Consider the following 55,225-nt stretch of genomic DNA (forward strand, 5'->3'; position numbering starts at 1 on the left):
CGCATCCACATCGTGGCGCACAGCATGGGCACCCTTCTGACCCTGGAGGCCCTGCGCATGCTGCGCGCGGATGGCGGCGAAAGCGTCATGGAGCGCATCGGCGCCATCGTGCTGGCGGCGCCCGATATCGACATCGATCTCTTCGCCCGGGGCCTGGAGCGGCTGGGGCCGGATGCGAAGAAGATCACCGTGATCAGCTCCACCAACGACCGTGCGCTCGCCGTCTCGAGCCGCCTTGCGGGCGGCATCGTGCGCGCGGGCGCCGCCGATCGCGAGCGCCTGGAATCCTTGGGCGTGCGGGTGGCGGACGCGTCCGAATTCGGCGGCGGCATCATCAATCACGACCTCTTCCTGTCGAACACGGAAGTGCAGCAGGTGGTCAAGCGCGCCATCGAGCGGGCGCGATAAAGAGGGGCTGCGGCGAGCCGGCTTGTCCCTCACCGCTCCAGGATTAGTTCCTCTTCCGAAGCAGAACGACTTCGGAGGAAACGATGACCTGGAACCGCCGCGACATTCTCGTGGGCATGGCCGCCTGCGCGGCCTCGACGCTTCTCTCCCGGCACGCTTTCGCGCAGGGTGGTTATCCGGCAAGGCCCGTCAGGGTCGTCGTGCCCTATGCGGCCGGTGGCGGAACGGACTTTTTCGCCCGGCTGGTCTTCGCCGAGATCGGCAATCGCCTCGGACAGCAATTCGTCATCGAGAACAAGGCGGGGGCGGGCACCAATCTCGGGGGCGAGGCCGTCGCCAGGGCCGAGCCCGACGGATACACGCTCCTTCTCGGCGATACGGCGACCTATGCCACCAATCGCACCCTCTACAGCAAGCTCGCCTTCGATCCTTACAAGGATTTCAGCCCCGTCTCGTTGAGCGGGCGCTTCGCGCTCGTGCTGCTGGTCAACACGGACAAGCTCAAGGCGGGATCGGTGCGAGAGCTGATCGCCGCCGCGAAGCAGAATTCCGGAGGCGTGACCTACGGCACGCCGGGCCTCGGAAGTCCGTTCCATCTCGCGACGGAACTGCTGGCGCAGAGCGCCGGAATCAAACTGACCCATGTTCCCTACCGCGGTGCCGCGCCCGCCGTTCAGGATCTGGTGGCCGGCAACATCCAGATGATGTTCATCGATTTTGCGACGGCGCGCTCGCAGCTCTCAGGTCCCATCCGGGCGATCGCCGTGGCGTCTCCGGGGCCCTTCGCCGGATTGCCCGGCATACCGTCGGTGGCGGCGGATTTCCCCGGCTTCGAGGCCTGGGCCTGGCAGGGCATCGTGGCGCCCGCCGGCACGCCGCCCGAGATCATCACCACGCTCAACGAGGCCTACCGGCGCGCCGTCGGCCAGCCGGAGATCCGCGAGAAGCTCGCCGGCGCCGGGATCGAGGTGCTGCAGAGCACGCCCGAGGAGATGGCCGCCTACATGCGCTCCGAGGGTGAGAAATGGGAGAAGGTGATCAGGACGGCCAACATCAAGCTCGAATAAGAGGATCATGATGATGCCGTGTCATCCTCCGGCCGAGCGAAGCGAGGGAAGGGGATCCATTCTTCAGCGCATCCTCACGGATTCCCGTCGCGGCGGCCGGGAATGACACGCGTCTGCGTTGCCGAGAGACTTAGAACTTGAGTCGCTGCCGATGATGACGGGAGCTACCCCGATATGAGGGCGCGCATCTTCTGCTGGCTCTCGACCGCGGCTCGCGACTTGGAGGCAAGGTCGGTGGCCAGCCTGTTGAACTGGTTCAGCAGTTGGGCGTCTTTGAACTCGACTGCGCTTCCCGACATTCTCCACCGCCCCTGGTTCTTCTCCAGGAAGGCGACGATCTGCAGGGACGTGTCGAAGATGCCGTCGACGGCGGGAAAAATCGTCCGGAACGTTTCGGCCGGACGGGTCACGTTCCGTTCGAAGGCCTGCGTGTAGAACGGCTTCAGGTCGTCGGGTTGAGCAAGCCGGTTTTTCTCCGCCTCCGCCGTCGCCTGCGCCGTATCGAGCGCGTTCCGAAGCTGCTTGACGGCCTCCTGGACTTTCAGGAGATTGGCCTTGTTGGCAGTCAAGTCCGAGATGCTGCGGACGGTCCCGGCTTTGATGCTCTCCTGCAAGGGCACCGAAACCTGATTGTTCATCCGATCATGAAAGCGAGTGATGACCTCGTAATGATCCTTGTAGCGACCCAGGGCCTTGCCTTCCTCAGCGGTCGGGATCGGAACATGCAGCCCAGGCTTGTCGACGATCCGGGTTTGCAGAAAGGTCTTGAAAGCCTCGCGCTCTTCCGACTCCGAATCGAAGCAACCGGACATGCCAAGTCCGATGACGAGAGAGACGCAGAGAATAACTCTGGATGACGACGAGCGGAGCATGACCGGTCCTGAGCGGAAGTCTTTTGGGTTTTGCACTCAAAACATTATAACATCAACAATCGTGCCCGGCAATCGTGTGCGGCCCTGTGCCCGACCTGCTGCCGGTGGCTGTGATGCCCCTTTTCGGGACCACGCGGGAGTGCCCGGAGAGATCTCCTTCTCCATGCGTTCCGCAGGCGAAGGGTGGGACAGGGCGCTCGACGACGCCATTATCAGTTCGCGTGTGCGTGGGGGCACGAAGCGCGGCAGCGCTCACGCATTTGGGGGTTGCATGCCCGGCCGCGAAGGCAAATGATCGGCCTGACTGAACAGAAGTTCGACAGTGAGGCTGCCGATGGCTGGACTGGGTGAACGGGCTTCCTACGAGCAGCGCGCCATGGGAATGCTGCTGGTCGTGACAGTGATCCTCGGCGTTCTCGGGCTGCCCGTCGCGGTCTGGCTCGACCTGCGCATTCTGTCGGAAAGCGTCCTGCGGATGCAGGCTCGGGAGACCAGCCGGGTCATCGACGACATGCGCAGCTTCTACGGCAGCGATGTGGTCGGGCGCGTGCTCCAGTCGTCCGGTCCCGTGACGGTCACGCACAATTATCGCGATGTGCCGGGAGCCATTCCGATTCCGGCGACGCTTTCCATCGAGCTGGGAAAGCGCATCAGCGCCCATGACGGCTCGGTGAAGTACCATTTCGTGTCCGACATGCCGTTCAAGGGACGCGAGGCGCATCCACTGGACGCCTTCGAACGGAACGCCATCGAACGCCTGAGGGCCGATCCCGAAACGTCCGTGGTCGAGGTGTCCGGCTCCCTGTTCAACAAGAATGTGAGGACGGCGGCCCCCGTGATCATGGGGCCGGTCTGCGTGGGTTGCCACAACACCCACCCCGACAGCCCGAAGACGGATTGGAAGGTCGGCGACGTGCGCGGCATCCAGGAGATTTCCGTCAATCAGCCGATCTTCTCGAACATCTTCTCGTTCAAGTATTCCCTGGCCTACCTTTCGCTCGCCTCGATGGCGGGCCTCGGCTGCATCCTCCTGCAACGGCGGCAGGAGCGGCTGATCCGCGGCATGAACCAGGAGCTCACGGAGGCGAACGATTTCCTCGCCGGGATTTCGATGAAGCTCGCCAAGTACCTGTCGCCGCAGATCTACAAGAGCATCTTCAGCGGCCAGAAGGATGTCGCCATCGCCACCGAGCGCAAGAAGCTCACGATCTTCTTTTCCGACATCAAGGATTTCACCGCCATCTCGGAGCGGCTGCAGCCGGAGGACCTGACGCAGCTTCTGAACGACTATTTCACCGAAATGTCGGCCATCGCCCTCCGGCACGGGGCGACCATCGACAAGTTCTTCGGCGATGCCATCCTGATCTTCTTCGGCGATCCGGAAACGAAGGGCGTCGAGGAGGATGCGAGGGCCTGCCTGCGCATGGCCGTCGACATGCAGCAGCGCATGGAGCAACTCAACGCCGTCTGGCGCAAGCGCGGCATCGACCTGCCCATGTGCGTGCGCATGGGCATCAATACGGGCTTCTGCAACGTGGGCAATTTCGGCAGCGACGACCGCATGGCCTATACGATCATCGGCGCGGAGGCGAATCTCGCCGCGCGCCTGCAGGCCATCGCCGAGCCCGGCGGGATCTGTCTCAGTTACGAAACCTATGCGCTCGTTCGCGACATGGTGCGGGCAAGCCCCCTCGAACCGATCGTCATGAAGGGCATCAAGCGCGAGGTCGTGCCATACGCCGTGGAAGGCCTCCTGGGAGAACTCGCCCAGAGACCGCAGGTTATCATCGAGCACGTGACGGGGCTCGACCTGTTCCTCGATCTCGATGCGATCAAGCAAAGCGAGGTGGAGCGCGCCAGGAGGCGTCTCTCCGAGGCCTTGGCAGCCCTCGAGGGATCGGTGCCGCGGGCGAAGGCGAGTTGAGGCTTTCTCTGGCGTCACCCGCTGCCATCGCTCGCCTGCACGTGCGTGTTCCGACCTCGTCCATCCGTCCCGGCTAGGCCAGGCCAGGGGCTCCACGCACAAGCCCGGGGCCGTCTCCGGTCTTCCAGAGACGGCCCCGGCGCTGTGATGAAGATTAGATGATGACGAACTCCGCCGCGCTCATCTTCAGGTTCTTGCCGATCGTCGCGAACTTGATGGCGGCTGCGGATCCGGTTCCATCCGGATCGTAGTAGAGAGCGCCCGACTTGGTGTCGTAGATGATGTGGTCGTCCCTGTCGTGCGCCTTCGTGCCCTTCCAGAACTCGTTGCTCTTCAAGGCGCCTTTTTTGGTGACGATCTTGCTGAAGGATGCCTTCGCCAGCTGGATGGTGTCGCTCGCGACACTGTAATCGAGGATCTTGTCGATGTTGGTCTTGCTGTTGGGCTTGGAGCTGAACACGAACGTGTCCCTGCCTCCCAGGCCTTTCAGGGTGTCGTTGCCGAGGCCTCCCTTGATCACGTTGGCGTAGGCGTTGCCGACGATCAGATCGTTGCCTTTCCCGCCGGTGGCATTCTCGATGACGGTGCCCTTGGCGATGGTGAAGCCGCCATAGACATTCATCTGCCGCGAGAAGTAACCGGCCGCATTGGGGTCCCCGACATTCAATGACGCTTGGTTCAGATTGATGCTGACCGGCAGCGTCGAGTACGCGGCCGAGATCGTATCGATGCCTCCCGCATCCCAGATCGTCGTCCAGCCGGTTCCCTGGACGTTCGCGGTCGGCAGCACGTACTGATTGTTGCCCGTTGCAGTCGTCATGTTGGCGCCGTACATCGCCTGGAGCGCCGCGACGTCGATGGCGCTCGGCGTCTTGAGGAAGCCGTAGTTGCCGTAGAAGGAATGATTGGGGGGCAGCTTGTTGACGCTCATCAGGGTGTAGGGCGACGCGTTGAACCCGAAATCGCCCTTGTCGTAGGGGCTGTCGACCCCCGGCATCCCCTCCTCGTGCGCCCAGTTCAGGCCGACAGCCTGTGCAGCGAGACCCAGGATGGTCTGGAAGCCCAGGCCGCCCGGCACGTAGCTCTGGAAGCCGTCGTGGAGGTTGACGAGGTATCCCCAGGATTGCTGCTGGCCCGTGATAGGCTCCACCGGGGCCTCGTGTTCGAACGATCCGGGGATGTCTAGATCGACAAACCGGCCGCCATAGACCCGCCACCAGACGACATCGGCGCCTTCGAAGCTGCTCGTGGATTCGAACTTCACCCCGCAGAACGCCTCAAGTGATTGAGCGGCCTGCATGAGGGCCTGCTCGTCGCTCAGCGTCCAGGGCTGCGTGTCGGAACCGTTCCTCGCGAGCGCGTCCGGATCGAAAACGTCGCGGCCCTTCACATCGACCGCCTCGAACCACCCGCCGTCGCCGTTGTGGCCGTTGGCCGTGCCGATCTTGACCTTCACGGGTCCGTCCGACATGTCCCAGACGTTGCCGGCAGTGAAGACCCCGTCCACGAGGGGATTGCCGGTCTTCGTGATCTGCTTGATTCTGCTCATGACACCCTGCTTCGGATTTGACACGCAATAACGTATAATCCGCCGCCGACCAGTTGATTGTGCGGAGGCGCACAACGCGCCGCACCGCTCGGCAGGTGGGTCAGTCCGCAAGAGGGAAATGGCGCTTCATGCGCCGCTATGGTTTCTGTCGTTATCGTCATGGCCGTGCTTGTCACGGCCATCCACGTCTTTGAAACCCTGCGCCTCAGAGACGTGGACCCATGGGTCAAGCCTGGGGATGACCATGAAATTGGGTCAAGGCGTACAAGGAGCGCGGCGGTCCCGGTTCAGAAGGCCGCAAGGACGACGAGCCTCACTCCGCCGCCTGCTTGGGTTCGTAGCCCAGGCGGCGGTTCAGCTCCTCGATGAGGTTCACCGCCGCATCCGCGATCACCGTGCCGGGCGGGAAGATCGCCGAGGCTCCGGCCTGGGTGAGCGCCTCGAAGTCCTGCGGCGGGATCACGCCGCCCACCACGATCATGATGTCCTCGCGGTGATACTTGGCGAGTTCGGCTTTCAGCTCCGGCACAAGGGTCAGGTGGCCTGCCGCCAGCGACGAGACGCCGATGATGTGCACGTCGTTCTCGATCGCCTGCCGGGCGGCTTCCGCCGGTGTGGCGAAGAGGGGCCCGATATCCACGTCGAAGCCGAGATCGGCGAAGGCCGAGGCGATCACCTTCTGGCCCCGGTCGTGGCCGTCCTGGCCCATCTTGGCCACCAGAATGCGCGGGCGGCGCCCGTCATCGTGCTCGAACTGCTCCACCAGATGGCGGATCTTCTCCACGGCTGGCGACGCCATGCCGACCTCCCGCTTGTAGACGCCCGAGATCGCCTTGATCTCCGCCCGGTGACGGCCCCACACCTTTTCGAGAGCGTCGGAGATCTCGCCCACCGTCGCCTTGGCCCGCGCGGCCTTGACGGCGAGGTCGAGCAGATTGCCTTGGCCCGAGGATGCGCCTTGCGAAAGGGCGTTCAGCGCCGCGTCCACATCGGCCTGGTTGCGCTCGGCGCGAAGAGCCTGAAGCTTCTCGATCTGGCGGGCGCGCACGGCCGCGTTGTCGACCTTCAGGATATCGATCGAGGCCTCGTCGGAAGGCTTGAAGGCGTTCACGCCGATGATCTTCTGATGGCCCGAATCGATCCGCGCCTGCGTGCGGGCGGCCGCCTCCTCGATCTTCAGCTTGGGAATGCCCGCCTCGATGGCCTTCGCCATGCCGCCGAGGGCTTCCACCTCCTGGATGTGGCCCCACGCCTTGTTCGCGAGCTCCTGCGTCAGGCGCTCCACGTAATAGGAACCGCCCCACGGATCGATGATCCGCGTGGTGCCGCTCTCCTGCTGGAGGAACAGCTGCGTGTTGCGGGCGATGCGGGCGGAGAAGTCGGTGGGCAGGGCCAGCGCCTCGTCGAGCGCGTTGGTGTGCAGCGATTGCGTATGGCCTTGCGTCGCCGCCATGGCCTCCACGCAGGTGCGCACCACGTTGTTGAACACGTCCTGCGCGGTGAGCGACCAGCCGGATGTCTGGCTATGCGTGCGTAGGGGAAGCGACTTCTCGCTCTGCGGGTTGAAGTCCTTTACGAGCTTGGCCCAGAGCAGGCGCGCGGCGCGCATCTTGGCCACTTCCATGAAGAAGTTCATGCCGATCGCCCAGAAGAACGAGAGGCGCGGCGCGAACTGGTCGATGGTGAGGCCCGCCTGGATGCCGGCCCGGATATATTCCACGCCGTCGGCGAGGGTGTAGGCGAGCTCCAGGTCCTGCGTGGCTCCGGCTTCCTGCATGTGGTAGCCGGAGATCGAGATGGAGTTGAACTTCGGCATGTTCGCCGAGGTGTAGGCGAAGATGTCCGAGATGATGCGCATCGACCCTTTCGGCGGGTAGATGTAGGTGTTGCGCACCATGAATTCCTTGAGGATGTCGTTCTGGATCGTGCCGGAGAGCTTTTGGGGCGGCACACCCTGTTCCTCGGCGGCCACGATATAGAGCGCCAGCACGGGCAGCACCGCGCCGTTCATGGTCATCGACACGCTCATCTGGTCGAGCGGAATGCCGGCGAACAGGGTGCGCATGTCGTAGATGGAATCAATGGCGACGCCTGCCATGCCCACGTCGCCCGCCACGCGCGGATGGTCGGAATCGTAGCCGCGATGGGTCGCGAGATCGAAGGCGACCGACAGGCCCTTCTGGCCGGCCGCGAGGTTGCGGCGGTAGAAGGCGTTGGAATCCTCGGCCGTGGAGAAGCCCGCGTACTGGCGCACGGTCCAGGGCTGGTTCACGTACATGGTCGGGTAGGGGCCGCGAAGATACGGCGCGATGCCCGGATAGGTGTCGAGGAAATCGATCCCGCTCCGATCCTCGGGGCCGTACGCCGCCTTCACCGCGATCCCCTCCGGCGTCAGCCAGGGTTCTGCCTTGCGTTCGGCTGCAGGCGCGGCCTCGGGGGCGCTAGCCCAGCCGAGGTTTGAGAAATCCGGAATGCGTGTCATGGCCCTGAGACGGATGCCCTCATGGAAGCGGGTGGAGTTGCTGCCACCCATTCTAGGGCATCCGAGTCCCCGAGGCTATCGGCGCAACGTCTAGGATCAGCCGCGCTTCTCGGCGTTCCAGTAGCCGGAGCAGGTCCGACCGCCGGAGGTGTTCCAGGTGCCGCGCCCGGCGTTGCCCGCAAGCCGCCCGGTGACGTTGGCGCGGTCCTGGCCGCGCGAGATGCTGGCCGAGACCGAGCCGTTCGGCTGGACCCGTCCGTTCACGTTGAACTGCTCCGGTCCGCCATACCGTGCACGCCCGTTCTCCACGATCACCGAATATCGGTAGGCGCGGTCGCAGGCGCCCTGTTCGGTCACGACCTCCACGCTCCATCTGCCGTCGAATCGGTTCGTTTGGGCTTGGGCCGCAGGCGCGAGAACGAAAGCCGCCAGTGCCGCCGCGCCGAGCCGGGTCATCATACGCATCGAGGAACTCCATACCCTCCAGGAATAGGGTGGAATAACGTGAGGGTTCGGCCGGGGTTCCTGAGGATAGCGATCCCGCGCTGGGCCGAATGCAGGCGCGCGGGAACTGTGCTTTAGGCCACGCTGTCGAGAGCGGCGCTCAGTTCTTGAGCATATCGAGCAATTTTCGGATCATTCCCGATCGCAGTCACGTCCCACTTCATCGTCTCGTGAAGATCGTCCTCGGACATGGGGGACACAAAGCGCGACAGACTCTCTTTCAACTTTCCCTGGTAGTCGGCAGGCGCCTGCTCGATGTACGAGGGAATGTATTTCATCATCCAGCCGACGGGGATTTCGCCGCCCCTGACGCGTTTCTTCAGCTTGAGCATCGTCGGGTGTTGGCCGTCGTAGTGCGAGGCGATGAAGGCGTAGACGTTCTCCAACTTTATCGGGACCTTCTTCAGGTCCCTTTTGATGTCGGAGTCTGCGAAGTACCGGTCGAATTCATCATGGCTGGGCCATTGGCCCGTCACGGTGGCTTCCAGCAGGCTCTTGCGGAAGCATTTGATGCAGCGCCGGCAGGGTTCGAGCGTTTCCCGCTGGCATGACCGGACGTAGGAGTGATAGCCGGACGAAAGGGCGATCCTGCTGGTCGCAACTTCGCTCATGCCGACGACCGGATTGAAGAACGGCAGCCCCACGGCCGAGAAGAGCGCATTGTAATGCTTGAAAACGTTGCGTTTGGCGAAGTCCATATACTTGCTGCCGCTGCCGAACTGATAGGCGGCCTCTCCGATCGTCCCCCATGCGACCGCATCCAGGTTACGCGACTCCGCCATGAGGAGGAGGGGTACGGTGCAGGACATGTGATGGGGGAAACCAATGGGATCGCGGACATATTCGAGATCCGAACCAATGACGAATGCCGTTCGTCCAGCATCTTGCAGGGCCTGGCAGAAGCGTTCTCCCGCTTCCGAGCTTTTCTCGTAGGATTTCCTGTTGAGGATGATCCTTGCCGCATCGCGAGCAATGCGCTGAAAGCCTGCCCAGCGAGACTCGCCGACTCTGCGGAGAGGAGCGACCCTCTTCAAGAAGAACATCTCGGTTTGGGAGGGCAGGAGTTCCAGCGCGGCCGTCGAGTCCGCGCCTCCGCTGAAGCATAGTCCGGGCTTGCCATCTCTAGGCCTCTCGCGAGGGCGGAGAGATTGATCAACGGGGCCGATCGCACACTTGGGCTTTACCGCTTCAAGCGCCTCCGCAAGCTGCCGGCTGATGCCGGATTGAAAGGTGAGGCTCTCGCCTGCGAACGGTCCGGCGATCAGAAAGGCGCTGAGAGCCAGGACATCCGGATGAATGGCACCAACATCATAGGGCAAATCGACGAAGGCAGCATGAAGGCCAAGGGAAATATCACGTTTCCTGGATTTTTCGGCTTCTGTCGGTGAGAAGCCGAATCCGACGCGATTTCCCGCCCTTTCATACGTTACGAACATGCTCTTGCCTTCGCCTGCACCGGCACGCAACTGCTATTACGTTCACTGGCATTCTGTGATCTGCCTGTCAAATGGTGTCGGCGCCGTGGCTCACCCACGCAGTTGCAGGTTGGCTCTAGGCGCTGCCGGATGTCTTCTGAGCCGTCCAGCGGCCCGAGCAGCCGAGCATGGCGAGCTGCCAGGTGCCCGAACCCGTCTTGCCGTTCAGGCGGCCGTTGGCATCGACCTTGGCGATGCTGCGGCGGATGTCGAGGTCGACCACGCCGTTAGGCCCGATCTGGCCCGACACGGCGGTCGGGGCGTCGCCCGGGCCGGACAGATAGCGGACGTTCCCCTTGTCGATGGCAATGGAATAGGCGTAGCTGCTGTCGCAGGTGCCCGAATCCGTCACCATCCGGACGCTCCAGGTACCGTCGTGCCGGGGCTGAGGGGCCGCCATCGCACTGCCGATGAAGATCAGGCCGAGACCCAAGGCCGCAGCCGTTCGCTTTGCAAGACTCATGAAACCGTTCTCCCGGTCCTCGAGGCCGGGAGGACGGTTCAGGCGCTCAGACGGAAGCCTCGTCGAGGGCCTCGCTCAGAACCTTGAGGGCGTCACACCCGGCGAAGATGAATGTATGGATACCGGCGCGGGTCAGCGATTCTTCGCGTTCTCCCGGGCGCCCAGCCAGGTAAATGGGATGTGACCCGGCCTCGCGCAAGGTTTTGGCTGTCTCTTCCGCGTGGGACACATAAATGTCATCGGACGAGCAGATGCATGAAAGCTTTGCTTTACTGTCGATGAATGCTTGGCTCAGCTTCTCCTGATCGGAGAATCCATCGTTCGTCACGGCCTCTATTCCGCCCGCTTCAAAGAAGTTCTTGGCGAAGGTGGCCCGGGCCGTGAAGGCGGAGATCGGGCCGAGATTGGCCAGGAACACCCGTGGGCGCGCCCCGGTCCGCGCCAGGTGGGCATCCGAGAGATCCCGCAGGCGCTCGAAGGCTTCAGCCGCACGGATGGACGGCAAGGGGTTAATCGTCATGGCCGCTGGGCCGGGTTCCGGCTCCGCTACCGGGGCAGCCGGCAGCAGCACCGTCACCGGCGCTTCATGGAGGTTCGGGAATTCGCTCGTGCCGGTGATCGGCTCCTTGCGGGTGGCTGCGGCCTTCTCCCGTGCGGCGCGCACGGTTGCGATCCGGCCCTGCAGCGCCCCCTGCCGCAGGCTCGCGACGATGCCGCCCTCGCGCTCGATCTCCTGGAACAGGCTCCAGGCCTTCTCGCAGAGGGCATCGGTCAGCGCCTCGAAGCCGCCGGCGCCCGCCGCCGGATCGGCCACCCGCCAGAGGTTCGACTCCTCCAGCAGGATGAGTTGCGTGTTGCGGGCCACACGGCGGGCGAAGGCGTCCGGCAGGCCCAGCGCCGCCGTGAAGGGCAGCACCGTGATCGCATCCGCTCCGCCGATCCCGGCCGAGAAGGTGGCCACCGTCGCGCGCAGCATGTTCACCCATGGATCGCGTTTCGTGGTCATGCGCCAGGCGGTTTCGGCATGAAGGCGGATCGGCTTGGGCGCGAGGCCGCAGGCCTGCTCGACCTGGGCCCAGAGACGACGGAGCGCCCGGAATTTCGCAACCGTCAGGAACTCGTCCGCGTCCGCGACCAGCAGGAAGGACAAGGCTTGAGTGACGGCATCGGGGGAATGACCCTGCGCTTCGAGCGCGCGCAGATAGGCCACGCCGGTGGCCAGAATGGCGGCCAGTTCCTGCGCCTCGCCGGCGCCCGCTTCGTGATAGGGGCGTCCGTCCGCCAGAAAGGCGCGGCCGGCGAAGCCCTTCCGGGTGAGGCTCGCCAGCATCGCGCCCATGCGGGCCGACGCTTCGTCCCACGCGACCGAGAGATTTCCCAGGGAGGCGAGGCTGCCGATCGGGTCCATGCCGAGATCGAGGGAGAGATCGGAGAGCGCGTGCCCGCGCCGTTCCGCCAGAGCGATCAGACGCTCGGCCATGACGCGCCCGCCGCCGCCCGCATCGAGGCGCAGGTGAATGAGATCGAGCATCACGCCTGACAGTGCCCGGTCGAGATCCTCGACCGTGTCCGCCCTGACGCCGAAGCCGCGGGCGGCGGGGGCCTTGCGTGTGACGAGGGTGAGCGCGTCGGCGCCGTTCTCCAGATCGAGCAGGGCAAGCTCCCGGGCCGCGTCCGGATCGGGATGGTCCACCCGCTGCGACATCCGCCAGCGTCCGGGCTCCTCGCGCGCGATGCGGGCCGCGCCTTCGGCCTTCGGGTAAAGCGGCTGGATGGCGATGCCGTCGTGGGTGCGGCTCACCAGCTTCCTGGCGAAATCCGCTCCCTTGAGCACGCCCTCCACCCGCTCGAGCCATTGCTCGCGGGTCGCTCGAGGGAAATCGGCGGCAAGAGAGAGGTCGTCCATGGGGGTTCCCGTGCGCAGCATGAGTTGCGCGGGAAGATAGTGGGTCGGGGGGAATGTGGGAATGCCCCAAAGGGCGGTAAGAGACGAAGGCGGTTCCGCGTCCGGCCGCGGCTCGCCCACACATCAGCGCTCTTGCGCCATCTCCCGTCATGCCCGGCGCTTTAAGCCGGACCCGAAGGGCCGCGCCGGACGTGTGGACTTCCACGTCTTCGACCCGGCGCGGTTCTCAAGACCTGGATGGCCGCAACAGGCGCGGCCATGACGAGGAAGGGCACGGCTTTGAAACCTTCTCCGTCATCAGCGGCTTTGTGCCGGTGATCCCGATACTGCAAAGGCGCTGCGCCTCTCCAGGTCGGGATGGCCGTGACGAGCCCGGCCATGACGGTGGAGGTTCGATGAGGCTTAAACGAACTGCGACAGGCCGGGGATGGAGCCCATGATCGTGCCCATCGTGTCCTCGCCCGCCTTCTCGCGGCCATAGGCGAAGAGTTCCTTGCCGAGGGGCTGCATCTGGCCCATGGAGACGCCGATCCCCATGAGTTGGCCGCCGAGCGCCATCACGCCGCCGCCCATGGAGCCGACCATGCCCATCATGCCGCCGCTGGCGCCGGTCTTGGCCTGCTCGATGGCATCCTGCGCACCCGGGAGCGCGGCGATCAGCTGGTTCACCTCGGCCTGGGGGCCTTCCTTCTGAAGATAGCCGAGGATGAGGCCGATGGCCTTGCGGGCGGTGGCCTGATCGAGGCCGGTCTTCTGCGTCACGCGCGCGATGAGCTCGTCCATGTGATTCTCCTGGTGCGATCGGATGGATGGTTTAGCTCTAAACTAATTAATCGGGAAATCCCAATCGAAAAGAGCCGGAGTGGAAATGAGCGACGGGGCTTCTAAGATCCTTAAAGGGGAATCGGAGAGGGATACGATGCTCGAAGAGGGTAAGATCTTCATCGGCAAGAGCGCCAAGCCGGAATATCTCGATTTGCGCCTCGCCAACCGCCACGGTCTGGTCACGGGGGCGACGGGCACCGGCAAGACCGTCTCGCTGCAGGTGCTGGCGGAGGGCTTTTCCAACGCGGGCGTCCCGGTCTTCGCAGCCGACATCAAGGGCGACCTTTCCGGCATGGCGGCTCCCGGAAACGGCAAGGAGCCTCTGGTCAAGCGCGCGCAGGAGATCGGCATCGAGTACAGGCCGGACAGGTTCCCGGTCGTGTTCTGGGACATCTTCGGCGAGCAGGGGCATCGGGTGCGGGCGACAATCTCCGAGATGGGCCCGCTGCTTCTCTCGCGCCTCCTCGACCTCAACGAGACCCAGGAGGGCGTGCTCAACATCGCCTTCCGCATCGCGGACGAGCAGGGCCTGCTGCTGCTCGATCTCAAGGATCTGCGCGCGCTGCTGCAGCTCATCTCCGACAATGCGGGCGAGCTCACCACCACCTACGGCAACGTGTCGAAGGCCACGATCGGCACGATCCAGCGCCAATTGCTGGTGCTCGAAAACCAGCAGGGCGACGAATTTCTCGGCGAGCCCGCGCTCGACATCAAGGATCTGATGCGCACCGATCGCGACGGGCGCGGCATCGTGAACATCCTGGCGGCGGACAGGCTCATGAGCAATCCGCGCCTCTACGCCACGTTCCTGTTGTGGCTCATGTCGGAGCTGTTCGAGGAGCTGCCGGAGGTGGGCGATCTCGATCAGCCCAAGCTCGTGTTCTTCTTCGACGAGGCGCATCTCCTGTTCAACGATGCCCCGAAGGCGCTCGTCGAGACCGTGGAGCGCGTCGTGCGCCTCATCCGCTCCAAGGGCGTGGGCGTCTATTTCATCACGCAGAACCCGGTCGACGTGCCCGAGACGGTGCTGGCGCAGCTCGGCAACCGGGTGCAGCACGCGCTTCGCGCCTATACGCCGCGCGAGCAGAAGGCCGTGCGCGTGGCCGCGCAGACCTTCCGGCAGAATCCCGCCTTCGATACGGAAAAGGCGATCACGGAACTCGGCGTCGGCGAGGCCCTGGTGTCGACCCTCGAAGGCAAGGGCGCGCCCTCCATGGTGGAGCGCACGCTGATCGCGCCGCCGATGGCGCAGGTCGGGCCCATCGAACCGGCCGAGCGCCAGCAGATCCTGGCGTCGAGCCCCATGAAGGGGAAGTACGACCAGGCCGTCGATCCCGAATCGGCCTACGAGATGCTGGCCAAGCGCGCCGAGCAGGCCGCTGTGGACGCCAAGGCGGCCGAGGGCGGAGGCGGCCTTCTCGACATGATCGGCGGCCTCTTCGGCGCCGGCGGTCCGCAGCGCAAGGGCTCGATGACCGTGGGGCAGAAGGTCGTGCGCGAGGTCACCCGCACCGTGGTCAACCAGACCGTCGGCAACATCGCGGCCGAGATCGGCAAATCCATCGGCGGCCGCCAGGGCAGCTCCATCGGCCGCGCCATCGTGCGGGGCACGCTGGGCGGATTGTTGAGGCGGTAGGACTTTCGCGTCCTTCATGATCCCCGGCCTTGTGCCGGGGATCCACGTCTTTTCACCGCTGGGATCTCAAGACATGGATGGCCAGGACCGGCCCGGCCGTGACGTGCGGGGTGCGGATCTCCTCTTGCGGCCTGCCCGTCTTGGGCGCACCTTGCCGCGCAACCGGACAGATTCTTCAACTTAAAAGGACCGCTATGTCCCAGCTCGACCACGTTCTCTCCAAGATCGATTCCGATCTCGACGCCTCCCTGGAGCGCCTGTTCCAGTGGCTGAAGGTGCCGTCGATCTCCACCGATCCCGCCTACAAGGACCATTGCCGCGTCGCCGGCCAGTGGCTCGTGGACGAGCTGAAGGGGATCGGCATCGAGGCCTCGCTCCGCGAGACGGGCGGGCATCCGGCGGTGGTGGGCCATGCGAGGGGCGAGGCGACGCCGCATGTGCTGTTCTACGGCCATTACGACGTGCAGCCGGTCGATCCGCTCGAGCTGTGGGAGCGCCCGCCATTCGAGCCGCGCATCGTCACGCTGCCCGACGGCCGCAAGGCCATCGGCGCCCGCGGTTCGTCCGACGACAAGGGCCAGGTCCTGACCTTCGTCGAGGCCTGCCGCGCCTGGAAGGCGGTGACGGGTTCGCTCCCGATCAACATCACCTTCCTGGTCGAGGGCGCGGAGGAGGACGGCTCCAAGTTTCTCCCTGAATTCATCGAGGCCAACAGGGACGAGCTGAAGGCCGACGTGGCGCTCGTCTGCGATACCGGCATGTGGGACCAGGACACGCCCGCCGTCACGTCATCGCTGCGCGGCATGGTGTATGAGGAAGTGATCGTGCGCTGCGCCGATCGCGATCTTCATTCCGGCACGTTCGGCGGCGCGGCGCGCAACCCGATCCATGTGCTCGCCAAGATCATCGCCGACATCCACGACGAGAACGGCCGCATCACGATCCCGGGTTTCTACGAGGGCGTTCCCGAGACGCCCACGCAGGTCCTCGAGCAGTGGAAGGGCCTCAATCTGACGGAGGAGAATTTCCTCGGCCCCATCGGCCTGAAGCACTCCGCCGGCGAGAAGGGCCGCATGCTCATCGAACAGATCCAGTCGCGCCCCACTTGCGACGTGAACGGCATCATCGGCGGCTACACGGGCGAGGGCACCAAGACCGTGATCGCCGCGCAGGCGAGCTGCAAGATCTCCTTCCGCCTCGTGGGCGACCAGGACCCCGCCAGGATCTCGGAGAACTTCCAGGCCTTCGTGCGCGAGCGCATTCCCGCCGATTGCTCGGTGGAGTTCATCAAGCACAAGGGCTCGCGCGCGCTCGCGCTCCCGCACGACTTTCCCGCGCTCACGGTTGCGAAATCCGCGCTGCACGACGAGTGGGGGAGGGAGCCCATCGTCATCGGCATGGGCGGATCGATTCCGGTCGGCGGCGATTTCAAGCGCATCCTCGGCCTCGACACGCTCTTCGTGGGCTTCGGCCTCGACGACGACCGCATCCATTCGCCGAACGAGAAATACGACCTCAAGAGCTTCCACAAGGGCACCCGCTCCTGGGCGAGAATCCTGGCGGCACTGGCGGGTTGAGGCTGATGTCAGGGCGTTTCTTGCGTCATGCTCGGCCTTGTGCCGGGCATCCACGTCTTGGGAAACGCTGCTGGGTCGAGACGTGGATGGCCGGGACGAGCCCGGCCATGACGATCAACGCAGCAACGCATCCAAGGCGGCGATGACGGCGTGCGGCGCGAGGTCTCCGTACTCGTCCGGAAGCCCGAGCCGGTTCACCCAGACGGCCGTGAAGCCGAAGGCCGCCGCTCCCGCCACATCCCACCGGTTCGAGGACACGAAGACGATCTCGTCCTCGTTGAGGGCCAGGTCCTCGATCGCCAGGTGATAGGCGTTCGGGCTCGTCTTGAAGATCCTCGCGGCCTCCACCGAGAGAACCGCATCCAGGCTGCCGGCCAGGTCGGCGGAGGTCACGGCCGCGCCGAGCATGGCGGGATCGCCGTTCGACAGGATGGCCGTGCGCAGGCCCCGGGCCCGGAGCCCGTCGAGGGTCGCCCGCACCTCGGGATAAGCGTCGAGGCTGCGATAGGCGTCGAGCAGGAGCGGACGGACGGAAACATCCGCGCCCGGACAGCGGGCGAAGGCATGGTCGAGCGCCTCCTCGGTCAGCGACCAGAACGACCGATAGCGCCCGGCGAGCGAGAGCACCCAGGAATATTCGAGCTGCTTGGCGCGCCAGATCTCCGACAGGCGCGCCGCCTCGGGACCCACCCGCGCCGCATGCCGGGCGACGGCGGAATGCACGTCGAACAAGGTGCCGTAGGCGTCGAAGACGACGGCTTTCGTGCCGGCCGGAAAAAGCGGAGGCGCCATGCTCCCGGTCCCTGGTTGGAGGAAGAGCGTTGATCGGAAATGATCATCCTCTCTCATGCATCCCATCACAAGACTTTATCCTGTCCAGGTTCCCCGGGCGATTGACGGGGATGCCGCAAAGGGATTCGATAGGGCAGACATTCTGACCCAAAGGACGAGACACGTGGCTTGGTATTCGCAGACCTGGAACTGGTTCAACGGCGCATGGCACGAGGGCAACCCGCCCCTGATCGGTCCCCGTTCCCATGTATCCTGGCTCGGCTCCTCGGTATTCGACGGCGCCCGCATCTTCGAGGGCGTCATGCCCGACATGGACCTGCACTGCGCCCGCGTGAACCGCTCGGCCACCACCATCGGTCTCAAGCCCATCATGGACCCGCAGGCCATCGTCGAGCTGGTGCGCGAGGGCGTGAAGAAATTCGCTCCCGGCACGGCGCTTTACGTGAAGCCCATGTACTGGGGCGAAGCCGAGGGCCTCGCCACCATCGCGCCGGATCCGGAATCGACCCAGTTCTGCCTGTCCCTCTTCGAGGCTCCCATGCCGGTGCCCGGCGGCCTGTCGGTGATGAAATCGAGCTTCCGCCGTCCGACGCTGGAATCCATGCCCACCGATTCCAAGGCCGGCGCCCTCTACCCGAACAACGCCCGCGTGATCCGCGAGGCGAAGGAGAAGGGCTTCGACAACGCCCTGGTCCTCGACGCGCTCGGCAACGTGGCCGAGACCGCCACGTCGAACGTGTTCATGGCCAAGGACGGGGTCGTCCATACGCCGTACCCGAACGGGACCTTCCTCAACGGCATCACCCGCCAGCGAGTCATCCAGCTCCTGCGCGACGACGGGGTAACGGTCGTCGAGGGAACCCTGCGCTACGAGGATTTCGCGAGCGCCGATGAGATCTTCATCTCCGGCAACTATTCCAAGGTGATGCCGGTGCTGCGCATCGACAGCCGGGATCTCCAGCCCGGCCCGTTCTATCGCCGCGCTCGCGAGCTCTATTGGGCCTATGCCCATTCGCAGCCGGTCACCAAGGCGGCGTGATCCAACATCCTCCCGCGTCATGCCCGGGCTCGTCCCGGGCATCCACGCCTTTGACGCGCGGCGTTTCCAAGAGGTGGATGGCCGCAGCACGTGCGGCCATGACGCAGTTGTGAACCTCAACAGGCGGCTTTGAGCCCGATCATGCCCTAAATGGCTCCGGCATCGTGCCCTGATCGCACCCTTGCCGGAGCCCCCCGATGCGCCTCTTCCTGTCGAGCCTTCTCGCCCTCGGCCTCATGACCGCGCCCGCCGCTGCGGAATCCGTCGATCTCGAACTCGTCTTCGCCGCCGACGGCTCGGGCTCCATCGACGACGAGGAGCTGCGCCTGCAAAGGAAGGGCTGGGCCGACGCCCTCATGAGCCCGGACGTGCTCGCAGGCATCAAGGACGGCCCCGCCGGGGCCATCGCGGTGGCCTTCATGGAATGGGGCGGGCCCAGCTCCCAGGTGCTGATCGTGGACTGGCACGTGATCCGCGACGAGGCGGGCGCGAAGGTCTTCGCCGACAGGCTCATGAGTGCACCGCGCGGCGCCACCGGCTACAACTCCATCTCGAACGCCATCGATTTCTCCGTGCGCCTCGTGGAGGGCAACGCTCACGAGGGCACGCGGAGGGTGATCGATGTCTCGGGCGACGGGCCGAACATGAACGGCAGGTCGTTGGAGCACGCCCGCGCCGATGCGCTCGCCAAGGGGTTCACCATCAACGCGCTTGCCATCCGCCGCCCGGGAAGCGGGCGTCCGGGCGGGCCCGGAGGCATGGCGCTCGAGGATTACTATGCCCAGAGCGTCATCGGCGGGCCGGGGGCCTTCGTGGAGATCGCGGACGAGACGCAGCCCTTCGCCACGGCGGCACGGCGCAAGCTCCTGACGGAGATCGCAGGACATGGCGGCGCGACACGTCACGCCGCGCGCTAGAGCATCGTGCGGCCCCAGAGGGCCGCGTCAGCGGCGCGCGAGCCTCACCCCCATGGCCTTCAGGCCGGCGAGCAGCACGCCGCCATAGATCAGCGCGCCGAGAGCGCCGAGAATTCCCAGCAGGATCTCGCTGTTCCAGATCGGGAGGAGGGCGGTCCAGCGCTCCAGGGGGGCCGGAGCGAACCACGCGAACACGGCCAGGAGAACGCTCGCCACGGCGATGGACAGGCACGTCTTGCCGAGCGAGGAATTCGGGGCCGTCCATCCGCGCCGATAGGCCAACACGAAGAGCAAGATGAGGTTCACCCACACGCCGATGGCGGTGCCGAGCGCGAGGCCCACCACCCCGTAAGTGTCCATCAGCAGGATCTTCACGAGGACGTTGACCCCCACCGCCGTGAGCGAGGCGATCAGCGGCGTCGCGGTGTCAGAGCGGGCATAGAAGCTCGACACGGCGGAGCGGATGAGCACGGCCGCCGGGAGGCCCAGGCCGTAGGCCGCCAGAACCGCGCCCGAACGCCGGGCCGCCTCGGCGTCGAACGCGCCGCGCTGGAACAGGGCGGACATGATGAGATCCGGCATCACCAGGAACGCCACGAGGAAGGGAGCGGCCAGGGCGAGCGTCAGGCCGATGGTGCGGTTCTGGGCGGCATAGGCGCCCGCCTCGTCGCCTGCGGCGATGCGGCGGCTCATCTCCGGCAGCAGCACGGTGCCGGCCGCGATCCCGATGACGCCCAGGGGGAGCTGATAGAGCCGATCCGCATAATAGAGGGAGGACACGGCGCCGGTCGGCAGGAACGAGGCGATGATCGTGTCCGCGAAGATGGCGAGCTGCACGCCCGCGGAGCCGATCACGGCGGGACCGAGCGCCTTGAAGAAGGTTCTCATCGGCGGGTCCAGGCGCGGGCGCTCGATCCGGGGGCACGCGAGGGCGCGTTTCGTCTCCCACCACACGAGCACGAGCTGCAATGCGCCGGAGACCGTCACGCCCCAGGCCGCGGCATAGCCCGCGTTCGGGAACAGGAACACGACCGCAAGCGCCACGATCATCGCCACGTTCAGCAGGACCGGCGCCGCGGCGGCGGCCCAGAACCGGTCATGGGCGTTCAGGATGGCCGAATAGATCGTGACGATCGTGATCAGCAGGAGATACGGGAACGTGATCCGGGTCAGCGAGACCGCGAGGTCGAACTTTGCCGGATCGTCCGAGAAGCCCGGGGCCAGGAGCCGCACCACGCCCGGCATGGCCAGAAAGGCCGCGACCAGAAGAGCGATCTGCACGATGAGCATCAGCGTCACGATGCGGCCGGCGAACGAGCGGGCGGCCTTCTCGCCGCCGGTCTCGAGCACCCGCGCATAGGTGGGCAGGAAGGCGTTGTTGAAAGCGCCCTCGCCGAAGATCGCGCGGAAGTGGTTCGGAATGCGGAAGGCCACGAAGAACGCATCGGCCACCGGCCCCACGCCCATGACGGCCGCGATCACCACGTCGCGGATGAAGCCTGTCAGGCGCGAGACCAGCGTCCAGCCGCCGACGGAAAGAATCTTCTTGAACATCGGTCAGGCCCGGCGTTGCTGAGAGCTTTCGGGGACGAGGCTGTTCGAGACCTCGGCCGTGCCGCCGATCCGCTCGGCGACCACATAGAGGGGCCGACGTTTCACCTCCGCGAAGATACGGCCCACATATTCGCCGATGATGCCGAGGGACATCAACTGGATGCCGGAGAAGAACATGATCGACACGATCAGGCTCGGAAAGCCCGGAAGATCGGTGCCGAACAGAAGGGTCCTGATCAGGAAGTAGAGCGCGGTCGCGATCGACAGGAACGAGATCAGGAAGCCGAGATAGGTCCAGATCCGGAGCGGCACCGTGGAGAAGGACGCGATGCCGTCGAAGGCGAACCGGAAGAGCCTTCTGAAGCTCCATTGGGACGTGCCGGAACGGCGCTCCTCCACGACGAAGGGGACGCCGGTGCTCTTGAAACCGATCCAGGCATAGAGCCCTTTCGAGAAGCGGGCCTTCTCGCCCATCGCGCGCAACACCTCGACGCCCTTGCGGTCGATGAGGCGGAAGTCGCCGGCCCCCTCGGGCAGGCCGATTTCTCCAAAGCGCGCGAAGAGGCGGTAGAACAGATGCGCGAAGCCGCGCTTGACCCGGGTCTCGTCGGAGCGGTCGGTCCGCTGCCCGTAGACCATGTCGTAGCCCTGCCGCCAGCGCTCCACGAAGGCCTCGATCATCTCCGGCGGGTGCTGCAGGTCCGCATCCATGATCACCACCGCCTTGCCTCTCGCGTGGTCGAGGCCGGCCGCGATGGCGATCTCCTTGCCGAAATTGCGGCTGAACGAAAGGGCCCCGATCCGGGGCTCCGTCCGGCTTAAGGAGCGGATCACGTCCAGGGTTTCGTCCCGGCTGCCGTCATCGACGAACACCACCTCCCAGGACAGGCCCGTGCGCTCGAGCACCGGAAACAGACGCTCGCAGAGCGGCCCGATATTGGCGCTTTCGTTGTGGACGGGAATGATGACGCTGAGCTTGGGCGACGCCACGGCTTTGATCCCTCATGACCGCGCGCATCAAGACCCGAGATTGCGGTTTTCCTCAAGAGCCTATGTGCGGATTTGTGATAGGACGTTGCGAGGGGGACCCATCGGGTTGAGTTCTCGTGAGCCGCGCGGATGCCGAAGACGATGACAACGAGCGTTGAACTCCGCAACGTCATTCTGTGCGCCGACGATTTCGGCCTCAGCGACGGCGTGAGCCGGGGGATCGCGGAGCTCGCCCAAATGGGCCGCCTCTCGGCGACGGGCGCCATGACCAACATGCCCGGCTGGCGCCGCGCCGCGCCCGACCTGAAGCCGCTGAAGGAGCGGATCGGCATCGGCCTTCATCTCAATCTCACGACCGGCGCGCCGTTGGGACCCATGGCCCGGCTTGCGTCCGCAGGATGCTTTCCGCCGCTCCGGAGCCTCCTGGCCACAGCTTTTCGGGGCGGGCTGGACGGAGCCGAGATCAGGGGCGAGATCGCCCGTCAGCTCGATGCCTTCGAGGAGGCTCATGGCGAAGCGCCGTCCTTCGTCGACGGGCATCAGCACGTGCATGTCCTGCCCGGGGTGAGGGAGGCTTTGCTCCAGCTGCTTCGGGACAGGGGCTATGCCGGGCGCGTGTGGCTGCGGGACCCCGCCGACCGAACCATCGCGATCCTGCGCCGCCCGGTTGGACGCGGCAAGGCGCTCGTCGTCAGGGGTCTCGCGCGGGGCTTCGCCCGGGACGCACAGGCTGCGGGATTCGTCACGAACAGGGGGTTCTCCGGCTTCGCCCCGTTCGATCTCTCCGTGCCGGCCCGCCGCATCTTCGACTCCGCCTTGTCGAACCCGGGCCGAACCCCGCTCGTCATGTGTCACCCCGGCTATGGGGACGATGAGCTGCGCGGGCTCGATCCGGCCGTGGAAAGTCGTGTCGCGGAGCTGGAATATCTGAGGTCGGAAGAGTTCGTCGATTTGCTGGCGACACGGGGGATCAGACTCGTTCCTCACCCAGAAGCCCAAAACGAAACGGGCCTCCGAAGAGGCCCGTCTGAGGTAACGTGAGAAACTGGCTTACTTCGTGGCGGTTTCGAACATTTCCTCGACGTGCTCCCAGTTCACCAGATTGTCGAGGAAGGCCTTGATGTAGTCGGGACGGCGGTTGCGGTAATCGATGTAGTAGGAGTGCTCCCACACGTCGCAGCCCAGGATCGGCTGGGCCCCGTGCACCAGCGGGTTCTCGCCGTTCGGGGTCTTCATGACCGTGATCTTGCCGTCCTTCACGGCGAGCCAGGCCCAGCCGGAGCCGAACTGGCTTACACCGGCCTGGATGAAGTCTTCCTTCATCTTGTCGACCGAGCCGAGATCCTCGACGATCTTCTTCTCGAGCTTGCCGGGCAGCGCGCCGCCGCCATTGGGCTTCATCCACATCCAGAAGTGGATGTGGTTGTAGTGCTGGCCGGCATTGTTGAAGAGCGCCTGGTTCTTGCCGTAGGAGCCCTTCACGACCTCCTCGACGCTCTTGCCTTCGAATTCCGTGCCTTTCAGCAGGTTGTTGCCGGTGTTGACGTAAGCCGCATGGTGCTTGTCGTGGTGAAACTCGAGGGTTTCCCGCGACATGTAGGGCTGCAGGGCATCGTAAGCATACGGCAGTTCGGGCAGAGTGAACGACATCGGCGTCTCCTTTGGATTGAGCGACCTGTGAGGCGTTAGTTAAAGCGCCCCAGCCTGAAGAGCAACGGCTCAGGCGCGGACTTTTTTCTAGCCAATCTTTCCAGGATGTTGCCTTTCGCCTATAGAGGCATAGCTTTGCCTTCGAAAACCTTGGTTTGCGTATGATGGAGACGGCATGATCATCGCTCTTCTGGCCCTCGCTTTTGCGATGATCGTCGGTGGATTGCTGACTGCTTTTTTCGGCTGGGACATCGTTCTGATAGAACGTGGCTGGACGATGGTGATCGCCGGCACCTTCAGCGCCGCATGCGGCGCGCTTCTGTTGGGGATCACGGCGGCCGTATCGAAGCTCGCTCGAATTCAATCCGAGCTTGCCCGCCTCCGGATCAGCTCCGGCGAGACGGGCCAGAGCGATGCTTCCCCGTCGTCCGCCGGCATCGCCGCGGCATCTCTCGCGGGCGGGCTGCTCGGCGGCAGCACGGTCAGCCGCAGCGAGGGAAAGGAACAGGACGAGGCGCAGCCGAACCTGCCGCTTTTCGCGCGTGAGGACACGCCCGCTGACGAGGGCCGCGAGCGCAAGGGCGATGCCGACGCCTCGGCGGCGACGGGTGAGCGTCTTCCACCGTTCCCGCCGGTGACGTCCGCCGCCGGGATCGAACATGGTGACGGGGAGGAGATCGAAGGCAAGGTTCCGGACTTCCTGCTGGCCGAGCGGCGGAGCGAGACGAACGTGGACATCTACGACACGCCCGCCGACGCGACGCTTTTCACCGAAGAGCCCAAGCTCGATGAGCCTGAGGACGAGCTTCCGGAAGAGCGCGCGCGCGACGCAGAACGTGAGCCGCCGGCCGAGTCCGCTCCGGCCCTTGAGGCGGAGCCGGAGCCGGCCGCTTCCCGGGACGAGCCCGATGCCGCCGAGGACGCCGACCGGGAGAAGACGCCGGACGAGACGCCGGGCGGCCCCGCAACGATCATCGGCACCTACAATTCCGGTGACAACACCTACGTGATGTTCTCGGACGGCTCCATCGAAGCGCAGACGCCCAAGGGCCTTTTCCGCTTCCAGTCCCTCGACGAGCTGAAGGCCTTCATCGCCTCGGGCGGCGAGGGCGGAAGCACGCCTACTTGAACAGCCGGGAGAGAGCCCGGAAATCGTCCGTTGCGGCCCTCTCCATCCATTCGAAGGCCACCATCTCGGCGGTCACCCAATGGCAGCCCGCATGGAGCAGGCGGGCGCAGGCGGCGCTGACACTGTGCGGAGAACGGCTCGAAACCGCGTCGGCGACCACGAACACGTCGAGCCCCGTTTCCTTGAAACCGAGCGCGCTCTGCAGCACGCAGATATGCGCCTCGACACCGCAGATGACGAGCTGGTCGCGTCCTTCACCGCGAAGCCGGGCGATGCGCTCCGCAAGGGCCGGATCGCTTGCGGCCGAGAAGCTCGTTTTCGGCAGGGCCGGCGTCGCGGCCGGAAGAGCCTCGGCCACCGCAGGGACGGTCGGGCCGAGACCCTGCGGGTATTGTTCGGTCACCGTGACCGGAACGCCGAGCCGGGCTGCCGCCTGCAGGAGCAGGTTGATGGTCTTGAGTGTGGAGTCGCCCTCGTGAATGGCCGGCATGAGTCTCGCCTGGACATCCACCACGAGAAGATGCGATCGCTTCGCGCTCAACAGCATGACGCCTTCCTTGTATTTCGGGGTGAAGGTTTGCCGCGGGAATGAGTTCTACTTGTCGGGGTTGAAGAGGGGCGGTTCGGTTGGAACGGGCATGCTCAGCGTGAAATAGAGTCCCTCTTCCCTGAAATCCATTTTCACGTCAGCCTGGAGCTGCGCGGCGAGGACCCGCTGCAGCAGGCGTGAGCCGAAGCCCTGCCGCGCCGGAGCCGTGACGCGCGGCCCGCCATGCTCTGTCCACGTGAAGTGCAGCGTCGGACGGTCCCCGTCAGGTTCGAGATGCCAGCGAACTTCCACCTGTCCGCCGAAGGCCGACAGAGCGCCGTGCTTGGCGGCATTCGTGGTGAGCTCGTGGATGGCCATCCCGATGGGGACGGCAGCCTCCGACGGGAGCTCGACATGCGGGCCATCGATGAGGATGCGGTTGCGCGACTCGTCCCCGTAAGGGCCGAGTTCCGTTTCGACGAGCTCGTGAAGGTCGGCCTTCTGCCAGATATGTTCGGTCAGGAGATTGTGCGTGCGTGCCAGCGAGACGATACGGCCGACGAAGCCCTGATAGAACTCGTCGATGCTGGAGGATGTGCGCGCAGTCGAGCCGACGATGGCCTGGACTGTCGCCAGGGTGTTCTTGACCCGGTGATGAAGCTCCCGGATCAGGAGCTGCTGGCGCTGCTCCGCCTCTTTGTACCGGGTGACATCGATATTGACGCCGACCAGGCGCGTCGGTGTGCCGTTGTCGGCATAGAAGTACACCGATGTGGTGTCGATGAAGCGGACGCTCTGGTCCGGCGTAATGATCCGGTAGGACAGGTAGAGTTCCGTCTCGCGGCGAAACTCGGCTTCTTCCATGATCTTGAGGACGGACGGCCGATCCTCGGGATGCACCCGTTCCTTCCAGCCGGAGATGTCTCCCTTGAACGTACCGGGCTCAATGCCGAACAGGCGCTCCTGTTCAGCGGTCCAGACGATTTTGCCGGCAACCCTGTCCCAGTCGTAGACACCGATGCCGGCGGCGCGCTGGGCGAGGGAAAGACGCTCCTCGCTGAGGCGAAGCGCAGCCTCCGTTTCCTTGATGTCCTGGATGTCGACGCTGGTGCCGACCCATCCGCTGAAGATCCCTTCCTTGTAGAACGGCTCCGCCTGGATGATATGCCAGCGGTAGACGCCCTCATGGGACCGGTACCGGGCCTCCGTCACGTAGGGCGTGCGGTGTTCCATGACGCTTTTCAGCTCTTCATGCATGCGCGCCATGTCATCGGGATGGATCGCCTGCATCCAGCTGTGGCCGAGGGCCTCTTCCGGCGGGAGGCCGGAATACGTGACCCAGCGCTCGTTGGCATAGGTCAACCTCACGTCGGGATCGACGATCCAGACCAGGGCCGGCAGCGACTCCGCGATGATGCGGAAGCGTGCTTCCGTCTCGCGCAATCCCCGTTCGGCTCGCGCCTTTTCGACGGCGAGCCAAGTCCGTTCGGCCACGTCCTCGATGAGCGCGACGTCCTCGCCGGTCCACGTCCGGGGCAGTGCCGCGCTCGTATACAGAACCGCCTTGAGCTGGTCGTTCCTGAGAACCGGCATGCTCACGAGCGATCGGAGGTTCATGCCGGTGTATCGCGCCTGCTGCGCAGCGTCGCTCAAGCGCGGATCCGCCTTGATGTCTTCCACGATCACCGGATGTCCATGCCTGAGCGCGGACAGCTCGAATTCGGCAAGCTGGCCCAGACTCTCCACCTTGCCTTCGCTGGTGAGGATATTCTTGGACCATTCCCGCTCGATGACGATCACGCCGCGCTCCTCGAAGACCTCGCCGTAGGCCGCCGTGTCGACGTCGAGAAAGCGCGCCAGATGCCGCGCCGCCGTCTCCATGATCGCCCTGGGATCCTCGAGGGTGCGGAGTTGATCGTTGAGCTCCAGCAGGAACTCCTGGCGGCGTTGCGCGAGATTGATCTCCTGCCGGGCTTTCTCGCGCTCGGTGATATCCTGAACGACCCCCATCGTATAAAGCGGCTTGCCGCCCTCGGAGATCACCGCCCCCCGGATGTGAACGCGGCCCGGGCGCCCGTCGGCCCGGATGATGCGGTGCTCGATGTTGAAGTCCGTGTTCGTCTTCAGCGCGTAGGAAACTGCCTGGTCGATCCGCTCGATGTCATCGGGATGGAACATCGCCCGCAGTTCCTCACGGGTGAGCGACGCATCGGGCGGCAGCCCGAAATAGGCCTTGAAGGCGGGGGTGCCGGTCACTTCTCCGGTCTCCTGATTGCACTCCCACGCCCCGAGGCGGCTGACATCGAGCGACATGCGAAGCTTCGCGTTGCTCACGCGAAGGGCGAACTCGGCCTGCTGCAGGCGCCGCTCCAGCGTGGCGAGGCGCTGCGCGTCGGAGGCCGCATCGTCCGCTCTGTCTGGACCGTCTCGAATCGTCATGGATGCACGTTCTTGAAGATCGGAGCAGTTCGGGGCCCTTCGCGGCCACCGCCTCCTCCGCAAGCGGTCAGGTTCTCAGTCACCTGCCAAATCCCTCTATGCTCTTGATCGCGAACGTATAGGCGAGGGCAACCTCTTCCAGTCGGTCGAAGCGCCCAGCCGCTCCGCCATGGCCCGCGTCCATGTTGAGCCTGAGCAGGATCGGTCCTCCTCCGGTCATCGTCGCCCTGAGACGCGCGACCCATTTGGCGGGCTCCCAATAGGTCACGCGCGGGTCGGTGAGACCGGCAAGCGACAGAATGGCAGGATAGGCCTGCGGCTTTACGTTATCATAGGGCGAATATGCCAGAATAGTAGAGAAGGCGCCCTCGTCGGCGGCCGGATTTCCCCATTCGGGCCATTCTGGCGGGGTGAGGGGAAGATCGGCGTCCAGCATGGTGTTGAGGACGTCCACGAAGGGAACCTCGGCGATGATGCCGGCGAAGAGGTCCGGCGCCATGTTGGCGACCGCTCCCATCAGCATCCCGCCCGCGCTGCCGCCATGGGCCACGATCCGCCCGCGGGACGTGTAGCCGGCCGCCGCCAGGGCCTCGCCGCAGGCGATGAAATCCTTGAACGTGTTCGTCTTCTTCTCGCGCTTGCCGTCGAGATACCAGCGCCAGCCCTTCTCCGTTCCACCCCGGATATGGGCAATGGCGTAGACGAAGCCCCGGTCCACGAGCGACAGGATTCCCGTGCGGAAGCTCGCGGGCATGGACATGCCGTAGGAGCCGTATCCGTAGAGGAGGCAGGGGGCCGAACCGTCGACCGCGATCTCCCGCCGGTGCAGGATCGAGATGGGGACCTGCTCGCCGTCCGGCGCGGTGGCGAAGAGGCGACGCGTCACGTAATCGGCCGGATCGTGGCCGCTCGGAACCTCCTGCCGCTTGCGCAGGGTGCGTTCACCCGTGCGCAGGTCGTAATCCGTCACCTCGCCGGGCGTCGTCAGGGAGGAGTAATGGTAGCGGATCACGTCCGTGTCGAACTCGTAGCCGGGCGTGAAGCCGAGAGAATAGGCCTCCTCGTCGAAGGCGATGCTGTCCTCCCGGCCCGTGGCCATCTCGCGGAGCACGATCCTGGGATTGGCGTTCTCCCGCTCCAGCCGCACCAGGTAGCGGGCAAGGGCCATGACCGAGAGGATCATCGTTCCGGGACGGTAGGGGACGAGATCCTTCCAGTGGGCGCGGCCGGGAGAGGCGACCGGCGCGGTGACGATCTTGAAGTCCTCCGCCCCGTCCGCGTTGGTGAGGATGATCAGGCTGTCTCCATGATGCTCCACATCATATTGCAGCTGGGGCGTGCGCGCCTCGACGAGGCGCGGCGTGGCTGCGGCGTCGGACCGGTCGAGGAGCCAGACTTCCGAGGTTTCATGGTCGCTCGCCTCGATCAGCACGAAGGCATCCGACTGGGTGACGCCGAGCTTGACGAAGAAGCCCGGATCCTTCTCCTCGTAGACGGTGCGATCCTGGGCCGGGTCGGTGCCGATCAGATGGCGCCGGACCCTGACCGGGCGATGATTCTCGTCGAGCTCCACGTAATAGAAGCCGGAACTGTCGTTGAGCCATACCACGCCGCCCGAGGTCTGGGGCACCTCGTCGGACAGGTCCTTGCCAGTTCCGAGGTCGCGGACGCGGAGCGTGAAGTATTCGGAGCCCTTGATGTCCGAGCCCCAGGCGAGGAGCCGGTGATCCGGCGAGTGATCCGCTCCGCCCAGGTTGAAGAAGGCATGCCCTTCGGCCTCCCTGTCTCCGTCGAGCATGACCGTCTCGGAGCCGCCGTCCCGCGGCTGACGGCAGACGAGAGGGTGCTGCCCGCCATCGCGATAGCGGGTGAAATACGCGAAGGGGCCGTCCGGCTGGGGAACGGACGAATCGTCCTCCTTGATGCGCCCGCGCATCTCCGCCACGAGCCGGGCCTGGAAATCCTCGGTCCCGGCAAAAGCCTCGGACGCGTAGGTGTTCTCCCTTTCGAGACATTCGCGAATCGCAGGATCCAGGGCTGCCGGATTCTTGAGCACTTCCTTCCAGTTCTCGGCCTTGAGCCAAGCATAGTCGTCCTGAATTCTCACCCCATGCACTTCAAAGGTGTACGGCCTTGCCGGCGTGACCGGCGCAGGAGGTAGGGCATTGGTCGGAAGACGCTCGAGTGTCATGCAATGATCCGGATCGGGATGGGGAGGGCGTGATTATGCATACATAACTCGGATTTCCCATCCGGGGTTCGGGCGATGTCGACCAGGCATGGTCCTCTTGCCCCTAAGGCATTTGCTTTATAGCTACTTCTTCTGGTAGGGAGCGTTCGAATTCAATAATGGGTTGCTTCGACCGATTTCGCGTTTGACCCCCGCTTCAACATCGGTTTATTGCACACTGAAAGTTGACCCCAAGTTTTCCAAAGTTTTCCTTTTAATGATCTTGTGTTTCAGGCGAATTTGACATACCTGAACGGGCAGGCACGGTCTTTGTGCATGTACATTGCGGCTCAAGGTTGAGGAAAGCATTGCTTGTGCAATGGCTGCTCAATAGTGCAGACCGATAGGCAATTGGGCTGTTCTTGTGGGCCGGAAAGGAAGAAAATCAAAATGAGCGACAATATCGCTGCATCGAACTACATTGAACTGGCTGCGGATATCGTGTCGGCCTATGTGAGCAACAACTCTGTTCCGTCAGGCGATCTGCCCACGTTGATCAACGATGTTCACTCCGCCCTGATGCGTGTGGGTGGCGGCACCGTGGAAGCTCCTGTCGAAGCTCCGAAGCCGGCCATTCCCGTGAAGAAGTCCGTCACTCCCGACTACATCGTCTGCCTGGAGGACGGAAAGAAGTTCAAGTCGCTGAAGCGCCATCTGCGCACGCAGTACAACATGACTCCCGAGCAATACCGCGAGAAGTGGGCTCTTCCGGTCGATTACCCCATGGTCGCTCCGAACTACGCGAAGGCCCGTTCCGAGCTCGCCAAGGAGATGGGCCTGGGCCAGCAGCGCCGTAAGCGCCGTTCCTCGCGGGGCTAAACCATTTTCGGCGAAGGGAGCCGGTTCGCCGCCCAGTGCGCGGCGCACCCGGGCAGGGAGATGATCCCCCGCCTGAGGAAACCGCTTTCGACACCGGAAGACCTCGTCGCTTCAAGCCGCCCCACGGGGCGGCTTTTTGCTGTCTCGACCCTGTCGTGACGGGGCGTCCTTCGTGGCGTTTGTTGGCCCGAGAGGCGCCTCCTCCGAATTGTCCTCAGTGTTATCAACAGTTTTGAATCACGTTGACATCTAGGAATATGCGCCCACTATCAGAGGTGGAGGGGCGAGTCCTTTCTTTCTTTATTTATGGGAACAAATCATGAACAAAAATGAACATGAACGCATTCACGAAACGATTGCCCCTGCCGGTCTTCCTGGGCTTCGGCGCACGAAAAAAGCTAAGCGCGTCAAGCAAACGAGGGGGCGCGGGACCGCTGTCCCGCTGGCCGCGAGGGCCGATGCGATGCCACGAGAGGCGCTTCGACTTCTGATTGCAATGGGCACAGGGGAAACGCGCGTCATGGTTGACCCGACCGACGACACCCGCGTGATCGTCCACAGGAAACGCGCAGGCATTTCGGTCGGCGCCGGGCAGTTCGCCGTTGCGGCTGCTGATCTGCTTGCCCGGCAGGATCTCGCCTTCTGGCAGCAGGGTTCGTCCGGGCAGAGAACGCTTTGCTTGAGCGAGGCGGGGCGCTCGCATCTGCGGCGCGCCTGCGCGGAGGAGCCAGAAACGGCCTTTCTGCATCAGCACCGTGACATCGTCGAGGCCACGGTCCGGACCGAGACGGGACCCAGCCGGGTTCGGCTCGACGCGGAGGAGAGCCCGCTCGATTGGCTGCGCCGCCGAAAGGACCGCAAGGGAGAACCGATGATCGACGAGGCGGCCTACCAAGCCGGCGAGCGGCTGCGCACGGACATCATGCTCGCAGGTCTGCTCCCGCGCGTCACGGCCCGGTGGGATGCGGTCCCGGCGGGCGGCGGCGGCGCATCGCCGTCGGAGGCGACGGACCGCATGGTGGCCGCCCGCCAGCGCATTCGGCATGCCTTCGATGCCGTGGGGGCGGATTTCGGCGACCTGCTGCTGGATCTCTGCGGATTCCTGAAAGGCCTGGAGCAGCTCGAGCGGGAACGGGGATGGCCGCAGCGCTCCGCCAAGATCGTGGTGCGTCTCGCGCTCGCCCGTCTTGCCGAGCATTACGGCGTCGAGGCCGCCGCCCGCGGTCCGGCGGCTTCCCGCGGGATCACGACATGGCGGGCCGTGGTCATCGAGGGCGGGCGCGCCTGATGGCTGGAGCATTGTTCGGCGAAGTGGACCCGGTCCGCCGCCAATAATGCGGCACACCCAAGCCATGAGGTGATGATTCCACGCAAGTGGAACAGTTCCGAGGTCAAAGAGCCGCCTGAGCCACCTGCGCATCGCGGCGGATTCGCTCGACCATGGATCTCACCCCGTTGGACCGCTGCGGCGTCAGATGCTCCGCCAGGCCGAGTTCCTTGAACAGAGCCAGGGCGTCGGTGGAGAGGGCCTCCTCCGGCGTCTTCCCGTCGTAGAGCGCGATCATCAGGGCCACCAGGCCGCGCACGATGTGGGCGTCGCTGTCCCCGAGGAGGTGAAGGGCGGGCCGGCCGCCGGAGCGGTCGAGGCGCGTTTCGAGCCAGACCTGGCTCGCGCAGCCCTGAACCTTGTTGGCATCCGTGTGGGCCTCGCTCGGAAGCGGCTCCATCATCCGCCCCAGCTCGATCACGTAGCGATAGCGCTCTTCCCAGTCGTCCAGGAGCTCGAAGTTGGAGACGATCTCGTCAATGCTCGGCAGCATGGCATCCCTGCTTTGTCTGCCGGTCATATAATTGCTGGAGAGGCGTTTGGCGACGGGCAGGCTGCAATCAGCCGCGGGGTTTCGAGGCCGACGGGGCGCGATCTTCCGGCTTGAGGGTATCGGAGGCTTTCGGAGCGGTCGGCGTGAGGCCGGATGTGGTGAGGATCTTCTCGACCACGGCCTGCTTGGCGCCTTCCGGCAGAAGCTGCCAGGCGGTCTCGAGATGGCCGGGCGCTGCATGGTCGGTGGCCGATCTCGTGGCGGGTTCGGTTCCCTCGGCCGTCCTGGGGGCGACGAAATCCAGAAGCGGGTCCGTCGTCCCGCCACGGTCGCGGACGGGCGAATAATAGAAGATCACGCCAATGATGAGGATGAAACGCAGAATCGAAAACATGAAGAGGCTGCCGGGTGCCCGCAGATGGATCAAAGGTGATGCATCATAACGTGCCGTGCCGGCCCGGCGGAGAAGATCCGCAGGGAAGCTGCAATCAGGGTAAACGAAAGGTTAAAGCCCGCCGGGCTTTAACCAAAGCTGTTAAGTTCCTTGGATTGCAAGAAAAACAATGTTTCGCCGCAACGATCCGGCGGTGGGTTCCTCGCCGTTGGCCGGGACCGAGAGGGGACGAGGGCATGGGTTTAAGCCTTCGTTTAAGGGACATCTGCCACGCTTTCGCCAAGAAAAGGGAGGAGCGGCTTCGGGGGCTCTCGTTCGTGACCTTTGACATCGGCTCGCCGCCTGTCAGAGGGGCGATGATGACCGGTCATCGTGCGCTCCTTCAACGCTGGGATGATTGTTGTGCGTGATGTTTTTGCTGCCGAGCCCGAGGACGATTTCGACCTGCCCGCCGTCGTGCGGCGGAAGGCTTCGCCGCGTCCGCAGCCGAAGCGCACGGCCAGGAAGGCGCCGCGCAAGGCGGGCATGGGCGAGCGGCTGATGGACCATGCGCTGAGGCACCCGGGCCGCGTCGTGGTGGCTGTGGTTCTGGCCGGATGCGCCGGCGCGATCGCCTGGAACGCCCTGCTCCTGCAGAATACCCGCCATCCGGCGCCCCTGTTCTCCCAGCGTGATCCGGCGGCTGCGCCAGCCCTGGCAGAGGCCGATCCGACGCGACCCCTGCCGCCGTCCCGGCCGATGGCGGATGCTCGCGCGGCTCAGAGCCTCGATCGGCCCGAGCCGGTCGGGTCGGCGCTTCCGGTCGAGACAGCCCCCGCCGCGCCGGCCCCGCGCAGCGGGATCTCGGACCTGATCCGCAGCAACGGGGCGCCGCCTCCCGCGCCGCAACGCCCGCAGCGGGCCGCCCTCCAGGCGCCGGCTCCTGCGCCTGTCCCGGCACCCGCCCCATCACCTGTGCCCGCTTCACCTCCGAGCCGCACGCAGACCGTCCGAGACCCCATTGCGGAGATGATCCGCCTCGGCGGACCGGTGCCGACGCCGCCGGCCAATGTGGGGCGCTCCGACGGAGCGGATGTCGTGCTCTCCGGCCAGCGCGCTCTGGCCCGCCTGGGCTACGGCGTGAAGGTTGACGGGATGATGGGACCCGGCACCCGTCAGGCCATCGAACGCTTCGAACAGGACAGGCATTTGCCCGTCACCGGCACGTTCAACGCGCGCACGGTGCGTGAACTCTCCTCGCTGTCGGGCATTGCCGTCCAGTGATGGCTCGCCTCCGATCCGATTTCTGGGTTTCCGCCTATTTGCGCCGCTGCGGCGTCGAAGGGCTCGACGCCGCTTTGCGCAAGCGCGGCTCCGCGGAGGCCGGAGCGATCTTCGTGAAGGTCGATCATCTCGACGGCACGGCAAGTCTCTATGGGCCCGCGCCGCAGCTCTTCGTCGAAGACCGGGACGAGCGTCTCTTCGCGCCGGTCCTGCAGGGGGTGACGCCTCTCGACGTGGAGGAGAGAATGGCGCGGGAGCTGCGTTTCGATCCCGACCTCTGGCTGGTGGAGGTGGATGACCGGCAGGGCCGCCATCTCCTCGATCTCGCGCCGGATGCTTAAACCGCCCGGCTCCCTCCGCCGAGGGCCCTCGCGCCGAGGATCGTCTCGACGAGGCTGAATGCGACCGCGCCGGGAACGTCGCGCATCTCGCGGACCAGCTCACGGATCGCCGAGAGCGGATAGGACAGGGCGGGATGCAGGCTCAGGAAGATGCGGAGAGCCTCTTTCTCCGGCACTCCCGCCGCCTTCAGGGCCAGTGCGAGAAGCAGGTGACGTCCGGACTGGAGGATGCGCCACTCGATCGCGCCCGGAAGACCGAAGGCGCTCGTCAGCAGCCGCTCGAAGCGTGCGATGTCGCCCTCGTGGCCAGCCTCCGAGAGCGCGGCCGCATCACGGGGTTGCAAGCGGAGAGGGGAGCCGGCCGTCGAAGGGAGGGTTTCCATGACCCGCTGGCGGATGAGGCCGCGCCGTTCTCGGTCGGCCGCCAGGTAGAGGCAAGCCGCATGAGCCGGTGAGAGGTCGGCGCGCTGGAGGAGAATCCGCGCGAGGGCCGGGCGTTCGACGGCGCGCCTGACCAGCCCATGAAAGGCCGGCATCGCGGGAGAGAAGGTCGGGTTCGCGGCCAGAGCGTCCTCGCTGGCCTCTTCCCGCAGCACCAGGATGCCTTCGACGGTTGCGGGCTCGATCGGACGGCGAGAGGCGAGGTGGACCCGTCCCGCCGGCGTTGCAAGATACCGCGCATGAGGAACCGGGGCGGCGCGTGCCTGGCGTCCCGGCATGATGGCGTGGTCTTCCGCTCCATGACGCCGCAGATAGTCGAGAACCGAGGGCGGCGTATCCGGACAGCGCGCGAGGATGCGCGCGATCTCGAGCAGGGTGGCGCGGTCGGCTTTCGGCAGAAACCCGAGGGCCAGGGCTTCGAAGGTTTCGATGCTCTCGCGGTCCCGGACGGGAGCGGCGGCGAACATCTCCGCATTGACCTTGAGGAGAGCAGCGCTTGCATCCCTGCCGCTCCAACCGGACAGGTCGGACCAAAAGTCCGGGTTCGCAGAGGACGCCATACCCCATTTCTCCCGCGCAAGCCCCGCAGGGACCCTAGGCCTTGTCCGTTAAGCGCGTGTTGACGGACGGGCGGCCGCGGTGCCCGTCGATGTGCGGTACGGCACACATGAACGTGAAAGCTGGAACTGAAGCGCAACCGTGTCTGTTGTTTTCCTGCCAGGCCAGGGGTTTTTACGGCACGCCCCGGCCCCAGGAAACGATCTGTTAACCATGAGTCTTTTTTGTGAGCGAGTTGCAGAGGCAGATTTTGGAACGATAGAGGAGAGCACGATGCAGGACGCGTGGGTCAGATCGCCCGGAGTGGTGATCGCTTTTCCGAAGGCGGCGGACAGGCCGCGACGTCCGCACCTGAATGTCGGCGAGGCACGAGGTGAAATCCTGCTCTTCACGGGCGTGCGTTATGAGCGGCCCGAGCCCAATCCAGGTCCGTCCCGTCCTTACGCCAGCCATCGTCCAGGCCGCCGCCGCTCGTAATTTCCGATTGAGTTTGTATCCGCTCAAGACGCATTTCGCGTCAGCCGAGATCCTGCGCCAAATCGCGCACCATCAGCACAGCATCCGGTCCATAGGTGAGGAGTTTGTCCTCGAGACCGGGAACGCTCGTCGCGTGAAAGCCCAGCCGCTCCCAGAACGCCTGAGAGTTGTTGACAGCCACCAGTGACAGATGACTGAAGCCGGCGCTGCCCGCATGACGGGCGATCCGTTCGCCGGCCTGCGCGGCATAGCCCTTGCCCCGCGCCTCCGGCAGCAGCGCCATGTCGTGCACGTAATAGGTGGTGGCGTCGCTCGGAATGTCCCGCAGCAGGGAGTTCAGCGCGGGCGGAGCACCGAAATGCCAGGGATGGCTCAGGGCATAGCCGGTAAGGCGGCCGTCTTCCTCGAGCGCGAAGCAGCCCTGTGGGTAAAGGCGCAGACGCTCGGCGAAAACCTGGCGGTCCTCCGGATGCGCGAGGTGGATCGTATCGGCGAGGATCTGGACGGGGGCGAGATCCAGCGCCGTCATGAGACGCCAGGGCATTGTCGTGACGAGCCTTATTCCGCCTCTTCGGTGATGCAGGAGACGGCTTTCGCGGCCTCTTCCGCCTGCGGCCGCCGAGAGGCCGTGGGCGCCGCCACGCGGACGATCACGAATCCCTGCTGTTCGGGCGCGACGATGCGCACGTCGCGCGAGGGCTCGTTCTCGTCCTCCGCCGCGCGCGCTTCGTCGAGCTGGCGCGCGGTCATGGCGATGATCTCGAGCTCTCCCCGCACGGCGGCGCGGTCGGTCACGGCGAAGAACACGCCGCCGGATTCCTTATGGAACGAGAAGGACAGCAGGTTCGATCCTGTCTGTGCTGAGACCCGCATCGGACCGTTGCGAAGATCGAAGGCGCAGGCCGCGACCGCGACGGCCGGATCGGGCCGGGGCATCCAGGTGGTCTCGGCTCCAGGGGCGCTGACGATCTGTGCCTTTTCGGAGGTCAGGGTCGGTTGAATCTTCGAGAAGGCATCATCCTCCGCGAGATAAGGCGTCGCGAGGATGGACACGATATGCACGCCCACGGCCAGCACGAGGCCGCAGAGTGTGGCGATGAGGAAGCGGCCGAACCCCCTCATGCGCCGCACTCCATGCGTTGGATCGCCGGGAAGGTGCTCTCGGAGAGGCCCGTGCCGGCGGCTCCCGGCGTGTCGTAGAGCCTGAGCACGATGCTGAACCGGCCCGAGGGCGGAAGCTGGAGCCAGTTGCCGTCCTGGAGCCCCCGCGAGAGCACGATGGTGAACCGATCCTCCCCATCGCGAAGAAGCTCCGCGGAGGTGAAGCCGCTCCGTCCCAACTCCGTCCGGATCAGGCGGTCATCCTGACCATAGACGGAGAAGGTCCAAAGGCGGGCGGCCGGCACATCGGCGCCCACGCGGTAGACGCAGGCAGAGTCGAGAGCCCGGCCGTCGCTGTCGGTCGTCGCGGTGAAGCCGAGGCCCTCGCCGATCGCCAGGGGAACATCGCCGCGCTGGGCGATGACGGCGCGCATATAGGGGTCGGCGGAGGTCGAGCCGAGGTCGGGCCAGGCCTTCCAGGGCCCCAGGGTGAGGCTCCCGAATGGCGGGTCGCCCTTGAGGACCAGATAGGTTGCGCCCAATCCCAGTCCCAATGCGAGAAGGAGAGAATAGAGGACCAGGAATGCGGTGGGGACGATTCGGACGCGGACGGATTTGGACGCGGAGGCGCGCATCAAACCCGCCCCTGAGGCGCTCGTCGGGATTGCATCAGTGCTCATCGTTAAGGCATCGCCACCTGACGGGAAGCCTCCACAGAGCCCGTGCTCCGCGGAACGTTACTTTCCTTCACGGTCGATATGGAGCGTTCGGCCGACTGGAACAGGGTGCCGATACCCCCGAGAACCTCATAGGACTTCCGGGACAGCGTGCCGGCGAGGAAGGCCTGCGAGGGACCCTGTGCCTGGTCCGCCGCCGGCCGTCCCGACGTGGCGACCCGGGCGAACGGCGCGGGGTCGACGCCCGGAATCGGCCGGATCTCCAGGTTCTGGTGTGCGAGCTGCATCACTTCGTGCCAGGTTTGGGCCGGAAGGGTACCGCCGGTCATCTCGTTCATGGGCTTGGAATCATCGTTCCCATACCAGACAGAGGCAACGAGATTGCCGGTGTAGCCCACGAACCACGCATCCTTGTAGCCGTTCGTGGTGCCGGTCTTGCCCGCGGTGGGGACGCCCTCGATCGCAGCACGCCTGCCGGTGCCCTCCGTCACCACCTTGTTGAGCATGAAATTCATGTCTTCCACGACGCGCGGCTCCAGCACCCGCTTCGGCGGGGTGTCGCGGTCATGGCGATAGATCACCTCGCCGGATGAGTTGCGCACTTCCCAGGCCGCATACGGGTCGGCCCGGTAGCCCCCGTTGGCGAACACCGCGTAGGATGCCGCCATGTCGATCGCGGTCACCTCGGCCGCGCCGATGGGCAGGGGGGCCTCGTTGGCCAGAGGATGGGTCAGGCCCATGCGCTTGGCCGTATCGATGATGATGGCGCGGCCGGCCTTGGCATTGCCCTTGCCGATCTCGAGAGACATCCGGACCGGGATGGAATTGATGGAGCGCGCGAGGGCCGAGACCAGGGGCATGGAACCCGAGAACTTGCGGCCATAGTTCTGCGGACACCAATTGCCGAGGCAGATGGGGGTGTCGACCACATTCGATGTGGGCCGCAGCTTGGGGTTCGTCGTCAGGGCCGCGGCGTAGACGAAGGGCTTGAACGACGAGCCCGGCTGGCGCAGGCCGTTCGTCGCCCGATTGAACTGGCTCTGGCCGTAATCGCGCCCGCCGACGATGGCCCGGACTGCGCCGTCGACATCCATCACCACGAGGGCGCCTTGGCCGGCCCGGTACTGCCGGCCGTTCTGGCGCAGCTGGTTCTCCAGCACCTCTTCCGCATGACGCTGCAGGGCCGTGTCGAGCGGCGTCTTGACGATGAGCACGCGCTCGCTGCCGAACTTCTTCTGACCGGCCAGGGCCGTCACCTGCTCATAGGCCCAGTCGAGGTAGAAGTCGGGCGTGGTCTCGCGCTCGCGGCTCACGGGGGTCGCCGGATTGCGGCGGGCGGTTTGGATTTGGCCTTCGGTGAGGAACCCGGCCTCGACCATGTTGCGCAGCACCTCGTTCGCGCGGGCGCGGGCCGCGGGCAGGTTCACGTGGGGCGCATATTTCGTAGGGGCCTTGAAGAGACCCGCCAGCATGGCCGCCTCGGCGAGGGTCAGGTCCTTTGCGGGTTTCCCGAAGTAGTAATCGGCCGCCGCGACGACGCCGTGGGCGCCGCCGCCCATATAGGCCCGGTCGAGATAGAGCTTGAGGATCTCGTCCTTGGTCAGGTGGAATTCGAGCCAGACGGCCAGGAAGGCTTCCTTGATCTTGCGCTCGAGGGAGCGCTCGTTCGTCAGGAACAGGTTCTTGGCCAGCTGCTGGGTGATCGAGGAGCCGCCCTGCACCACGCCGCCGCCCTGGGCGTTGACTACGAGAGCCCGGAAGGTGCCGATGGGGTCGATGCCCCAATGGGTATAGAAGCGCCGGTCTTCCGTCGCCAGCGCCGCCTTGATCATGTAGTCCGGGAAATCCTCGAGCTTGTAGGAATCGTCGAGGTGCAGGCCGCGACGGCCGACCTCCTGCCCGTAGCGGTCGAGGAAGGTGACGGCGAGGTCCTGGGTCTTAAGCCAGTCGTCCTCGGTCTCGCGGAAGGCCGGAAGCGCCAGGGCCAGCATGACGATGCCGCCGGCCGCGCCGAGGGTCGTCGCCTCGCTGGTCAGGTCGAAAAGCACGCGAAGGGGCCCGCGGAAACGCAGGCACTTCATCTTTTCCGAGTACGATCCGTAAGCCGAGGCCAGTCCTCGTCCGCTCTGAAACAGAAACGAGTTCAGCCAAGCGTCCAGCCAGAGCGCGGCACGCTTGATCCGTGTCGGGAAGGGGGTGGGGGGCTGCTGGGGCACGGCGGTCCTTCGGGGCAGGTCAGGAAACCTGATACCTTGCTTATGATCGTTTGGTTCCCTAACGGCAACGTTTGCACGTTACGGAATGCATTATCAACAACTCGCAAACAAGATCTCTGGTTCAAAAGAGATCTACCCCTTCCGGGAAAAAGGGTTCTAGATGTGCGATGTCGCACCCCCTCCCTCAAACCGCCGCAAAGAGAGTCCACAGACCCCGCATGTCCCGAACCGCATCCAAGTCCCGAGCGCAGCCCTTCTGGCGCGTCAAGACGCTCGAATCACTGAGTCTGGCCGAGTGGGAGAGCCTGTGCGACGGCTGCGGGCGCTGCTGCTTGGTCAAGCTCGAGGACGAGGATACGGGCGAGGTTCTCTACACGGACGTGGCCTGCACGCTTCTCGACGACGGGAGCTGCCGCTGCCGCGACTACGAGAACCGCCAGGCCAAGGTGCCCGATTGCGTGCGTCTGACGCCGGAGACCGTGCGCGGCCTGTCCTGGCTGCCGACCACCTGCGCCTACCGGCTCGTCGCGGAGGGGCGGGATCTGCCCTGGTGGCATCCTCTCGTCTCGGGGGATCCCGAAACGGTCCACGCTGCGGGCGTGTCCGTGCGGGACCGGGTTGCGGGACCCGAGGAGGATTTCAGCCTTGCGGAGCTGCTTGAGCGGCTCACCGACTGGCCGATGGAGGAGGCCGGGGGTTAGCGGTCGCTCCCGGCTTGGTTCGCTTGGTCCTCACCCGGCACCGTCGTCGGCTCGCCCAGAGTCTCCCGGACATAGAGCTTCTTCACCAGGACGAACACGACCACGGCCAGGGGGAAGCCGAAGATCAGCCCGAGCGTGCCGAACAGCACGCTGCCGATCAGGATGGCGAACAGGGCGAGCGCCGGGGGCGTGGTGATGACGTTCTGCGTCACCAGCGGCTGGATGATGTTGCCCTCGATCTGCTGGATGACGAGAGTGGCGAGTATCGTCCAGAGGGCTGCCTCGCCGCTGACCGTGAAGGCGATGAGCACGGCAGGGGCCGCCCCGAGAAACGGGCCCAGGAACGGGATGAAATCCGTCAATCCTGCAATGAGGCCGAGCGCGAAAGGCGAGGGCAGGCCGATCCACCAATAGGCGAGCGCGGACAGGATGCCGACGCCGGTCATGGCGATGAGCTGCGAGACCAGCCAGAGCTTGAGGGCCTCGCCGGACGCGCGAAGGGAACTCTCCACGCGCTGATGGTGGCGGATCGGGAAGAGCTTGATTATCCCCTGGAGATAGGTGTTCGGCGAGGATGCGATGTAAAGGCCGGCGACGATCACCAGGACGAGGTTCGTCAATGCGCCGAGAATCGTTCCGCCGATCCCTGCCAGCCGCGAAGCGATGCCGCCGCTCGGCACGTTGCGCAGCATCTCGTTCAGATTGTCCGTGACGGCGCCGAAGCCGAGATTCTTGCTGAGATTGTCGATCGCGAACGGCAGTTGCTCGGCCACATTGGCAAGCTGCGACCGGATCTGCGTGCCGAACGTGACGGCCAGGATCAAGACAAGGGTGAAGATCAGAAGGGAAGCCGCGCTGAGGCTCCAGCGCTCCGCCACGCGAAGATAGCGCACGAGCAGGTCCGCCAGAGCGCGCAGGATGATCGCGACGAGAACGGCTCCGAAGGCCAAGAGAAGAACATCCGCCAGTTTCCAGAACAGGAGCGCCAGCGCGACCAAACCCAGGACGATGAGGGTTTTTCGCACGAACTCGGCGTCCCCCATGAACCTGCGGAAGGAAGAATCGTCCTCATTCATCGAGTATCCCCAGCCTCGTCTCCGGTACAATGGAAACCGCAAAGCTGGGTTCCCTCGAAGGTCAGGCAAATATTCCAAAATCAACTTTGTTCATGCTTGGCCGTATAAATTATGGCATAGGAGTTTTTGTCTCTGACAGGAACGTAAAACGGGATTGGAGGTTGATATGGCAGAAGGAGGGTTCATGTAATGACGTCGCACGTGATCTGCTTTCTGCTTGGCACTGTGTTTCCTCTTGCAGCCGTTGGCTGGATGATTGCTCATCAGTAATTCAATACTTTGCTCATCCTAGAAGTGAAATCTGACGATTGATGGCATTGTCTGGCCCCGGATACGAGAAAGCCCGCCACGATGTGAGGCGGGCTTTCTCGTATCCGGGAGCGTTCGGCGCCGTGGAGCCGATGTGACGGCCTAGCGTGCGGCGACGGCCGCGCGCTTGATGAGCTCCTCCCGCAACGGGGCCGGCAGCTCGATGCCGCTCAGGCGCCAGGTCGCGTATCGCAGGCGCATCGTGATCCTGAACTGACGATCCTTCGGCTGATCGACCGGCACGGGAATCGTCACGCTTCGAAAGCCTTGGGATTCCGAAAAGAAAAACGTTCTCCACGCCTGATCGAACGAGCCGACGTCGAAGCGGGGGGCAACGGCCGTGCCGCTCCTGCCGCCGGCGGCGCGCTCCGGCCAGCCATCCTCGAACAGGTCGGCCAGGGCCTGAGGCGTGACGAGCTGCTCCACAAGAGGGTTGAGAAGGGCGCTCCCGGCCTCGGTCGCGAGGTCCAGCTCGGCTCCCTGAAGATCCTTCTCCTTCAGGTAATCCCCGAGGATCTGGCGGGAGAGGGAGGTGCGCAGGGCGTTGAAATTCACCCGTTCCGCGATCCTGTCCATGTCCTTGGCAGCAACCGCCCTGCCGAGGTCGTAGAGGGCCACGAAGGGCGAAACCATGAAGATCGCCCAGGCGAGAAAGAGGAGGAAGCTGATCCTGAGCGTCCAGCGCATAAGCCTGATCGGTCCTTCGCTGCTCAACCCGACCGCCGCCGCAACGACCTGCGTCGCGGGGCAGTCGGCGAAGGACCCAATGTAGGAAGCACCGGGGCCAGAAAAAAGGGCGGCCCGTGACCGCCCTTTTCCCGATCGATCGCCCGTCCGCTCAGCCGCGGGCGCGGGCGCGGATCATGAACGTGTCGTAGGCGTACTCGGCCACTTGGAACCAGAGGTACTCCTCGTTGCGGAAGCCGCGAACGCTTTCATAGATTTTCTTGAAATCCGGGTTCTTCCCGGACACCTCATCGTACACCTCATTGGCCGCCTTGTACGCCGCCTCCAGGATTTCCTGCGAGAAGGGACGCAGCTGCGTACCCGCGCCGAGCAAGCGGCGGAGCGCCGCCGGGTTGCGGGCATCATACTTCGCCAGCATGTCCTGGTTGGCGTAGCCCGCGGCGGCGGTCAGGATGGTCTGATATCCCTTCGGCAGCTCCTTCCACTTCGCATTGTTGATGAAGAGGTGGATGGACGGACCGCCTTCCCAGAAGCCCGGATAGTAGTAGTACGGCGCGACCTTGGCGAAGCCGAGCTTCTCGTCGTCGTAGGGGCCAACCCACTCGGCGGCGTCGATGGTGCCGCGCTCGAGCGACGGATAGATGTCGCCGCCCGGGATCTGCTGCGGCACGGCGCCGAGCTTCGCCATGACCTGGCCGGCGAGACCGGCGATGCGCATCTTCAGGCCCTTGAGATCCTCAAGGGTCTTGATCTCCTTGCGGAACCAGCCGCCCATCTGCACGCCGGTGTTGCCGGCGGGCATGCCGTACATGTTGTGCTTGGCATAGAACTCGTTCAGCAGGTCGTTGCCGCCGCCATGGTACAGCCAGGCATTCTGCTGACGGGCATTGAGGCCGAAGGGCAGGGCCGTGCCGATCGCGAAGGTCGGATCCTTGCCGAAATAGTAATAGGAGCAGGTGTGGCCCATCTCGATGGTGCCGTTGCCGACCGCATCGGCCACCTGGGGTGTGCCGACGATTTCACCGGCGGCGAACGGCTGAATCTGGAACTTGCCGTCGGTGGCTTCCGAAACGTATTTCGAGATCACCTCGGCCGCGCCGTAGATCGTATCGAGGGATTTCGGGAAGCCGGATTGCAGGCGCCACTTCAGCTCCGGCATCGACTGGGCGATGGCGGGCGCGGCCACCGCCGTCGAGGCGGCACCGACCGTGGCGGCCTGTAGAAATTGACGACGCTTCATATGTTGGATCTCCACCCTGGATCGTGACTTTGGTCACTTGCGCCATATTGAGACCAAATCCGGCCCCGCTTGCAAGGAGGTATCGTGTCCTTATCGACCAATGACTGAGACGCCGTGTGAAAACCTCGGCTCCGGTGCCCAAGAAGCAGGCATTGCCAGGGGAACGTCGATGGTGCAGACCACGCCTTCGGGCTCATAGGCGATCCGGGCGGAGCCGTTCAATTCCCGCGCAAGGCCCTTCTCGATCAGACGGGAGCCGAATCCCGTCCGCTGCGGGGGGCAGACCGGAGGGCCGCCGCGTTCTTCCCAGCGCATCAGCAGGCGCCGGCCGGCGGAATCCGGATGCGTCGACCAGCGAAGACGGACCCGTCCCGACGCATGGCTCAAGGCGCCGTATTTCAGAGCATTGGTGAACAGTTCGTGCAGGCTCATGGAGAGGCTCAGCGCCATCGCCGGCGAGATGCGCAGGTCGGGCCCCTTCATGTCCACCCGCGCGCAGTCGCTGCCTTTGCTCGCGTAGGGAGCGCAGGCTTCGGCCAGAACATCGGCGAGATTTGCGCCCTTCCAGTTCTCCCGCGTGAGAATGTCATGGGCGCGCGCGAGGGCGAACAGGCGGGCCTCGAAGGCGCCGCAGGTCGCGCGGACGTCCTCGTCATGGGCGTCGAGCCGACGGAGGCTCTGCGCTGCCAGGGATTGCACGGTGGCGAGGGTGTTCTTCACCCGATGATTGAGCTCGTTGATCAGAAGCCGCAGATGGTCTTCGGCGCGCTTGTGGTCCGTGATGTCGATCTGGAGGCCGTCCCAGACGGCGCTGCCGTCCGGCAGCATCCGGCGGGTCGCCACGATCCGCTGCCATCGCAGCTCGCCCGTCACGCCGTGGCGGATGACGATCTCCATGTCGAAGGGCCTGCCCGTCGCATGGGATTCGATCTGGGCCTGGAAGACGGGCTCGCGAAATTCGGGCAGAAGAAGGTCGTAGAGCGCAGCCGGATCCTCGATCGCGCGCTCGGCCGAAATGCCGTTGAGGCGTTCGCAGCTTGCCGAGACATAGATGAAGCGGCGGTCGAAGAAATCGTCCGCGTCCCTCATCTGATAAACCATGCCGAGCGGCAGATGATCGGCGAGCGCGCTCAGCTGGGCCTGGCTGTCCCGCAGATACTCCTCCGTCTTGCGACGCTCGGTCCGGTCGCGGACGCTGACGGCGACGCCCCCGTCATAGGAGAAGACCCTGAACTCCAGATACCGGTCTGGCACGCTGACGGACCGGGCCTCGAACGAAGCGGCGACACCCGTTCTGAGGACGTCCTCATAGCGCCGTCGCAGGTCCGTTGCCGCCGTTTCGGGAAAGAGGTCCCAGATGACGCGGCCGAGCAGGTCCTGCACCGGAATGCCGAAATGATCCCGTGTCGCGCTGTTGGCGTAGGTGAAGCGCCATGCGCCGTCGAGAGCATAGAAGGCATCGCCGAGACCTTCGAGGATCGCCGACAGCCGCGCCTTCACTGTCGCGTCGACCGCTTGGGCGATGGCGCGCTGAAGCGCGTCGCCGGTCCCGACCTGTGCGTTTTTGTAGGTATTCGGAATGACGAGGTCGCTCGCGAGCTTCTGCGGATCGAGAGGACTGGCTATGGCGGAGCGAGCTGTCGTCATGTCACGAAATATAATCATGTTACAGCACAAGCGCAATCCACTACCTTCCCTAAAGTGCCCTCGCATGTGGAAGACGCGCTAGGCTTTCAGGAGAGGGGCACGCCGAATCTCACTTAGGGAATGCTGCCCGCGCGGTCGGAAGATCAGCTTCGCGGAACGCTGAAGGCCTCCGCCGCGCAGATGAGGGCGAACAAGGCGATCACGGCCGCCAGCTCCGCGACGCTCGTCACGATGGCAGCAGGATCCGCAACAGAGGACAGCGCGCCTGTGACAAGCGCGATGAACGTAGCCCAAGCGAGCATGGGCCTTCTCCCGGCATATTCTTGTGCGCACTATTAATCCCAAGGAGGCAAAGAAGTTCCTAACGGATCCGAAAATTTTTTCGCGACGTGCGGCTCGCGACCCCGTCGGGACGCGTTATCCGCAGCCGAACGAAAACATCGAGGGAGCTTGCACCTTGCGTCCCCTGGTCGACCGGAGCGTCGAACGGCTTCCATGCCCGGAGGCCGCCCTTCTGGAAGAGGCGCGCCGGACGGCGCACGCCCCGTCGGCGCACCGGGATTGCATGAGCCGGATCGAGGCGTTCGGCTGCCTCGAATGGCATCCGCCGCGTGATCCGCTCCCCTGTCCGGAGCGGTTGCGGATCGCCGTCCTGAACGCCGAGCGGCTGACGCGGCCCGCCGAGGTGAGGCGTCTCCTCGACAACGTCGGAGCGCAGGTGCTGCTCCTGAGCGAGGTCGATGTGGGGATGGCCCGCTCGGGCAACGTCCACACGATACGGGAGCTCGTCGGCCCGGGCCGCGAGGGTTTTCTGTTCGGCGTCGAGTTCGTGGAACTGGACCTCGGTGATGCGCAGGAGATGCGCCGCCACGCGGGCGAGCGCAACGTCTGCGGACTCCACGGCAATGCCGTCGTGAGCGCCCTCGCGCTGGAACGGCCGCATGTCATCCCGCTCGAGGAGAGCGGCCGCTGGTTTAACGGCGTCGAGGGCGCGCAACGGCGGATCGGCGGGCGGATCGCGCTCGCCGCCCGCGTGGCCGATGCGCCGCGGCCCCTCTGGGCCGTGAGCCTGCATCTCGAAAGCAAGACCGATCCCGCCGACCGCCAGATGCAGGTGCGAAACCTGCTGCGCGCCCTCGACCGGCTGGCGCCGGACGAGGCCTGCGTGATCGGCGGGGATTTCAACACGAAGGCGCTGCCGAGAGGCGAGGACGAGCGGCACGCCCTGCTGGAAGCGCCCGAGCGTCACGAGCCGCTCTTCGCCGACCTGCGGGAGGCCGGCTTTTCATGGGCGCAGGCGAATCGGGCCGCCCCGACTCAGCGCGACGGTCCTTGGAAGAATCATCCCCGTCCGTTCGGCAAGCTCGATTGGCTTTTCGTGCGCGGCGCGACCGCCGAAAACCCGCAGGTCGTCCCCTCCCTGGACGGGGAGGGGCGGCCCATCTCCGACCACGAGATGCTGACCGTCGATCTCGTCCTCGATGAATGAGGCGCCTGACGGCACGACCCCGATCGTCCCTGCGTGATCTCCAAGGCTCGTCTCGATGGTGATCCTCTCCACCGGGATGGCCGTCCTCGAATCGAGTCCGGAGACGGCCATGAGGAGCGGCCAGCATCCTCCCCGTCATGCCCGGCCTTGAGCCGGGCATCCACGTCTTCGAGCCGCACCGCGAAAGACGTGGATGCCCGGGGCCGATCCCCGGATCACGTCCGCGATCGGCCATAACGATGCAGCCTGTGCTTTCGGGCGATCCAAAAAGCACCTTGACAGCGTAACGCTGATAGAGTACAAAACAAGAACACTGACGAAGTGTGACCGAAATCCGCCCGGCTTCGTCGCGTCGAACAAGACCTCCGCCGCTCAAGGTTCGCTTGGGCGGTTTTTTGTTGGCCGCATGGCTCGGGTTCCGCGACGCCTGCTCCCGTGGAGCGCCGCGCTTTCCGGATCGGGTTCGGGGACGGGCATGACGAGGAGGGGCGGAGAGGTGTCGGCGACGATTGCCTCACGTCATCACCGGCTCGTGCCGGCGAGCCCAATGATCTCTTAGAACACTGCGCCGACCTTCCGCTCAGGATGGCCCGATGCGCCGGACCATGACGAAGAAGGCGTGTTCGATATGCCGCCGCGCCCTCCCGGCCGGCATCTCTTTCCTCGCAGCGAGGAGGTTTTTTTCATGCGTCCTGCCAGAGCCGTTTCCGCCGCCCTCCAGGCGCGGGCCTACGACGCCTATTGCCGCCCCGAGATCGAGCTCCAGGCCATCGCGAAGGATCTCGGGGTGTGCGTTGACACTTTCCGAAACCTTCGCCGCCGGTGGGGTTGGCCGCCGCGCTCGGACGCGGTTCGCGAACGGGACGCGGAGGAGGCACGCCGCAAGGAGGCGCGCCTGGCGTTCGAAAACGGATTGCACGACGCCGCCAACGCTCTCGTGGCGGCCACGGCGGCGCGCGTCGAGGCGCTGTCACGCGCCGACGAGGCGTCTTCCGCCGATTCCGACAAGACCGCCCGGATGCTCGCGTCCTATGCCAAGACGCTGGCGGCCGCGCGGCTTCTCCTGCAACAAGGCAACCTGCAACAAGGCAAGATGTCCGATGCCGGACAGAATTCCACACAGACGCTCGCGCCTGACGATGTCCCGGGCGATGACGGCGAAGACGCGCCGTTCGAGGAGCCGCGCCGTTCGCTCCACGACCTCCGCGACGAGCTTGCTCGCCATCTTGAGCGAATTATCGCGGAGGAGGAAGCTCGCGGAGGCGACGGCCTCCTTCTCTGAGCACGACCTCGAACGGCTGCTGCGCCATTGGCCGATCCGCTGCCGCGCCGAACAGCGCGTGCCGGGCCTGTGCCGGGCCCGCGATCCGTGGACGATCTGGCTCATGCTGGGCGGACGCGGGGCGGGCAAGACCCGCACCGGCTCCGAATGGGTGCGCGGCATCGCGCTCGGCGAACCGGATTTCTCCGACGCGCCGGTGCGGCGCATCGCGCTCGTCGGAGAAACCTTTTCCGACGCCCGCAACGTGATGGTGGAGGGACCCTCCGGGATCCTCGCCGTCCATGCGCGCCACGAGCGTCCCGTCTGGTCGCCGTCCTTGCGCAAGCTCGAATGGACCAACGGCGCGGTCGCGCACGTGTTCTCCGCCGAGGACCCGGATTCCTTGCGCGGGCCGCAATTCGAGGCCGCCTGGGCGGACGAGCTCGCCAAGTGGAAACACGTGGAGGAAACCTGGGACATGCTGCAATTCGGCCTGCGCCTCGGCGCGCATCCGCGCCAGATGGTGACGACGACGCCCCGGCCCATTCCTCTCCTGAAGCGCTTCCTGGCCGATCCGGCCGTCGTCGTTTCGCGGGCCCGAACGGCGGACAACGCGGCCCATCTCGCGCCCGCCTTTCTCGAAGCGGTCGTGGGACGCTATGCGGGCACGCGCCTCGGGCGGCAGGAACTCGACGGCGACATCATCGAGGATCGCCCGGACGCGTTGTGGACGCGCGAGATGATCGAGGCGGGCCGCGCCGATGCCGCGCCACCGCTCGCGCGCATCGTCGTGGCGGTCGATCCGCCGGCCTCGTCCTCGAGGCGCGCGGATGCCTGCGGCATCGTCGCGGCGGGGCTCGACGAGAGCGGCATCGCCTATGTGCTGGAGGACGCGACGGCGTCCGGCCTCAAGCCGCCCGAATGGGCCGCCAAGGCCGTGGCGCTCTACCGGCGCCTTCAGGCCGACGCGCTCGTGGTGGAGACCAACCAGGGCGGCGAGATGGCGACCGGCGTGATCCGCGAGGTCGATCCGTCCGTGCCCGTGCGGGCGGTGCGCGCCACGCGCGGAAAATATCTGCGCGCGGAACCCGTCTCCGTGCTCTACGCGCAGGGCCGCGTGCGCCATGTGGGAGCGATGCCGGAGCTGGAGGACGAGATGTGCGACTTCGGTCCCGGCGGCCTCACCTCGGGCCGCTCGCCCGACCGCATGGACGCGCTCGTCTGGGCGCTGACCGAGCTGGTGCTGCGCGACGGGAAGGAGCCGCGGGTGCGGGTGCTTTAGCCTTGTTCACAAGAGGCCCGGCAAGATCTAAAATTCGCCTGTCGTATCGAGTGCAGCGCTGGCCTGATGCCAGCTTTCCCTCCTTCAGGAGGCTCTCATGTATGCACGACTGACGACGTTCCGCGTCAAGCCCGACAAGATCGAAGCCATGCGCCGTTGGCGCGAGGAAAACGAAGCCAAGATCTACGCCCAGCCGGGTCTGCGGGAGTGGATCGGGATGATGGGCGACGATCGCGAGGTCGTCGTCCTCGCGGTGTTCGAGGACGAGCGCGCGGCGCACGATGCCATGCCCCAGGTTCGGACTCTCTGGAGCGACATGGCGCCGCTGATCGAGAGCGAGCCGACGGCCCGATTCCTGGATGTGCTGGCGGCCAAGAACCTCGCCCCGCGCGGCGTCGTCATGGCGTAGGACATTTCTCGGCGAAGGGGATCCGCCTCTTTCACGCAGACGGGTCCAGCCCCATTCCGCCATGGCCGGGCTTGACCCGGCCATTCACGTCTTCTCGCGACGTGGTCCGAAGACGTGGATGGCCGCAGCACGTGCGGCCATGACGAGGAGAGCGCCCTGGTGCCTCCGCGCACGTCATCACCGGCCTTGTGCCGGTGATCCCGATCCCTTGAGCACAGCACCTCTCACCCCTGATGCCCTCGCCGCGAGGGCAGGAGCTTCTCATGCTGACCAAACTCACCCGCTGGTTCCAGGCCGCGCCTGGCGCCAAGGCCTCGCGCGCGCATGCGGCCGTCGCTTTCTACGTCGACGGACGCGCCGTGTGGACGCCGCGCGATTATGCGGCGCTCTCGCGCGAAGGCTTCCAGAAGAACGCCATCGTACATCGCGCCGTGCGGCTCGTCGCGGAAGCGGCGGCGTCGCTGCCGCTGATCCTCAAGCAGGACGGGCGCGAGCTGTCGACGCATCCGCTCCTGTCGCTGCTGGCGCGTCCGAACCTGCGGGAGGGCGGGCAGCGCTTTCTCGAGAGCGTGTACGGCCATCTCATGGTGTCGGGCAACGCCTATGTGGAAGCGGTCGGCGTCGACGGCGCGCCCGCCGAGCTCTACACCCTGCGGCCCGACCGCATGCGCGTCGTGCCAGGCAGCGACGGCTGGCCCGCCGCCTACGAGTACAATGTCGGCTCGCAGATCGTCCGCTTCGCGGCTGCGCAGGGGGAGGCCGTGCCGCCCGTCCTGCACCTGACGCTCTTTCATCCGGCGGACGATCATTACGGCCTCTCGCCCATGGAGGCGGCGGCGACCGCGCTCGACATCCACAACGCGGCGGGCGCCTGGAACAAGGCGTTCCTCGACAACGCGGCGCGCCCGTCGGGAGCGCTCGTCGTCGGAGGCAGCGCGCTCACCGACGCGCAGTTCGAGCGGCTCAAAGGCGAGCTCGAAGCCAACTACCAGGGCGCCTCCAACGCGGGCCGCCCGCTGCTGCTCGAAGGCGGCCTCGACTGGAAGCCCCTGTCCCTGTCGCCGAAGGACATGGACTTCGTGCAGGCGAAGGCCGCAGCCGCGCGCGAGATCGCGCTCGCCTTCGGCGTGCCGCCGCTGCTGCTCGGCCTGTCGGGCGACAACACCCACGCCAACTACGCCGAGGCGAACCGCGCCTTCTACCGGCAGACGGTGATCCCGCTCGTGAAGCGCACGATGGAGGCCTTCGCGCAATGGCTCTCGCCGGGCTACGGCGAGACCCTGCGGCTCGAACCCGATCTCGACACGATCGAGGCGCTCGCCGACGAGCGCGAGAGCCTCTGGCGCCGCGTGTCGGCGGCATCGTTCCTCACCGACGACGAGAAGCGCGAGGCGGTGGGATACGGAAGAAGCACGCCGCCCCGTCCGGCCAGGGGAAAGCCCACTCAGGCCTGAGAGGAGGCGCATGGCGCGCTGTCCGGCAGGACACGCCCCTCCGTCGGCCGGGCCTTGAGCCGGGCCTCCAGTCTTTGACCAGGCGCGGCTCCAAAGGCGTGGATGGCCGCAACAGGTGGGGCCATGACGAGAGCCGTCAGCCGTGCTTTCCACCGTCATGACGTCCCCCCTCGTCATGCCCGGCCTCGGGCCGGGCACCCACGCCTTCGCCTCGGTGCGGCTTGACGACGTGGATGGCCGTGACAAGCACGGCCATGACGTAGGTGGTCTCAGTACCGATTCCCTTACATCGTCTCCGGCCTGGTACCCGTGATCTCCATGGGTGAGGCGTTGCGCCTCCCTCGGCCGGAGGCCGAAGCCCTCTCGACCATCTTTCAGAAAGCGGGGCATTCCTGCGCGAGAACAAACAATGAACATTCTTGACCGGGTCGCCGAGGCCATCATCAGCCGCGGCGATCTCGCCCATGTCGCCCTGTTCGTCTGGGCGAGCGGGGCCTCCACGCTGCTCGCCATGACCTTGCGCGACCTGTTCGCGGCCAACCGCCGCTTCGACGAGTTCGTGCGCGAGCTGTCCCTCTTCAACCGCCGTCATACGGGAGATCCTTCATGATCAGAACCTTGCCCCGTCCTGCCCGGAAGCCGAGGCCCGAGCGGAACGGGCAGAACCGCGCAGCGCTCGTGTTCCGCGACTTCGTGCGCCAGCTCGAGAAGCTCGATGCGGCCCACCCCAAGCCCGTGCGTCCCGGGCCCGTCCGCGGAGCACGGGCATGAAGCAGGCGGCCGTTCAAACCATCCGGGAAGTGAAATTCCTCGCCGAGCCGCTGCACGCGGTCGATGCGGACGGAATCTTCGAGGGCTATGCCAGCCTGTTCGGCGTGGCCGATCTCGGCAAGGACGTGGTCATGCCCGGCGCCTTCGCCGAGAGCCTGGAGAAACGCGATGCGGGCGCGGTGCGGCTCCTGTGGCAGCACGATCCCGCCACGCCGATCGGCCGCTGGCTCGCCATCGCGGAGGACCGCCGCGGCCTTCGCGTCCGCGGCAAGCTCAACCTGTCCGTGGAGCGGGCGCGGGACATTCACGCGCTCATGCGGGAAGGCGCGGTGGACGGGCTGTCCATCGGCTTTCGCGTGGAACGGGCCCGGGCGGAACGGCCTACGGGCCTGCGACGCCTCGAGAAGCTCGATCTGTGGGAGATTTCCGTCGTGACCTTCCCGATGCTGATGGGCGCGCGGGTGGAAACCGTGAAGCAGGGACGGCCGAGCGCGTCCCCCCCAAGCCTGTCCTCATCCATCAGAGCCGCCGCCGTTCGACTATTTTCCTGAACCTCGGCAGGAGATGCGCGTTACATGCAAGCCCGCATGGATGCGGACGCTGCGGGCGCTGCCCCGTGATGCCGTCCGCACTCTCGGGAGGTTTTTCATGAAGAAGCTCGCATTCGTCGCCCTTCTCGGTCTTGCGGCCGCAGCCTGCACGACAACCGAGGAACGCATCGGCGGCGCCGCCGTCGGCGCGGGTGTCGGTGCTGTGGCCGGTCCGGTCGGCGCCGTCGCCGGCGGCGCCGTGGGCGCGGCGGTCGGCCCGACCGTGTCCGACAACGTGCAGGCGAATACCCGCCGCGCTCGCCGCCGCTGAATCTTCCCCGATCGGGAAGCCATGGGCCCGCCTTCCGGCGGGCCTTTTTCGTTGAAGCCAACCCCCTTTTCAGAACCCATGGATTGATATGATTCCCGCAGTTGAAACCAAATCGATGTCCGACGACGTCGCGTCGGCCTTCGAGGATTTCGCCCGCGCCTTCGAGGCCTTCAAGGAGGCCAACGACACGCGTCTGTCCGAGCTCGAGACGCGCCTGTCGGGCGACGTGGTGACGGAGGAGAAGCTCACCCGCATCGATGCCGCCCTGGACGACGCCAAGCGCCGCCTCGACCGCCTGGCCCTCGACCGCTCCCGCCCGCCGCTGGGCGGGAGCCCGGAGGCCCTGCGCGATCCGGCCCGGGCCGAGCACAAGACGGCGTTCCACGCCTATATCCGCTCCGGCGAGGCCGCGGGCCTGAAGCGGCTGGAGGAAAAGGCCCTGTCCGCCGGCTCCGGCCCCGACGGCGGCTATCTCGTTCCCGACACCGTCGAGACGGACGTGCTGCGCCGTCTCGCCGCGATCTCGCCGATCCGCGCGATCTCGTCCGTGCGCGTGATCTCCGGCGGCCAGTACAAGCGCGCCTTCTCCACCACGGGCCCGTCCACGGGCTGGGTCGGCGAGAGCGCCGCACGGCCGCAGACGGCGGGTCCGACGCTCTCCGAGATGAGCTTCCCGGCCATGGAGCTCTATGCGATGCCGGCCGCCACCCAGACCCTGCTCGACGATGCGGTGGTCGACATCGACCGTTGGATCGCCGAGGAGGTCGAGGCCGCCTTCGCCGAGCAGGAGGGCGCCGCCTTCGTGAGCGGCGACGGGGTCAACAAACCGAAGGGCTTCCTCGCCTCCGACATCGTGGAGGACGAGCTCTGGGAATGGGGCAAGCTCGGCGCGGTGCACACGGGCGGCGCGACGTTCCCGTCCTCCAACCCGTCCGACGTGCTCGTGGAACTGGTCTATGCCCTGAAGGCGGGCTACCGCCAGAACGCGTCCTTCGTGATGAACCGCAGGACGCAGAGCGCCATCCGCAAGTTCAAGGACGCGAACGGCCAGTATCTCTGGGCGCCTCCCGCAAGCCTCGGTCTTTCCGCGACCCTGATGGGCTTTCCCGTGGTGGAGGCCGAGGACATGCCCGACATCGCGGCAGGTTCCTGCGCCGTCGCCTTCGGGGATTTCAGGCGCGGCTACCTGGTGGTCGACCGGGCCGGCCTGCGCGTGCTGCGCGATCCCTATTCCGCCAAGCCCTACGTGCTGTTCTACACCACCAAGCGCGTGGGCGGCGGCGTGCAGGATTACGCCGCGATCAAGCTCCTGAAATTCGCCGCGTAGGAGCGCTGAACCGCTCCGAGCGTCACGTCATCGCCGGCCTCGTGCCGGTGATCCCTAGGCTGGCTCGTCTCTCGTCATGCCCGGCGCTTTAAGCCGGGCACCCACGTCCTTGACCCGCAGCGGTTCTCAAGACGTGGATGGCCTGGACACGCCCGGCCATGACGGAGGGGCAATCTTTCTATGCGATGGGCGCGATCAGCGCCTCGTCCAGGCTCCGTCTATGGCGATGAGGTTGCTGGCGGCCTGCCGGATCCAGCCGAGATGCTCCGCGATGGGCGTCACCGCCGTCAGGCCGCCGCAGGCCGTCCGTCCGCTCGTGCGCAGGGCGCCGCTCGACCAGCTGACGATGCCGTAGAGCAGGTAGCCCTGCTGCGTCGCCGCCAGGATCGGACCGCCGGAATCCCCGCGGCAGGCGCCCGCGCCGCTCGTCTCCGCCAGCCGCTCGGGATCGGCGACGATCTGAACGCGGTTGGCCACCTCGATGGGGCCGAGCGACACGAGATTGGCTTGCCGCAGAACGCGCGCGGTGCCCCTGCGGTTTTCGTTGGAGATTCCGTACCCGGCGATCGTGACCGGGTCGCCGAGGCCGATCCGGCCCGACAGGGTGGGATCGAGCGGCAGGAATTCGGGGCCGAGCCGGCGTTCGA

54 protein-coding genes (2 of these 54 cut by a window edge) are annotated in these 55,225 nt (G+C 65.5%); 26 read left to right on the forward strand and 28 right to left on the reverse strand.

Going from position 1 to position 55,225, the window contains the following annotated elements; translation table 11 throughout:
• Both E4K09_RS12825 and E4K09_RS12830 read left to right on the forward strand, forming a co-directional pair.
• Positions 1 to 408: the 3' end of an alpha/beta hydrolase gene (locus E4K09_RS12825; protein WP_134497545.1), read on the forward strand. The gene continues 570 nt to the left of window position 1, outside the view; only the last 408 of its 978 coding nucleotides appear in the window; its start codon lies off the left edge, out of view; it ends in the stop codon at positions 406 to 408.
• 83 nt (positions 409 to 491) lie between these two features.
• On the forward strand, positions 492 to 1,475 hold the full coding sequence (locus E4K09_RS12830; RefSeq protein ID WP_134497547.1) for a Bug family tripartite tricarboxylate transporter substrate binding protein: 984 nt from the start codon (positions 492 to 494) through the stop codon (positions 1,473 to 1,475).
• Between the two features lie 164 nt (positions 1,476 to 1,639).
• Here E4K09_RS12830 and E4K09_RS12835 read toward each other — a convergent pair whose 3' ends face one another.
• A complete protein-coding gene (locus E4K09_RS12835) occupies positions 1,640 to 2,347 on the reverse strand; it encodes a DUF3053 family protein (protein WP_134497549.1) in 708 nt (235 codons plus the stop codon).
• A gap of 334 nt (positions 2,348 to 2,681) precedes the next feature.
• Here E4K09_RS12835 and E4K09_RS12840 point away from each other — a divergent pair, with 334 nt between their 5' ends.
• Positions 2,682 to 4,271: an adenylate/guanylate cyclase domain-containing protein gene (locus E4K09_RS12840; RefSeq protein ID WP_134497551.1), complete on the forward strand. Its 1,590-nt coding sequence runs from the start codon at positions 2,682 to 2,684 to the stop codon at positions 4,269 to 4,271.
• A 154-nt stretch (positions 4,272 to 4,425) separates the two neighbouring features.
• Here the strand turns inward: E4K09_RS12840 and E4K09_RS12845 are convergent, their stop codons facing one another.
• The 7 genes from E4K09_RS12845 to E4K09_RS12875 all read right to left on the reverse strand — a co-directional run bounded on the left by E4K09_RS12845 (position 4,426) and on the right by E4K09_RS12875 (position 13,433).
• On the reverse strand, positions 4,426 to 5,820 hold the full coding sequence (locus E4K09_RS12845; protein ID WP_134497553.1) for a M10 family metallopeptidase C-terminal domain-containing protein: 1,395 nt from the start codon (positions 5,818 to 5,820) through the stop codon (positions 4,426 to 4,428).
• 313 nt (positions 5,821 to 6,133) lie between these two features.
• Positions 6,134 to 8,302, reverse strand: a complete 2,169-nt coding sequence (gene scpA / locus E4K09_RS12850) for a methylmalonyl-CoA mutase (RefSeq protein ID WP_134498000.1) — start codon at positions 8,300 to 8,302, stop codon at positions 6,134 to 6,136.
• A 96-nt stretch (positions 8,303 to 8,398) separates the two neighbouring features.
• Complete coding sequence (locus E4K09_RS12855) at positions 8,399 to 8,767, reverse strand: hypothetical protein (RefSeq protein WP_134497555.1); 369 nt, start codon at positions 8,765 to 8,767, stop codon at positions 8,399 to 8,401.
• Positions 8,768 to 8,880: 113 nt separating this feature from the next.
• Positions 8,881 to 9,840 carry a DUF6395 domain-containing protein gene (locus tag E4K09_RS12860; protein ID WP_166802292.1) on the reverse strand — a complete coding sequence of 320 codons (960 nt, stop codon included), beginning with the start codon at positions 9,838 to 9,840 and terminating at the stop codon, positions 8,881 to 8,883.
• 517 nt (positions 9,841 to 10,357) lie between these two features.
• Positions 10,358 to 10,744, reverse strand: a complete 387-nt coding sequence (locus E4K09_RS12865; RefSeq protein WP_134497559.1) for a hypothetical protein — start codon at positions 10,742 to 10,744, stop codon at positions 10,358 to 10,360.
• 46 nt (positions 10,745 to 10,790) lie between these two features.
• On the reverse strand, positions 10,791 to 12,650 hold the full coding sequence (locus tag E4K09_RS12870) for a methylmalonyl-CoA mutase family protein (protein WP_134497561.1): 1,860 nt from the start codon (positions 12,648 to 12,650) through the stop codon (positions 10,791 to 10,793).
• Between the two features lie 402 nt (positions 12,651 to 13,052).
• Positions 13,053 to 13,433, reverse strand: coding sequence for a DUF2267 domain-containing protein (locus E4K09_RS12875; RefSeq protein WP_134497563.1), 381 nt, complete (start codon positions 13,431 to 13,433; stop codon positions 13,053 to 13,055).
• Positions 13,434 to 13,569: 136 nt separating this feature from the next.
• Between E4K09_RS12875 and E4K09_RS12880 the strand changes: the two genes are divergently transcribed.
• Together E4K09_RS12880 and E4K09_RS12885 are read left to right on the forward strand one after the other, a co-directional pair.
• The gene (locus E4K09_RS12880; protein ID WP_134497566.1) at positions 13,570 to 15,111 is read left to right on the forward strand and encodes a helicase HerA-like domain-containing protein; all 1,542 of its coding nucleotides are present in this window, start codon (positions 13,570 to 13,572) and stop codon (positions 15,109 to 15,111) included.
• Positions 15,112 to 15,305: 194 nt separating this feature from the next.
• Positions 15,306 to 16,688 (forward strand): M20/M25/M40 family metallo-hydrolase, encoded by a 1,383-nt coding sequence (locus E4K09_RS12885; RefSeq protein ID WP_134497568.1) that lies wholly within the window; start codon positions 15,306 to 15,308, stop codon positions 16,686 to 16,688.
• A gap of 114 nt (positions 16,689 to 16,802) precedes the next feature.
• Here E4K09_RS12885 and E4K09_RS12890 read toward each other — a convergent pair whose 3' ends face one another.
• Positions 16,803 to 17,480 (reverse strand): haloacid dehalogenase type II, encoded by a 678-nt coding sequence (locus E4K09_RS12890; RefSeq protein ID WP_134497570.1) that lies wholly within the window; start codon positions 17,478 to 17,480, stop codon positions 16,803 to 16,805.
• A gap of 163 nt (positions 17,481 to 17,643) precedes the next feature.
• Between E4K09_RS12890 and E4K09_RS12895 the strand changes: the two genes are divergently transcribed.
• Together E4K09_RS12895 and E4K09_RS12900 are read left to right on the forward strand one after the other, a co-directional pair.
• Positions 17,644 to 18,519: a branched-chain amino acid aminotransferase gene (locus E4K09_RS12895; protein WP_134497572.1), complete on the forward strand. Its 876-nt coding sequence runs from the start codon at positions 17,644 to 17,646 to the stop codon at positions 18,517 to 18,519.
• A 197-nt stretch (positions 18,520 to 18,716) separates the two neighbouring features.
• Positions 18,717 to 19,436 (forward strand): DUF1194 domain-containing protein, encoded by a 720-nt coding sequence (locus E4K09_RS12900; protein ID WP_134497574.1) that lies wholly within the window; start codon positions 18,717 to 18,719, stop codon positions 19,434 to 19,436.
• Between the two features lie 27 nt (positions 19,437 to 19,463).
• On the opposite strand, the gene murJ is transcribed toward E4K09_RS12900, so the two are convergent.
• Together murJ and E4K09_RS12910 are read right to left on the reverse strand one after the other, a co-directional pair.
• Positions 19,464 to 20,990 carry a murein biosynthesis integral membrane protein MurJ gene (gene murJ, locus E4K09_RS12905; protein WP_134497576.1) on the reverse strand — a complete coding sequence of 509 codons (1,527 nt, stop codon included), beginning with the start codon at positions 20,988 to 20,990 and terminating at the stop codon, positions 19,464 to 19,466.
• Between the two features lie 3 nt (positions 20,991 to 20,993).
• Positions 20,994 to 21,980 (reverse strand): glycosyltransferase family 2 protein, encoded by a 987-nt coding sequence (locus E4K09_RS12910; RefSeq protein ID WP_134497578.1) that lies wholly within the window; start codon positions 21,978 to 21,980, stop codon positions 20,994 to 20,996.
• A gap of 141 nt (positions 21,981 to 22,121) precedes the next feature.
• Between E4K09_RS12910 and E4K09_RS12915 the strand changes: the two genes are divergently transcribed.
• Positions 22,122 to 23,021, forward strand: a complete 900-nt coding sequence (locus E4K09_RS12915; protein WP_134497580.1) for a ChbG/HpnK family deacetylase — start codon at positions 22,122 to 22,124, stop codon at positions 23,019 to 23,021.
• Between the two features lie 9 nt (positions 23,022 to 23,030).
• Here E4K09_RS12915 and E4K09_RS12920 read toward each other — a convergent pair whose 3' ends face one another.
• Positions 23,031 to 23,630: a superoxide dismutase gene (locus tag E4K09_RS12920; RefSeq protein WP_134497582.1), complete on the reverse strand. Its 600-nt coding sequence runs from the start codon at positions 23,628 to 23,630 to the stop codon at positions 23,031 to 23,033.
• Between the two features lie 175 nt (positions 23,631 to 23,805).
• Here E4K09_RS12920 and E4K09_RS12925 point away from each other — a divergent pair, with 175 nt between their 5' ends.
• Positions 23,806 to 24,759 (forward strand): hypothetical protein, encoded by a 954-nt coding sequence (locus E4K09_RS12925; RefSeq protein WP_134497584.1) that lies wholly within the window; start codon positions 23,806 to 23,808, stop codon positions 24,757 to 24,759.
• Here the strand turns inward: E4K09_RS12925 and E4K09_RS12930 are convergent.
• From E4K09_RS12930 to E4K09_RS12940, 3 genes are all read right to left on the reverse strand, one after another.
• Positions 24,752 to 25,306, reverse strand: coding sequence for a hydrolase (locus E4K09_RS12930; RefSeq protein WP_134497586.1), 555 nt, complete (start codon positions 25,304 to 25,306; stop codon positions 24,752 to 24,754). The genes E4K09_RS12925 and E4K09_RS12930 overlap by 8 nt on opposite strands.
• A 48-nt stretch (positions 25,307 to 25,354) precedes the next feature.
• Positions 25,355 to 27,727, reverse strand: a complete 2,373-nt coding sequence (locus tag E4K09_RS12935; protein WP_134497588.1) for a PAS domain-containing protein — start codon at positions 27,725 to 27,727, stop codon at positions 25,355 to 25,357.
• Between the two features lie 79 nt (positions 27,728 to 27,806).
• Positions 27,807 to 29,918, reverse strand: a complete 2,112-nt coding sequence (locus E4K09_RS12940; protein ID WP_134497590.1) for a S9 family peptidase — start codon at positions 29,916 to 29,918, stop codon at positions 27,807 to 27,809.
• A 429-nt stretch (positions 29,919 to 30,347) separates the two neighbouring features.
• Between E4K09_RS12940 and E4K09_RS12945 the strand changes: the two genes are divergently transcribed.
• Entirely contained in the window at positions 30,348 to 30,776 is a 429-nt protein-coding gene (locus tag E4K09_RS12945; RefSeq protein WP_193557279.1) for a Ros/MucR family transcriptional regulator, read from the forward strand.
• Between the two features lie 520 nt (positions 30,777 to 31,296).
• The gene (locus E4K09_RS12950; protein WP_134497592.1) at positions 31,297 to 32,064 is read left to right on the forward strand and encodes a DUF6456 domain-containing protein; all 768 of its coding nucleotides are present in this window, start codon (positions 31,297 to 31,299) and stop codon (positions 32,062 to 32,064) included.
• 103 nt (positions 32,065 to 32,167) lie between these two features.
• On the opposite strand, the gene E4K09_RS12955 is transcribed toward E4K09_RS12950, so the two are convergent.
• Both E4K09_RS12955 and E4K09_RS12960 read right to left on the reverse strand, forming a co-directional pair.
• On the reverse strand, positions 32,168 to 32,596 hold the full coding sequence (locus E4K09_RS12955) for a SufE family protein (protein WP_134497594.1): 429 nt from the start codon (positions 32,594 to 32,596) through the stop codon (positions 32,168 to 32,170).
• Positions 32,597 to 32,663: 67 nt separating this feature from the next.
• Positions 32,664 to 32,990 carry a hypothetical protein gene (locus E4K09_RS12960; RefSeq protein WP_134497596.1) on the reverse strand — a complete coding sequence of 109 codons (327 nt, stop codon included), beginning with the start codon at positions 32,988 to 32,990 and terminating at the stop codon, positions 32,664 to 32,666.
• Between the two features lie 402 nt (positions 32,991 to 33,392).
• On the opposite strand from E4K09_RS12960, the gene E4K09_RS12965 reads away from it, so the two are divergent.
• On the forward strand, positions 33,393 to 34,253 hold the full coding sequence (locus E4K09_RS12965; protein WP_166802293.1) for a peptidoglycan-binding domain-containing protein: 861 nt from the start codon (positions 33,393 to 33,395) through the stop codon (positions 34,251 to 34,253).
• Positions 34,253 to 34,594, forward strand: a complete 342-nt coding sequence (locus E4K09_RS12970; protein ID WP_134497600.1) for a DUF1491 family protein — start codon at positions 34,253 to 34,255, stop codon at positions 34,592 to 34,594. Before E4K09_RS12965 ends, E4K09_RS12970 begins: the two co-directional genes overlap by 1 nt.
• On the opposite strand, the gene E4K09_RS12975 is transcribed toward E4K09_RS12970, so the two are convergent.
• Positions 34,591 to 35,595, reverse strand: a complete 1,005-nt coding sequence (locus E4K09_RS12975; protein ID WP_134497602.1) for a hypothetical protein — start codon at positions 35,593 to 35,595, stop codon at positions 34,591 to 34,593. The genes E4K09_RS12970 and E4K09_RS12975 overlap by 4 nt on opposite strands.
• 271 nt (positions 35,596 to 35,866) lie before the next feature.
• Here E4K09_RS12975 and E4K09_RS12980 point away from each other — a divergent pair, with 271 nt between their 5' ends.
• Positions 35,867 to 36,070 carry a hypothetical protein gene (locus E4K09_RS12980; RefSeq protein WP_134497604.1) on the forward strand — a complete coding sequence of 68 codons (204 nt, stop codon included), beginning with the start codon at positions 35,867 to 35,869 and terminating at the stop codon, positions 36,068 to 36,070.
• 40 nt (positions 36,071 to 36,110) lie between these two features.
• Here E4K09_RS12980 and E4K09_RS12985 read toward each other — a convergent pair whose 3' ends face one another.
• The 4 genes from E4K09_RS12985 to E4K09_RS13000 are packed head-to-tail and all read right to left on the reverse strand — an operon-like array spanning position 36,111 to position 40,064.
• Entirely contained in the window at positions 36,111 to 36,614 is a 504-nt protein-coding gene (locus E4K09_RS12985) for a GNAT family N-acetyltransferase (RefSeq protein WP_134497606.1), read from the reverse strand.
• 14 nt (positions 36,615 to 36,628) lie between these two features.
• Positions 36,629 to 37,192, reverse strand: a complete 564-nt coding sequence (locus E4K09_RS12990) for a DUF1254 domain-containing protein (RefSeq protein ID WP_134497608.1) — start codon at positions 37,190 to 37,192, stop codon at positions 36,629 to 36,631.
• On the reverse strand, positions 37,189 to 37,851 hold the full coding sequence (locus E4K09_RS12995; RefSeq protein ID WP_134497609.1) for a DUF1214 domain-containing protein: 663 nt from the start codon (positions 37,849 to 37,851) through the stop codon (positions 37,189 to 37,191). The genes E4K09_RS12990 and E4K09_RS12995 overlap by 4 nt, the downstream gene beginning before the upstream one ends.
• A 2-nt stretch (positions 37,852 to 37,853) precedes the next feature.
• A complete protein-coding gene (locus E4K09_RS13000) occupies positions 37,854 to 40,064 on the reverse strand; it encodes a transglycosylase domain-containing protein (protein WP_134497611.1) in 2,211 nt (736 codons plus the stop codon).
• 218 nt (positions 40,065 to 40,282) lie between these two features.
• On the opposite strand from E4K09_RS13000, the gene E4K09_RS13005 reads away from it, so the two are divergent.
• On the forward strand, positions 40,283 to 40,765 hold the full coding sequence (locus E4K09_RS13005) for a YcgN family cysteine cluster protein (protein WP_134497613.1): 483 nt from the start codon (positions 40,283 to 40,285) through the stop codon (positions 40,763 to 40,765).
• Here the strand turns inward: E4K09_RS13005 and E4K09_RS13010 are convergent.
• From E4K09_RS13010 to E4K09_RS29030, 5 genes are all read right to left on the reverse strand, one after another.
• On the reverse strand, positions 40,762 to 41,841 hold the full coding sequence (locus E4K09_RS13010) for an AI-2E family transporter (RefSeq protein ID WP_134497615.1): 1,080 nt from the start codon (positions 41,839 to 41,841) through the stop codon (positions 40,762 to 40,764). The two genes, E4K09_RS13005 and E4K09_RS13010, sit on opposite strands and share 4 nt — an antisense overlap.
• A 411-nt stretch (positions 41,842 to 42,252) precedes the next feature.
• Positions 42,253 to 42,837: a DUF2939 domain-containing protein gene (locus E4K09_RS13015; protein WP_134497617.1), complete on the reverse strand. Its 585-nt coding sequence runs from the start codon at positions 42,835 to 42,837 to the stop codon at positions 42,253 to 42,255.
• Between the two features lie 151 nt (positions 42,838 to 42,988).
• A complete protein-coding gene (locus E4K09_RS13020; RefSeq protein WP_134497619.1) occupies positions 42,989 to 44,077 on the reverse strand; it encodes a TRAP transporter substrate-binding protein in 1,089 nt (362 codons plus the stop codon).
• 90 nt (positions 44,078 to 44,167) lie between these two features.
• Positions 44,168 to 45,724: a sensor histidine kinase gene (locus tag E4K09_RS13025; protein WP_166802294.1), complete on the reverse strand. Its 1,557-nt coding sequence runs from the start codon at positions 45,722 to 45,724 to the stop codon at positions 44,168 to 44,170.
• Between the two features lie 143 nt (positions 45,725 to 45,867).
• Positions 45,868 to 46,026 (reverse strand): hypothetical protein, encoded by a 159-nt coding sequence (locus E4K09_RS29030; protein WP_166802295.1) that lies wholly within the window; start codon positions 46,024 to 46,026, stop codon positions 45,868 to 45,870.
• A gap of 155 nt (positions 46,027 to 46,181) precedes the next feature.
• On the opposite strand from E4K09_RS29030, the gene E4K09_RS13030 reads away from it, so the two are divergent.
• The 11 genes from E4K09_RS13030 to E4K09_RS13070 all read left to right on the forward strand — a co-directional run bounded on the left by E4K09_RS13030 (position 46,182) and on the right by E4K09_RS13070 (position 54,578).
• Entirely contained in the window at positions 46,182 to 47,213 is a 1,032-nt protein-coding gene (locus E4K09_RS13030) for an endonuclease/exonuclease/phosphatase family protein (protein ID WP_134497623.1), read from the forward strand.
• A gap of 685 nt (positions 47,214 to 47,898) precedes the next feature.
• A complete protein-coding gene (locus E4K09_RS13035; RefSeq protein ID WP_134497625.1) occupies positions 47,899 to 48,495 on the forward strand; it encodes a hypothetical protein in 597 nt (198 codons plus the stop codon).
• A complete protein-coding gene (locus E4K09_RS13040; protein WP_425293840.1) occupies positions 48,440 to 49,756 on the forward strand; it encodes a DNA-packaging protein in 1,317 nt (438 codons plus the stop codon). The genes E4K09_RS13035 and E4K09_RS13040 overlap by 56 nt, the downstream gene beginning before the upstream one ends.
• Before the next feature lie 97 nt (positions 49,757 to 49,853).
• Entirely contained in the window at positions 49,854 to 50,165 is a 312-nt protein-coding gene (locus E4K09_RS13045) for a putative quinol monooxygenase (protein WP_134497627.1), read from the forward strand.
• A gap of 263 nt (positions 50,166 to 50,428) precedes the next feature.
• Positions 50,429 to 51,619 carry a phage portal protein gene (locus E4K09_RS13050; RefSeq protein ID WP_134497629.1) on the forward strand — a complete coding sequence of 397 codons (1,191 nt, stop codon included), beginning with the start codon at positions 50,429 to 50,431 and terminating at the stop codon, positions 51,617 to 51,619.
• A 142-nt stretch (positions 51,620 to 51,761) separates the two neighbouring features.
• Complete coding sequence (locus E4K09_RS29035) at positions 51,762 to 51,932, forward strand: hypothetical protein (RefSeq protein ID WP_166802275.1); 171 nt, start codon at positions 51,762 to 51,764, stop codon at positions 51,930 to 51,932.
• Between the two features lie 96 nt (positions 51,933 to 52,028).
• Positions 52,029 to 52,229, forward strand: a complete 201-nt coding sequence (locus E4K09_RS13055; RefSeq protein WP_134497631.1) for a hypothetical protein — start codon at positions 52,029 to 52,031, stop codon at positions 52,227 to 52,229.
• Positions 52,226 to 52,390, forward strand: a complete 165-nt coding sequence (locus E4K09_RS29040; protein WP_166802296.1) for a hypothetical protein — start codon at positions 52,226 to 52,228, stop codon at positions 52,388 to 52,390. The genes E4K09_RS13055 and E4K09_RS29040 overlap by 4 nt, the downstream gene beginning before the upstream one ends.
• Complete coding sequence (locus E4K09_RS13060; protein WP_134497633.1) at positions 52,387 to 52,941, forward strand: HK97 family phage prohead protease; 555 nt, start codon at positions 52,387 to 52,389, stop codon at positions 52,939 to 52,941. The genes E4K09_RS29040 and E4K09_RS13060 overlap by 4 nt, the downstream gene beginning before the upstream one ends.
• 97 nt (positions 52,942 to 53,038) lie before the next feature.
• Positions 53,039 to 53,251 carry a hypothetical protein gene (locus E4K09_RS13065; RefSeq protein ID WP_134497635.1) on the forward strand — a complete coding sequence of 71 codons (213 nt, stop codon included), beginning with the start codon at positions 53,039 to 53,041 and terminating at the stop codon, positions 53,249 to 53,251.
• 115 nt (positions 53,252 to 53,366) lie between these two features.
• On the forward strand, positions 53,367 to 54,578 hold the full coding sequence (locus E4K09_RS13070; RefSeq protein ID WP_425293841.1) for a phage major capsid protein: 1,212 nt from the start codon (positions 53,367 to 53,369) through the stop codon (positions 54,576 to 54,578).
• 195 nt (positions 54,579 to 54,773) lie between these two features.
• On the opposite strand, the gene E4K09_RS13075 is transcribed toward E4K09_RS13070, so the two are convergent.
• Positions 54,774 to 55,225: the 3' portion of a S1 family peptidase gene (locus E4K09_RS13075; protein WP_134497639.1), read on the reverse strand. It continues 346 nt past the right edge of the window; the window shows 452 of its 798 coding nt (coding positions 347-798); its start codon lies beyond the right edge, outside the window; it ends in the stop codon at positions 54,774 to 54,776.

The sequence above is a fragment of the Microvirga pakistanensis genome (genome assembly GCF_004458765.1).
GTDB classification, from domain to species: domain Bacteria; phylum Pseudomonadota; class Alphaproteobacteria; order Rhizobiales; family Beijerinckiaceae; genus Microvirga; species Microvirga pakistanensis.

Bases quoted from the DNA above. Each gene is read 5' to 3' on its own strand.
- E4K09_RS12835 (WP_134497549.1), bottom strand. From the start codon at position 2,347: ATGCTCCGCTCGTCGTCATCCAGAGTTATTCTCTGCGTCTCTCTCGTC.
- E4K09_RS12900 (WP_134497574.1), top strand. From the start codon at position 18,717: ATGCGCCTCTTCCTGTCGAGCCTTCTCGCCCTCGGCCTCATGACCGCG.
- E4K09_RS29040 (WP_166802296.1), top strand. From the start codon at position 52,226: ATGATCAGAACCTTGCCCCGTCCTGCCCGGAAGCCGAGGCCCGAGCGG.
- E4K09_RS29030 (WP_166802295.1), bottom strand. From the start codon at position 46,026: ATGCTCGCTTGGGCTACGTTCATCGCGCTTGTCACAGGCGCGCTGTCC.
- murJ (WP_134497576.1), bottom strand. From the start codon at position 20,990: ATGTTCAAGAAGATTCTTTCCGTCGGCGGCTGGACGCTGGTCTCGCGC.
- E4K09_RS12935 (WP_134497588.1), bottom strand. From the start codon at position 27,727: ATGACGATTCGAGACGGTCCAGACAGAGCGGACGATGCGGCCTCCGAC.
- E4K09_RS13055 (WP_134497631.1), top strand. From the start codon at position 52,029: ATGAACATTCTTGACCGGGTCGCCGAGGCCATCATCAGCCGCGGCGAT.
- E4K09_RS12845 (WP_134497553.1), bottom strand. From the start codon at position 5,820: ATGAGCAGAATCAAGCAGATCACGAAGACCGGCAATCCCCTCGTGGAC.
- E4K09_RS12990 (WP_134497608.1), bottom strand. From the start codon at position 37,192: ATGAGGGGGTTCGGCCGCTTCCTCATCGCCACACTCTGCGGCCTCGTG.
- E4K09_RS12975 (WP_134497602.1), bottom strand. From the start codon at position 35,595: ATGGCGTCCTCTGCGAACCCGGACTTTTGGTCCGACCTGTCCGGTTGG.
- E4K09_RS12980 (WP_134497604.1), top strand. From the start codon at position 35,867: ATGCAGGACGCGTGGGTCAGATCGCCCGGAGTGGTGATCGCTTTTCCG.
- E4K09_RS12970 (WP_134497600.1), top strand. From the start codon at position 34,253: ATGGCTCGCCTCCGATCCGATTTCTGGGTTTCCGCCTATTTGCGCCGC.
- E4K09_RS12945 (WP_193557279.1), top strand. From the start codon at position 30,348: ATGAGCGACAATATCGCTGCATCGAACTACATTGAACTGGCTGCGGAT.
- E4K09_RS12830 (WP_134497547.1), top strand. From the start codon at position 492: ATGACCTGGAACCGCCGCGACATTCTCGTGGGCATGGCCGCCTGCGCG.
- E4K09_RS13050 (WP_134497629.1), top strand. From the start codon at position 50,429: ATGCTGACCAAACTCACCCGCTGGTTCCAGGCCGCGCCTGGCGCCAAG.
- E4K09_RS12840 (WP_134497551.1), top strand. From the start codon at position 2,682: ATGGCTGGACTGGGTGAACGGGCTTCCTACGAGCAGCGCGCCATGGGA.
- E4K09_RS13020 (WP_134497619.1), bottom strand. From the start codon at position 44,077: ATGAAGCGTCGTCAATTTCTACAGGCCGCCACGGTCGGTGCCGCCTCG.
- E4K09_RS13035 (WP_134497625.1), top strand. From the start codon at position 47,899: ATGCGTCCTGCCAGAGCCGTTTCCGCCGCCCTCCAGGCGCGGGCCTAC.
- E4K09_RS13070 (WP_425293841.1), top strand. From the start codon at position 53,367: ATGTCCGACGACGTCGCGTCGGCCTTCGAGGATTTCGCCCGCGCCTTC.
- E4K09_RS12950 (WP_134497592.1), top strand. From the start codon at position 31,297: ATGGTTGACCCGACCGACGACACCCGCGTGATCGTCCACAGGAAACGC.
- E4K09_RS12865 (WP_134497559.1), bottom strand. From the start codon at position 10,744: ATGAGTCTTGCAAAGCGAACGGCTGCGGCCTTGGGTCTCGGCCTGATC.
- E4K09_RS13015 (WP_134497617.1), bottom strand. From the start codon at position 42,837: ATGCGCTGGACGCTCAGGATCAGCTTCCTCCTCTTTCTCGCCTGGGCG.
- E4K09_RS12960 (WP_134497596.1), bottom strand. From the start codon at position 32,990: ATGTTTTCGATTCTGCGTTTCATCCTCATCATTGGCGTGATCTTCTAT.
- E4K09_RS12995 (WP_134497609.1), bottom strand. From the start codon at position 37,851: ATGAGCACTGATGCAATCCCGACGAGCGCCTCAGGGGCGGGTTTGATG.
- E4K09_RS12925 (WP_134497584.1), top strand. From the start codon at position 23,806: ATGATCATCGCTCTTCTGGCCCTCGCTTTTGCGATGATCGTCGGTGGA.
- E4K09_RS12955 (WP_134497594.1), bottom strand. From the start codon at position 32,596: ATGCTGCCGAGCATTGACGAGATCGTCTCCAACTTCGAGCTCCTGGAC.
- E4K09_RS12875 (WP_134497563.1), bottom strand. From the start codon at position 13,433: ATGGACGAGCTCATCGCGCGCGTGACGCAGAAGACCGGCCTCGATCAG.
- E4K09_RS12985 (WP_134497606.1), bottom strand. From the start codon at position 36,614: ATGCCCTGGCGTCTCATGACGGCGCTGGATCTCGCCCCCGTCCAGATC.
- E4K09_RS13025 (WP_166802294.1), bottom strand. From the start codon at position 45,724: ATGACGACAGCTCGCTCCGCCATAGCCAGTCCTCTCGATCCGCAGAAG.
- E4K09_RS12880 (WP_134497566.1), top strand. From the start codon at position 13,570: ATGCTCGAAGAGGGTAAGATCTTCATCGGCAAGAGCGCCAAGCCGGAA.
- scpA (WP_134498000.1), bottom strand. From the start codon at position 8,302: ATGACACGCATTCCGGATTTCTCAAACCTCGGCTGGGCTAGCGCCCCC.
- E4K09_RS13005 (WP_134497613.1), top strand. From the start codon at position 40,283: ATGTCCCGAACCGCATCCAAGTCCCGAGCGCAGCCCTTCTGGCGCGTC.
- E4K09_RS12855 (WP_134497555.1), bottom strand. From the start codon at position 8,767: ATGCGTATGATGACCCGGCTCGGCGCGGCGGCACTGGCGGCTTTCGTT.
- E4K09_RS12890 (WP_134497570.1), bottom strand. From the start codon at position 17,480: ATGGCGCCTCCGCTTTTTCCGGCCGGCACGAAAGCCGTCGTCTTCGAC.
- E4K09_RS12870 (WP_134497561.1), bottom strand. From the start codon at position 12,650: ATGGACGACCTCTCTCTTGCCGCCGATTTCCCTCGAGCGACCCGCGAG.
- E4K09_RS12930 (WP_134497586.1), bottom strand. From the start codon at position 25,306: ATGCTGTTGAGCGCGAAGCGATCGCATCTTCTCGTGGTGGATGTCCAG.
- E4K09_RS13010 (WP_134497615.1), bottom strand. From the start codon at position 41,841: ATGAATGAGGACGATTCTTCCTTCCGCAGGTTCATGGGGGACGCCGAG.
- E4K09_RS12940 (WP_134497590.1), bottom strand. From the start codon at position 29,918: ATGACACTCGAGCGTCTTCCGACCAATGCCCTACCTCCTGCGCCGGTC.
- E4K09_RS13060 (WP_134497633.1), top strand. From the start codon at position 52,387: ATGAAGCAGGCGGCCGTTCAAACCATCCGGGAAGTGAAATTCCTCGCC.
- E4K09_RS12920 (WP_134497582.1), bottom strand. From the start codon at position 23,630: ATGTCGTTCACTCTGCCCGAACTGCCGTATGCTTACGATGCCCTGCAG.
- E4K09_RS12885 (WP_134497568.1), top strand. From the start codon at position 15,306: ATGTCCCAGCTCGACCACGTTCTCTCCAAGATCGATTCCGATCTCGAC.
- E4K09_RS13065 (WP_134497635.1), top strand. From the start codon at position 53,039: ATGAAGAAGCTCGCATTCGTCGCCCTTCTCGGTCTTGCGGCCGCAGCC.
- E4K09_RS12915 (WP_134497580.1), top strand. From the start codon at position 22,122: ATGACAACGAGCGTTGAACTCCGCAACGTCATTCTGTGCGCCGACGAT.
- E4K09_RS13045 (WP_134497627.1), top strand. From the start codon at position 49,854: ATGTATGCACGACTGACGACGTTCCGCGTCAAGCCCGACAAGATCGAA.